This window comes from Pradoshia sp. Z5_111, from assembly GCF_058267535.1.
Genome location: NZ_JBZCPQ010000008.1, coordinates 57,672 through 115,342, shown reverse-complemented (window position 1 = coordinate 115,342; position 57,671 = coordinate 57,672). Strand labels below are relative to the sequence as shown.

At 36.4% G+C, this 57,671-nt stretch carries 51 protein-coding genes (2 of these 51 cut by a window edge); 40 read left to right on the top strand and 11 right to left on the bottom strand.

The window, feature by feature from the left end; translation table 11 throughout:
- Both AC4D4A_RS15835 and AC4D4A_RS15830 read right to left on the bottom strand, forming a co-directional pair.
- Positions 1-1,735, bottom strand: the 5' portion of a protein-coding gene (locus tag AC4D4A_RS15835; protein WP_490996773.1) for a heavy metal translocating P-type ATPase. Its footprint begins 200 nt before the window's first position; the window shows 1,735 of its 1,935 coding nt (coding positions 1-1,735); the start codon lies at positions 1,733-1,735; the stop codon falls past the left edge of the window.
- Positions 1,736-2,091: 356 nt separating this feature from the next.
- Entirely contained in the window at positions 2,092-3,270 is a 1,179-nt protein-coding gene (locus AC4D4A_RS15830) for an MFS transporter (RefSeq protein WP_490996772.1), read from the bottom strand.
- 136 nt (positions 3,271-3,406) lie between these two features.
- On the opposite strand from AC4D4A_RS15830, the gene cax reads away from it, so the two are divergent.
- The 4 genes from cax to pdaA all read left to right on the top strand — a co-directional run bounded on the left by cax (position 3,407) and on the right by pdaA (position 7,141).
- The gene (gene cax / locus AC4D4A_RS15825; protein ID WP_490996771.1) at positions 3,407-4,471 is read left to right on the top strand and encodes a calcium/proton exchanger; all 1,065 of its coding nucleotides are present in this window, start codon (positions 3,407-3,409) and stop codon (positions 4,469-4,471) included.
- Between the two features lie 542 nt (positions 4,472-5,013).
- On the top strand, positions 5,014-5,835 hold the full coding sequence (locus tag AC4D4A_RS15820; protein ID WP_490996770.1) for a YfkD family protein: 822 nt from the start codon (positions 5,014-5,016) through the stop codon (positions 5,833-5,835).
- 134 nt (positions 5,836-5,969) lie between these two features.
- Positions 5,970-6,176 carry an SE1561 family protein gene (locus tag AC4D4A_RS15815; protein ID WP_490996769.1) on the top strand — a complete coding sequence of 69 codons (207 nt, stop codon included), beginning with the start codon at positions 5,970-5,972 and terminating at the stop codon, positions 6,174-6,176.
- Positions 6,177-6,361: 185 nt separating this feature from the next.
- Positions 6,362-7,141, top strand: a complete 780-nt coding sequence (gene pdaA, locus AC4D4A_RS15810) for a delta-lactam-biosynthetic de-N-acetylase (RefSeq protein WP_490996792.1) — start codon at positions 6,362-6,364, stop codon at positions 7,139-7,141.
- 125 nt (positions 7,142-7,266) lie between these two features.
- On the opposite strand, the gene AC4D4A_RS15805 is transcribed toward pdaA, so the two are convergent.
- The gene (locus AC4D4A_RS15805) at positions 7,267-7,818 is read right to left on the bottom strand and encodes a DUF3267 domain-containing protein (protein WP_490996768.1); all 552 of its coding nucleotides are present in this window, start codon (positions 7,816-7,818) and stop codon (positions 7,267-7,269) included.
- Between the two features lie 158 nt (positions 7,819-7,976).
- On the opposite strand from AC4D4A_RS15805, the gene recQ reads away from it, so the two are divergent.
- From recQ to AC4D4A_RS15775, 6 genes are all read left to right on the top strand, one after another.
- The gene (gene recQ, locus AC4D4A_RS15800; protein ID WP_490996767.1) at positions 7,977-10,121 is read left to right on the top strand and encodes a DNA helicase RecQ; all 2,145 of its coding nucleotides are present in this window, start codon (positions 7,977-7,979) and stop codon (positions 10,119-10,121) included.
- Positions 10,122-10,199: 78 nt separating this feature from the next.
- The gene (locus AC4D4A_RS15795) at positions 10,200-11,102 is read left to right on the top strand and encodes a DNA-3-methyladenine glycosylase family protein (RefSeq protein ID WP_490996791.1); all 903 of its coding nucleotides are present in this window, start codon (positions 10,200-10,202) and stop codon (positions 11,100-11,102) included.
- Entirely contained in the window at positions 11,074-12,456 is a 1,383-nt protein-coding gene (rlmD, locus tag AC4D4A_RS15790) for a 23S rRNA (uracil(1939)-C(5))-methyltransferase RlmD (protein WP_490996766.1), read from the top strand. The genes AC4D4A_RS15795 and rlmD overlap by 29 nt, the downstream gene beginning before the upstream one ends.
- A 792-nt stretch (positions 12,457-13,248) precedes the next feature.
- The gene (locus tag AC4D4A_RS15785; protein WP_490996765.1) at positions 13,249-13,668 is read left to right on the top strand and encodes a hypothetical protein; all 420 of its coding nucleotides are present in this window, start codon (positions 13,249-13,251) and stop codon (positions 13,666-13,668) included.
- A 531-nt stretch (positions 13,669-14,199) separates the two neighbouring features.
- Positions 14,200-14,349, top strand: coding sequence for a hypothetical protein (locus AC4D4A_RS15780; protein WP_490996764.1), 150 nt, complete (start codon positions 14,200-14,202; stop codon positions 14,347-14,349).
- A gap of 1,848 nt (positions 14,350-16,197) precedes the next feature.
- Positions 16,198-17,799: a hypothetical protein gene (locus tag AC4D4A_RS15775; protein WP_490996763.1), complete on the top strand. Its 1,602-nt coding sequence runs from the start codon at positions 16,198-16,200 to the stop codon at positions 17,797-17,799.
- Between the two features lie 261 nt (positions 17,800-18,060).
- Here the strand turns inward: AC4D4A_RS15775 and AC4D4A_RS15770 are convergent, their stop codons facing one another.
- From AC4D4A_RS15770 to AC4D4A_RS15755, 4 genes are all read right to left on the bottom strand, one after another.
- The gene (locus tag AC4D4A_RS15770) at positions 18,061-18,651 is read right to left on the bottom strand and encodes an Imm64 family immunity protein (protein ID WP_490996762.1); all 591 of its coding nucleotides are present in this window, start codon (positions 18,649-18,651) and stop codon (positions 18,061-18,063) included.
- A 4-nt stretch (positions 18,652-18,655) separates the two neighbouring features.
- A complete protein-coding gene (locus tag AC4D4A_RS15765) occupies positions 18,656-19,522 on the bottom strand; it encodes an SAR2788 family putative toxin (RefSeq protein WP_490996761.1) in 867 nt (288 codons plus the stop codon).
- 14 nt (positions 19,523-19,536) lie between these two features.
- Positions 19,537-20,286 carry a S8 family serine peptidase gene (locus tag AC4D4A_RS15760; protein WP_490996790.1) on the bottom strand — a complete coding sequence of 250 codons (750 nt, stop codon included), beginning with the start codon at positions 20,284-20,286 and terminating at the stop codon, positions 19,537-19,539.
- A gap of 1,082 nt (positions 20,287-21,368) precedes the next feature.
- Entirely contained in the window at positions 21,369-21,914 is a 546-nt protein-coding gene (locus tag AC4D4A_RS15755; RefSeq protein ID WP_490996760.1) for a hypothetical protein, read from the bottom strand.
- A gap of 250 nt (positions 21,915-22,164) precedes the next feature.
- Here AC4D4A_RS15755 and AC4D4A_RS15750 point away from each other — a divergent pair, with 250 nt between their 5' ends.
- The 9 genes from AC4D4A_RS15750 to AC4D4A_RS15710 all read left to right on the top strand — a co-directional run bounded on the left by AC4D4A_RS15750 (position 22,165) and on the right by AC4D4A_RS15710 (position 31,976).
- Positions 22,165-22,692 carry a hypothetical protein gene (locus AC4D4A_RS15750; RefSeq protein ID WP_490996759.1) on the top strand — a complete coding sequence of 176 codons (528 nt, stop codon included), beginning with the start codon at positions 22,165-22,167 and terminating at the stop codon, positions 22,690-22,692.
- A gap of 952 nt (positions 22,693-23,644) precedes the next feature.
- A complete protein-coding gene (locus AC4D4A_RS15745; protein ID WP_490996758.1) occupies positions 23,645-23,896 on the top strand; it encodes a helix-turn-helix domain-containing protein in 252 nt (83 codons plus the stop codon).
- 258 nt (positions 23,897-24,154) lie between these two features.
- Positions 24,155-25,024, top strand: a complete 870-nt coding sequence (locus AC4D4A_RS15740; RefSeq protein WP_490996757.1) for an SMI1/KNR4 family protein — start codon at positions 24,155-24,157, stop codon at positions 25,022-25,024.
- A gap of 535 nt (positions 25,025-25,559) precedes the next feature.
- Entirely contained in the window at positions 25,560-25,781 is a 222-nt protein-coding gene (locus AC4D4A_RS15735; RefSeq protein WP_490996756.1) for a hypothetical protein, read from the top strand.
- Positions 25,782-25,926: 145 nt separating this feature from the next.
- Positions 25,927-26,268, top strand: a complete 342-nt coding sequence (locus tag AC4D4A_RS15730; RefSeq protein WP_462406241.1) for a hypothetical protein — start codon at positions 25,927-25,929, stop codon at positions 26,266-26,268.
- Positions 26,269-26,421: 153 nt separating this feature from the next.
- Entirely contained in the window at positions 26,422-26,907 is a 486-nt protein-coding gene (locus AC4D4A_RS15725; protein ID WP_490996755.1) for an NUDIX hydrolase, read from the top strand.
- Between the two features lie 1,247 nt (positions 26,908-28,154).
- Positions 28,155-28,529: an SMI1/KNR4 family protein gene (locus AC4D4A_RS15720; protein ID WP_490996754.1), complete on the top strand. Its 375-nt coding sequence runs from the start codon at positions 28,155-28,157 to the stop codon at positions 28,527-28,529.
- A 537-nt stretch (positions 28,530-29,066) separates the two neighbouring features.
- A complete protein-coding gene (locus AC4D4A_RS15715; protein WP_490996753.1) occupies positions 29,067-29,483 on the top strand; it encodes a DUF4304 domain-containing protein in 417 nt (138 codons plus the stop codon).
- A gap of 789 nt (positions 29,484-30,272) precedes the next feature.
- Positions 30,273-31,976 (top strand): methyl-accepting chemotaxis protein, encoded by a 1,704-nt coding sequence (locus tag AC4D4A_RS15710; RefSeq protein WP_490996752.1) that lies wholly within the window; start codon positions 30,273-30,275, stop codon positions 31,974-31,976.
- Between the two features lie 481 nt (positions 31,977-32,457).
- Here AC4D4A_RS15710 and AC4D4A_RS15705 read toward each other — a convergent pair whose 3' ends face one another.
- Together AC4D4A_RS15705 and AC4D4A_RS15700 are read right to left on the bottom strand one after the other, a co-directional pair.
- Positions 32,458-32,943 carry a hypothetical protein gene (locus AC4D4A_RS15705; RefSeq protein WP_490996751.1) on the bottom strand — a complete coding sequence of 162 codons (486 nt, stop codon included), beginning with the start codon at positions 32,941-32,943 and terminating at the stop codon, positions 32,458-32,460.
- 150 nt (positions 32,944-33,093) lie between these two features.
- Complete coding sequence (locus AC4D4A_RS15700; protein WP_490996750.1) at positions 33,094-33,588, bottom strand: DUF7878 domain-containing protein; 495 nt, start codon at positions 33,586-33,588, stop codon at positions 33,094-33,096.
- A 237-nt stretch (positions 33,589-33,825) separates the two neighbouring features.
- On the opposite strand from AC4D4A_RS15700, the gene AC4D4A_RS15695 reads away from it, so the two are divergent.
- The 13 genes from AC4D4A_RS15695 to AC4D4A_RS15635 all read left to right on the top strand — a co-directional run bounded on the left by AC4D4A_RS15695 (position 33,826) and on the right by AC4D4A_RS15635 (position 44,001).
- Positions 33,826-33,966 carry a hypothetical protein gene (locus tag AC4D4A_RS15695; RefSeq protein WP_490996749.1) on the top strand — a complete coding sequence of 47 codons (141 nt, stop codon included), beginning with the start codon at positions 33,826-33,828 and terminating at the stop codon, positions 33,964-33,966.
- Entirely contained in the window at positions 33,956-34,669 is a 714-nt protein-coding gene (locus AC4D4A_RS15690) for a hypothetical protein (protein WP_490996748.1), read from the top strand. Before AC4D4A_RS15695 ends, AC4D4A_RS15690 begins: the two co-directional genes overlap by 11 nt.
- Before the next feature lie 29 nt (positions 34,670-34,698).
- Positions 34,699-35,328 (top strand): hypothetical protein, encoded by a 630-nt coding sequence (locus tag AC4D4A_RS15685; protein WP_490996747.1) that lies wholly within the window; start codon positions 34,699-34,701, stop codon positions 35,326-35,328.
- 366 nt (positions 35,329-35,694) lie between these two features.
- Positions 35,695-36,192: an RNA polymerase sigma factor gene (locus AC4D4A_RS15680; protein ID WP_490996746.1), complete on the top strand. Its 498-nt coding sequence runs from the start codon at positions 35,695-35,697 to the stop codon at positions 36,190-36,192.
- The gene (locus tag AC4D4A_RS15675) at positions 36,185-37,330 is read left to right on the top strand and encodes an anti-sigma factor (protein WP_490996745.1); all 1,146 of its coding nucleotides are present in this window, start codon (positions 36,185-36,187) and stop codon (positions 37,328-37,330) included. Before AC4D4A_RS15680 ends, AC4D4A_RS15675 begins: the two co-directional genes overlap by 8 nt.
- A 172-nt stretch (positions 37,331-37,502) precedes the next feature.
- A complete protein-coding gene (locus AC4D4A_RS15670; RefSeq protein WP_490996744.1) occupies positions 37,503-38,363 on the top strand; it encodes an AraC family transcriptional regulator in 861 nt (286 codons plus the stop codon).
- 247 nt (positions 38,364-38,610) lie between these two features.
- A complete protein-coding gene (locus AC4D4A_RS15665; RefSeq protein WP_490996743.1) occupies positions 38,611-38,940 on the top strand; it encodes a PadR family transcriptional regulator in 330 nt (109 codons plus the stop codon).
- A gap of 12 nt (positions 38,941-38,952) precedes the next feature.
- Positions 38,953-39,705 (top strand): HAAS domain-containing protein, encoded by a 753-nt coding sequence (locus AC4D4A_RS15660; RefSeq protein ID WP_490996742.1) that lies wholly within the window; start codon positions 38,953-38,955, stop codon positions 39,703-39,705.
- Between the two features lie 314 nt (positions 39,706-40,019).
- Positions 40,020-41,447 carry a SulP family inorganic anion transporter gene (locus AC4D4A_RS15655; RefSeq protein ID WP_490996741.1) on the top strand — a complete coding sequence of 476 codons (1,428 nt, stop codon included), beginning with the start codon at positions 40,020-40,022 and terminating at the stop codon, positions 41,445-41,447.
- Between the two features lie 12 nt (positions 41,448-41,459).
- Entirely contained in the window at positions 41,460-41,879 is a 420-nt protein-coding gene (locus tag AC4D4A_RS15650; RefSeq protein ID WP_490996740.1) for a universal stress protein, read from the top strand.
- 131 nt (positions 41,880-42,010) lie between these two features.
- Positions 42,011-42,391, top strand: coding sequence for an HIT family protein (locus AC4D4A_RS15645; RefSeq protein WP_490996739.1), 381 nt, complete (start codon positions 42,011-42,013; stop codon positions 42,389-42,391).
- A 450-nt stretch (positions 42,392-42,841) separates the two neighbouring features.
- The gene (locus tag AC4D4A_RS15640; RefSeq protein WP_490996738.1) at positions 42,842-43,633 is read left to right on the top strand and encodes an aminoglycoside phosphotransferase family protein; all 792 of its coding nucleotides are present in this window, start codon (positions 42,842-42,844) and stop codon (positions 43,631-43,633) included.
- A 194-nt stretch (positions 43,634-43,827) separates the two neighbouring features.
- Positions 43,828-44,001, top strand: coding sequence for a hypothetical protein (locus AC4D4A_RS15635; protein WP_490996737.1), 174 nt, complete (start codon positions 43,828-43,830; stop codon positions 43,999-44,001).
- A gap of 390 nt (positions 44,002-44,391) precedes the next feature.
- On the opposite strand, the gene dhaK is transcribed toward AC4D4A_RS15635, so the two are convergent.
- Complete coding sequence (gene dhaK, locus AC4D4A_RS15630) at positions 44,392-46,149, bottom strand: dihydroxyacetone kinase subunit DhaK (RefSeq protein ID WP_490996736.1); 1,758 nt, start codon at positions 46,147-46,149, stop codon at positions 44,392-44,394.
- 176 nt (positions 46,150-46,325) lie between these two features.
- Here dhaK and dhaS point away from each other — a divergent pair, with 176 nt between their 5' ends.
- Complete coding sequence (gene dhaS, locus AC4D4A_RS15625) at positions 46,326-46,883, top strand: dihydroxyacetone kinase transcriptional activator DhaS (RefSeq protein ID WP_490996735.1); 558 nt, start codon at positions 46,326-46,328, stop codon at positions 46,881-46,883.
- Positions 46,884-46,902: 19 nt separating this feature from the next.
- The gene (gene dhaQ, locus AC4D4A_RS15620; RefSeq protein ID WP_490996734.1) at positions 46,903-47,901 is read left to right on the top strand and encodes a DhaKLM operon coactivator DhaQ; all 999 of its coding nucleotides are present in this window, start codon (positions 46,903-46,905) and stop codon (positions 47,899-47,901) included.
- Positions 47,902-48,050: 149 nt separating this feature from the next.
- Here the strand turns inward: dhaQ and AC4D4A_RS15615 are convergent, their stop codons facing one another.
- Positions 48,051-49,142, bottom strand: coding sequence for a GntR family transcriptional regulator (locus AC4D4A_RS15615; RefSeq protein ID WP_490996733.1), 1,092 nt, complete (start codon positions 49,140-49,142; stop codon positions 48,051-48,053).
- Between the two features lie 330 nt (positions 49,143-49,472).
- On the opposite strand from AC4D4A_RS15615, the gene AC4D4A_RS15610 reads away from it, so the two are divergent.
- The 6 genes from AC4D4A_RS15610 to AC4D4A_RS15585 form a co-directional block, all read left to right on the top strand.
- Positions 49,473-51,083, top strand: a complete 1,611-nt coding sequence (locus AC4D4A_RS15610; RefSeq protein WP_490996732.1) for a xylulokinase — start codon at positions 49,473-49,475, stop codon at positions 51,081-51,083.
- A 22-nt stretch (positions 51,084-51,105) separates the two neighbouring features.
- On the top strand, positions 51,106-51,801 hold the full coding sequence (locus AC4D4A_RS15605) for an L-ribulose-5-phosphate 4-epimerase (RefSeq protein WP_490996731.1): 696 nt from the start codon (positions 51,106-51,108) through the stop codon (positions 51,799-51,801).
- Between the two features lie 33 nt (positions 51,802-51,834).
- Complete coding sequence (gene araA / locus AC4D4A_RS15600) at positions 51,835-53,253, top strand: L-arabinose isomerase (RefSeq protein ID WP_490996730.1); 1,419 nt, start codon at positions 51,835-51,837, stop codon at positions 53,251-53,253.
- 411 nt (positions 53,254-53,664) lie between these two features.
- Positions 53,665-55,059, top strand: a complete 1,395-nt coding sequence (locus tag AC4D4A_RS15595; protein ID WP_490996729.1) for a sugar porter family MFS transporter — start codon at positions 53,665-53,667, stop codon at positions 55,057-55,059.
- A gap of 204 nt (positions 55,060-55,263) precedes the next feature.
- Positions 55,264-56,139 carry a spermine/spermidine synthase domain-containing protein gene (locus AC4D4A_RS15590; RefSeq protein WP_490996728.1) on the top strand — a complete coding sequence of 292 codons (876 nt, stop codon included), beginning with the start codon at positions 55,264-55,266 and terminating at the stop codon, positions 56,137-56,139.
- Between the two features lie 239 nt (positions 56,140-56,378).
- Positions 56,379-57,671, top strand: the 5' portion of a protein-coding gene (locus AC4D4A_RS15585) for a polyprenyl synthetase family protein (RefSeq protein WP_490996727.1). The gene runs 1,089 nt beyond the window's last position; only the first 1,293 of its 2,382 coding nucleotides appear in the window; it begins with the start codon at positions 56,379-56,381; the stop codon falls past the right edge of the window.

The window sequence follows — 57,671 nt, the reverse complement described above, 5'->3', positions numbered from 1 at the left end:
TTGGCAAGTCGTTTTTCATGAGAACAATATCAGCTGTATCAAGAGCCACATCAGATCCTTCACCCATGGCAATTCCGACAGAAGCAGTAGCTAACGCAGGCGCATCATTAATGCCATCCCCTACCATGGCAACGGTAGTATATTTCTCTCTAAGTTTTTTAACTTCTTCTACCTTGTGTTCAGGTAAACATCCAGCAACAAACCCTGATAAATGGCTTTCTTTGGCGATTACCTTAGCAGTGTGCTCGTTATCTCCAGTCAGCATGCATGTGTATACATCCAGTTCCTTCAATGCTTCGAGAGCATCGGCAGTCTCTTTACGAATGATATCTTTTAATGCAATTATTCCTGCGATCCCTTTCTCATTTTTTACATAGGATAATGTTTTCCCTTCAGACATTAATTCAAGTGCCGCTCCATTCTTAAATGACATGGCGGCTTCATCGCCTACAAAATCCTTCTTCCCAATCTTCCAGTAGTGTCCATTTGCGTGTCCTTGAACACCAAATCCGGATATTTCTTCAGAATCTATGCGCGGCATGGTCTGTGAATAAAGCTGTTCAACATACTTAACAATGGATTGTCCTAGTGGATGATTCGAATTCTGTTCAATGGAAGCTACACTTAATAAAAATTCTTTTTGATCGATGTCATCGCGGATTAAAATATCCGTCACAACGGGTTTCCCCTGGGTTAGTGTCCCTGTTTTATCGAAAGCAATGGCCTTTACATTGCCTAAGTTTTCTAGATGGATACCGCCTTTGAATAAAATCCCACTTTTAGCACCATTTGAAATCGCGGATAAAGTAGCCGGCATGATAGAAGCAACTAATGCACATGGAGAAGCTACCACTAACAAAACCATTGCCCGGTAGAAGGTCTCTGTCCAGGACCAATCCAGAACAAAATGTGGGAGAAACAACATAATTCCAACGACAACAAGAACAACTTTTACATACGTATCCTCAAATCTTTCGATAAATAATTGAGAAGGAGATTTTTCACTTTGCGCGTTTTGAACGAGTGTGATAATTTTTTGGAATAAAGTTTCACTGTTTGGTTTTGTAACCTTAACTTTTATGGTTCCATGTCCATTAACCGTCCCCGCAAATACTTCGTCCTGAATATATTTACTGACGGGAATCGATTCTCCGGTAATTGCAGCTTCATCAACAGCAGTCTCTCCAAATAAGATTTCTCCATCTGAGGGGATGCGTTCCCCAGGCTTAATCAAAATCAAATCTCCTACTTGCAAGGAAGATACCGGTACTATTTCTTCAGTGTTATCGACTATTCTCAAAGCCTGTTCAGGCTGCAAATCCATTAAGGAGGAAATTTCCTTGTGACTTTTATTCATCGTATACGTTTCAAGTGCACCGCTCAAAGAGAAAATAAAAATCAGGATTGCTCCCTCAGTCCAATATCCAATGATGGCTGACCCAATCGCTGCCAGGATCATCAAAAGCTCTACGTTCAATTTTCTCTCTTCAATCGTTTGGGTGATGCCTTCTTTAGCCTTGGCATAACCCCCGATTACATATGCCAGTATATAGACGATGGCGGATGCAGCATTCAAATCCTTTGTTGATAAAAGCCAGCCGCATAAAATCATAATTCCACTTAAACCGGCAGCCAGGAGCTCCCAATTGGACGAAAGTTTAGAGCCGAATTCTTTCCATCTATTATATTGGCTAGGTGAATTTTTTAAGTTTGATTTATTTAGTGCTGTTTCCATGTGAATAACCTCCTTGTAATTGAGAATAGATATCGTTAGTTGTCTTTTCTAATTGAGAATGATGTTCAAAATCATTAGGCATATAAAATAACGGATGCTGCCACAAATACTGTGACAGCAACATTTTTACTTCTTATTTATAATAATTATTATCTACATATTAGTATAACATGAGTCACTAAAGAAGTTAAGTGAATTTATTTGGAAAAGAAAAAATAGCAATTTTCTACCATGCTTATTTGTGAATAGGAGGAATATTAAATGAAGAGTGCTTGAAGGTACGGGCAATGGATAAAATATAGAGTCGATGATGGTATGGAGTAACAAAATCAAAGCGTAAATGAAAAAACCTCTGCTTACACAGAGGTTTGAATTTGGTCATTAATAGGGTTTCTTTTAAATCTGCTGAGAGCGATGAAAATCAGTAACAGGATAATACTGATTACCAGAAGGAAATTTCCATTAGGCAGATATTGAATGGCCAATCCGCCAAAAAATGGACCAGAGATGCTTCCAAGACTAAAGACTATTCCGCAAATAATATTGCCGGCAGGAAGCAATTGTGTAGGCAATAAATCGGTCATATAACTGATTCCTAAAGAGAAGGTGGAGCCGACCAGCATTCCTGCAATAAAGAAACAGATAAATAATCCCGTAACGGTTTGTTCTATTAAGGCAGCTGTTAAAAAGATGGCAAAACCGCTAAAAAGAACATATTGAAGAACGCGTTTCCTCCCTAAGGAGTCACTTAAAATTCCTAGTGGTATCTGTGTAATAATACTGCCGGCTGCAAAAGCAGGCAAGATGATGGAGACTTGTTGAACATCCATATTAATTCGTAATGCATAGATAGGGAAATTCCCGTTTAGGGATGCTTCCAAAAATCCATAACCAAAAGGAGGCAAGAACGCAACCCATGCATACTTGGCAACCTTTTTGAAACGATGTAAGGTACCGAAAACATTGGTTGTTTCCAGATCCTCATCTGGAAATTCATTTTTTAATAAAAAGACGGTCAACCAAGCAACAAGACTGATTGCTGATGCAACGATAAAGGGTAATGCCCGATTAACTTCAATTAAATTAGTCAGTAATGGCCCTACTGCGAAACCTATACCGAAGGATAAGCCATAAATGGATATATTTCTGCCTCTCTTGTTTGCTGGAGTAAAGGCAGTGATCCAAGTCTGGGTAGTGAAATGTAAGGTGTGGTCTCCAATTCCGATAATCATACGGAGAATGAACCAAAACCAGAAAGAATCTAGAATCGGAAATAACAGAAACGCAATAATCACCGACAGTCCGCCGAAAAAAATCAGGGGTTTATAACCAAATTTTCGTAAAGGAATTTCCATGAAAGGTGAGATTAATAATATTCCCAGATATAGTCCTGTAGCATTTAATCCGTTTAGACCGGAGCTTACTCCATCCTGTTCGAAAATAATGGCAATTAAGGGTAATAGCATTCCCTGTGAGAAACCTGACACGGCAACTAGAATAATAAGTGCAGAAAATCTTATTTTTTGATAGTTCATAATTATCTCCCCTATATCTATCTGCATCAATATTAGAGCTGTTTACACACTTTAGCAAGGAGATTTTGAGAGAGTAATCTAAAGGTATTTAGGAAATAAATGAATATATTTTGATTAGAAAGAAGGAATTTAAGGGATGGGACAAAAAATATTTTCTGTCATGTTAATGATTGGCCTGCCGGTATCCATAACCGGCTCCATTTTGCATTGGCCAAGTCTGCTCATGTTTGCTGTTTATTGTTTAACGATTATTGCCCTTGCAAGTTTTATGGGGAGGGCGACAGAAAGCTTAGCAATCATATCTGGACCGAGGATTGGAGGATTGCTAAATGCGACATTTGGAAATGCTGTTGAGCTGATTATCTCCATTTTTTCTCTTAAAGCGGGACTGGTGGGAATTGTATTGGCTTCTTTAACAGGAAGTGTCATCGGTAACTTATTATTAGTTGCTGGGGCTTCATTTTTCTTGGGGGGTATTAAGTACAAAAGGCAAAAATTTAATGTATTTGATGCCAGGCACAATGCAGGGCTACTAACATTCGGTGTATTAGTTGCCTTTATCATTCCAGAAGTATTTGCCGGAGAGATGGAAGAAAGTAACCAAATGGTCATGAGTACAGGCATATCCATTATCCTGATCTGTTTATATTTGGCTGCTTTATTCTTTAAACTGGTCACCCATCGCGGTGTCTATCAACGTAAGGAAGACTTGTCTTTTGCAGAGGAAGAAACTGAAGAAGCAGAGTGGAGCAAAAAATGGTCGATTATGGTCCTAGCTTTGGCAACGGTGGCAGTAGCCTATGTATCTGAGAATTTGGTACATACATTCGAAGACGTAGGGAATCAATTGGGCTGGTCTGAATTATTTATCGGGGTAATCATTGTAGCAATTGTCGGAAATGCAGCTGAGCATGCATCTGCCATTATTTTCGCTTACAAAAATAAAATGGACATTGCAGTTGAGATTGCTGTTGGTTCTACTTTACAGGTGGCCATGTTTGTAGCACCAGTACTTGTTCTGGTTTCTTTATTATTTGAAACGCAAATGCCACTTGTCTTTACGTTGCCTGAACTTGTGGCGATGGTGCTCTCTGTCTTTTTAATGATTGTAATCACGAATGATGGGGAAACAAACTGGTTTGAAGGACTCACCTTACTTGCTGCTTATTTAGTGATGGGGATAGGTTTCTTTTTATTATAATAAATAAAATAAAAAAAGACTCTGATCTACTATGGATTCAGAGTCTTTTTTATGTTTTTCCAATTTGCTTCATCATAAGTCATGTCTAACTAAATTCTAATCCTTCCAAAAATAAATTTATCTTTTCAAAGGTAGATATTTCTGTTTAAAACAGTCATGTTAGTTAGCCCTATAGGTCACATCCTTTATCTTTATTGTCCTGATTTGTGACGAAATCTACATTAAGTTTTCCGTGTGAGGATGGTTTCGATAAGCATTCCTCCCTGCAGTTATTCCGGCTGTTGATTTCGCCTCCTTTACGATATGTTGGTTTCATTATAGCACCCTTAAATAGTTTTGTAAATATTCCGACTTTTACAAAAATGTTACAAAAAAGGATTGGTTTGAAATGTAAAAATTCGACTAGTTTTACTGATCAACCATCTGTTAATTTTAGAGGATGGATGTTATAAAACAATCCGGGTATCTTGAATAGTTTTTTTGCTTAAGAGGGAAAATAAAGGCAAATCATTTTTTTTGTATGTAAGAAAGGAGCTTCAAGCATGAGAAAAAGTGCTTTTATCATGATCGTCATAGCCATGCTCGTTATTATTCCAACTCGACATAACTGGGCTGCCCCGAAAGAAGGAGCTAACCCTAAGGTTGAGGAAGCTAAGTATAAAATTCCGGAGTCCGTTTTATCGATCAATAAAGAAAATACGTATCCCAATTCAAGTCAAGATTCGCCAATGCTTGAGCCAAGTGAGTTATCCAAACAATTGCTTGAGTCCAGCAATGTTAAAATAGAAAATCCTGAATTAGTTCATATGCTTAATGAAACGAATATCGGTACCAATCCGGTTGCCTTCTGGTATAGAGCCACTGTTTACTTAGGTAAGTGGGCTTTAAATTATGAATCGATGGAAACCTCTCCAAACTGGGAGTATCAAAAAATCAATACGAATTTTTATGATAATCGTGGCGGGGATACAAATTTCCAAATTCATTATGTCCAAGAGACACAAAAAGTGGTGCGTGGAGGATTGACAGCAAAAGTACCTTCCAGTCAGGATATTCAAAAAATGATGCTGGCGAGAGCATCAGAAAAATCTAAACTGCCACTGGCATTTGAGACCATCATCGGTAGCGGTACAAAAAAAGATAGAGTATACAATATTCCTCCAATGAGACTTGGCTACCTTTATGGGTATGCGCCGGCAATAAACGAGAAGGGTAAAGTCACATATGGTGAGGTCTATTTAGTATTGAAAGGAAGTAAACGTGAGATTGTGGTAAGGAATGTAACCTCACAAGGAATTGGAGCCTGGATTCCTATCCAAGATCATGTTTCATTCCAGTTCAGAGCGGTCAACCGACCATACTAATTACCATTTAAGTCTGACAGCTTCAGCCGGTTTGGGTTGGAGCTTCTTGCTTTTGGGTAAAATAGAAAATGGTCAGTTGCGAAATAGGCTACTATCGTTTAGGATAATATTTATGATGAAAGGAGCCGGTTAGTTTGACAACACCGATTTATAATAAAGATGAACAAGTAAAATACTTAAAAGACCGACTTGAGTTATTTATGGAGGTTTTAGACCGAATTGAACCTGAAACAGCGGATATTGAAGATATTGACCGCCTAATTGAAATCGTGGATTCAATTGAGGAAAAGTTTCAAAGCTTTCAAAATCGACCTGAAACAGAACCTGGTAAAGAAGCATAAATAATAAATGTATAAGGCAAATCCGATATGATGAAGCGGATTTGCCTTTTTTATATTATGTCAGTAAAGCAAACATTCACTGTGCTGCATAAATTCACTTACTCTGATTAAAACTATCTTTATCAAAAGTATATTCAGGAGGGAAAACAGTGAAAAAATGGCTTATTACCGGATTATCTGCCATCATGCTTTCGGGGACATTCCTGGGCGTTGCTGAGGCGATTTCCAACGTACAGTATGGTTGGGGCTTTAATAAAGGAAAGAATGAACAACCTGCTGATGCAGGGCCTAAATATAATGCAATCGTTGAAAAATATGGTGCTGTTTATAAAGTTAACACGACAAAGAAAGAGATTTACTTAACGTTTGATAATGGCTATGAAAATGGATATACGGAGAAGGTATTGGATGTACTGAAAGAACATAAAGTTCCGGCTACCTTTTTTGTTACAGGTCATTATTTAAATACAGCTGAATCGTTAGTAAAAAGAATGGTGAAGGAAGGGCATATAGTTGGCAATCATTCATGGAGCCATCCCAATTTCACACAGGTATCGGATGATAAAATAGCTGATGAACTGGAACGGGTGAAGAAGAAGACAGAGGAATTAACAGGGCAAAAGGATATGTCCTATATCAGACCGCCACGAGGAGTATTTAGTGAACGAACTTTACAGGTGGCAAATGATCTGGGCTATAAACATATTTTATGGTCGGTTGCCTTTCTTGATTGGGATGTGAATCGTCAGCAGGGCTGGAAGCATTCCTATGATCAAATTATGGCTCAAATTCATCCCGGTGCCATTTTGCTCCTGCATTCTGTGTCTAAGGACAATGCAGAAGCCCTTGGCCAGGTGATTACAGATTTAAAAAAGAGAGGGTATACTTTTAAAAGCTTGGATGATATGAACTGTGAAAAACCACAGAAGGCACCACAAAAACAGAAAATAGACATAAAGATGTAATATACTTAAATAAAAAACCGCTTACGTATAATAAGCGGTTTTTAGTATTGATATTGAAGAAGTACATGATTGTTGGAAAGAAGTAGATGATGTAAATAACAATGACCAACTTAATCGAAAAATAGTTAAGATTGAGGAGTGTAAACGATACAGCCAATTTTACTGGAGTGGTCCTGGACAAAGACATCTGCTGAATACTTGCGCAATATCCAAAGAATGATTAGGTCCCCTAATGATCCGATGGTCATAAACAAGCCAATAAAAAACCAATAATCATTTCCGTTTAAAAATGCATAAATTAATGGCACGATTCCGAGGACAATCGGTAATAAAACACTGATCCTATAAGCTTTGATCCTGATTGGTATTTTGCAATGGGCATAAGGCGTTAGATATTTCCATAAAACACCCAGTTTAACCTCATTTAGTTTGGCTCTTCCGGAAAATATGTAACCAACTAGATGCAGTAATTCATGCATGAAAATTAGGAGTATATATCCAACAGCCAGTTCAATTAAAAACGATAGTTCAAACTCACCGATTCCCCAAATGAACCAATAAGGGATAAGAAATCCTGCCATAAGAGTAAAAGTACTGATCAAGATCGGTTTATTTAAATCTTCCATTTCACGAGTTTCATCTATTATATGATATGATTTCAAAGAATCAGCCAGCATCGGAAAACCTCCAGTTATAGATTACTATCAGTTTATCATATAAAAAGGATAAATTTAGTAATTCTTAAGGGATACAGCTATCTTGTCTCACTAGTATAGATCAATCTCTATAAGCTATAATGGATGGTAGAATGATCAATGAATGGAGGAGGGAATTTATGCTTAAGAAAGCAAGCTCTCTTTTAAAGAAGTATTTTGGTTATGATTCTTTTCGCAATGGACAAGCCAAAATTATTGAGCAGGTGCTACAAGGAATCGATACACTTGGAATTATGCCGACAGGCGGAGGTAAATCAATTTGTTATCAAATCCCGGCGATGATAATACCGGGCGTTACCCTCGTTATATCTCCATTAATCTCTCTCATGAAGGACCAGGTAGATTCACTGGACCAGGCCGGAATACCAGCCACCTTTATTAATAGTTCCCTAACCGCGAGTGAAGTAAATGACCGTCTGTATGATATCCAGCAAGGGGCTTATAAGCTTTTATATCTGGCGCCTGAAAGACTGGAATCTCATGGCTTTATTGAGGATATCCGTCAATTGCCGGTTGGATTAATTGCTGTAGATGAAGCTCACTGTATATCACAATGGGGTCATGATTTCCGCCCGAGTTATTTACGTATCCAATCATTAGCCGAACAATTGAATTCCAATCCGGTTGTCCTTGCCCTGACAGCGACAGCTACACCGAGGGTGCAGGCAGATATTCGCCAGTCCTTGAATATTGAGGATTCACATACCGTTATAACTGGATTTGAACGTGAGAATTTAAGCTTCCAGGTCGTGAAAGGACAAAATAAGCAAAAATATATTGATGCATATGTAGGGAAAAATAATCAGGAATCGGGGATTATTTATTGTGCCACCCGAAAAACAGTGGACCATTTATATGAACGTCTCCAACAAAAAGGTATAACAGTTGGGAGATATCATGCGGGTTTATCAAGTATAGAACGTGAAGCAGAGCAAAACAGATTTCTAAGTGATGAAATTACTGTCATGGTTGCAACGAATGCGTTTGGGATGGGGATAGATAAATCAAATGTACGATATGTGATTCATGCTCAAATGCCTAAAAATATGGAAAGTTACTATCAGGAGGCAGGCCGTGCCGGACGTGATGGCTTGCCGAGCGAATGCATATTGCTTCAATCTGAACAGGACGTTCAGGTCCAGCGCTTTTTGATTGATCAATCATTTGGTGATGAAAACCATAAAAATCAAGAGTTGCAAAAGCTGTATCAAATGCGTGACTATTGCCATACACAAGGCTGTCTGCAGGCCTATATTCTGCATTACTTTGGTGAGCAGGAGGCAGATGACTGCGGGCGGTGCTCTAACTGTCTGGATGAACGAAGTGCGAAGGATGTGACAAAAGATGCCCAAATGGTCTTATCCTGTATAATCCGAACTGGCGAACGTTTTGGAAAAACAATGATTGCCCAAGTGTTAACTGGCTCATCCAATAAGAAATTGCTTGAACAAAACTTTCAATCCTTATCAACGTATGGGTTAATGAAAAATCAATCAACTAAAGAGGTCGCTGAACTGGTTGATTTTCTAACATCTGAGCAATTAATTGGGATTACGGGTGGGCAATATCCGCTTTTATATGTCACAGCTGCCGGCAAAGAAGTGTTGCTCGGGAAACGTACGGTAATGAGAAAAGAAGCTGTGCGGATCACCGCTATTTCAACAGATGATCCTTTATTTGAAGTGCTGCGTAATTTGCGAAAACAAATTGCAGGAGAGGAAAAAGTGCCTCCATATTTGATATTCTCCGACCAAGCTTTGAGGGATATGTGTGTTAAACAACCGCAAACCACAGATGACTTCCTTGAGGTGAAGGGAGTCGGTGCTCAAAAGACAGATAAATATGGTGAGCGATTTGTGGAAGTGATCACAGCGTTTTTAAAGGAAAATGATTATGAAGTACCAATTGTAGAACAAGAGGGAAAAATGCCTGCGGTGAAAAAATCCAAGGCGGGTACTGCCAACTCACATATGGGTACGTATGAACTATATAAACAGGGGCATACGCTGAAGGAGATTGCGAAAGAAAGAGATTTATCCTCCCAAACAGTAGAAAGACATCTATTCCGATGTGCAGAAGATGGATTACCGCTGGATTGGGACTATTTCTTCTCACCTGAGGAGGAGATCCAGATTCTACAGGCAATTGAGGAAGTGGGTAATGAATTTTTAAAGCCAATAAAAGAGCACCTTCCTAATGAAATCAGCTACAGTGCGATTAAGGCGGTAATAACAAAGAAGAACATGGATACGGCTCCGATTTGATGGGCCGTTTTCCTATGTACCCATATAGCAGCAAAACCTGTTATAATAACGGGACTAGTCCAAGAAGGAGTGATAATGATGTGGAAAGAAACCATTCATGTAGAAGCTCCCTATGATTTTGACCTGGTATTGGAGAGGATTGGTCTTGATCCTTTGTATGAAATAGATTACCGTAATCGATTGATTCAGGTCCCTTTGCTGATTCATGGTAAGCCCAATGTTTATACCGTTCAAGCAGTCGGTACAGTAGATAAGCCGGCCTTTACGATCAACGGCAAAGAGGAACAAGTATTGGCAACAGATCGTTTAATGGAGATTTTTCAGTGGCATCTGCCACTTTCTGATATACATGCTCACTTTGGCGAGACGAAGCTCAATGATATTTTCACTCGCCATCGCGGTACTCCGCTTATTTTAGAATTCGACCTATATGGCTGTCTCGTGAAAAGTATTATCCATCAACAGCTGAATATGGCATTTGCTCAAAAACTAACGAAGGATTTTGTCACATCCTATGGGTTTCAGAAGGACGGAGTATGGTTTTATCCCTCTCCAGAGACAACCGCAGCTCTCACAGTAGATGAGTTAAAAGGAATGAAATTCAGCGGCAGAAAAGCAGAATATGTCATCGGCCTTTCAGAAAAGATTGCAAGCGGTGAACTCAAGTTGGAAGAGTTGCGCACAAGGACAGATGAAGAGATTATAGAAGAACTAACAAGAATTCGCGGTGTAGGAAGATGGACGGCTGAAAACTTCCTGTTATTTGGTCTTGGCCGCCCGAATTTATTTCCAAAAGCAGACATTGGCATTCAAAATGCCATAAAGCTGCTATATAACCTGGAACGAAAGCCAACAATGGAAGAGATGGAGCAATTCAGTAAGGAGTGGCATCCTTATTTAAGCTACGCCTCACTTTACTTATGGAGAAGTATTGAAAAACGGAGGAATATTGATGAACCAACAGGCAACATTAGTCCGTGAAGGACAAGAGATACTACTAACTATTAAACGCCTTGGCATAAATGGCGAGGGAGTCGGCTACTATAAACGTCAGGTTGTTTTTGTACCGGGTGCTCTGCCGGATGAAATTGTAGAAGTAAAGATTACGAAGGTCCATCCGAAGTACTCGGAAGGTCTTGTCAAAAAGATTAAAAAGGCATCGCCGCATCGAGTCGAAGCGCCATGTCCGGTTTATGACGTGTGTGGTGGATGCCAATTGCAGCATTTGGAATACAGCCAACAATTGAAGGAAAAGCGTGATATCGTTATTCAATCATTGGAGCGCCATAGCCAATACGATGCCAGCAATGTAGATATCCATCCAACAATTGGGATGGAGAATCCATGGAATTACCGCAATAAAAACCAATTCCAGGTTGGCACCAATGAGACTGGAGAGTTGATTGCCGGCCTTTATGCGGCAAATACTCATAACTTGATTGATATTCCAAATTGTATCGTTCAGCATGAAGCAACGAACAAGGTTACTCGTACAGTCTTGGATATTTTGCAGGAATTTGGATTACCATCCTATGATGAGAAAAAGAAAAGCGGAATTGTTAAAACGGTCGTAACCCGAGTTGGCTTCTCTTCAGATCAAGTCCAAGTGGTGATTATCACCATTTCTGAAAAGCTTCCTAAGAAGCGCCAAATCATAGAAGAAATCAACAAGCGACTACCAGAAGTCGTTTCCATTGTTCAAAACGTGAATAAAGAACAGACTCCGCTTGTATTCGGTGAAAAGACGATTCATCTGTGGGGAGAGGAAGCGATTGAAGAAGAGCTTGGAGATTTATCCTATGAGCTATCTGCACGTACCTTCTTCCAGTTGAACCCGGTACAAACCGTTAAACTCTATGATGAAGTGAAAAAAGCAGCTCGCCTTCATGGTCATGAACGTGTAGTAGATGCTTATTGCGGAGTGGGAACGATTGGACTGTGGCTTGCGGATTTTTGTAAGGAAGTTAGGGGCATGGATGTCATTCCGGAATCAATTGAAGATGCCATTCAGAATGCTAAAAAGCATCATATGGATAATGTCAGCTTCGAAGTAGGGAAAGCAGAAGTTCTCATGCCTAAATGGCTGCGCGAAGGCTGGAAGCCAGATGTTGTTGTCGTCGATCCGCCAAGAAGCGGCTTGGATCATAAATTAATGGATGCGATCCTGCGCACACGCCCAAGAAAAATCGTCTATGTATCCTGTAACCCATCCACACTGGCCAAGGATCTGGACTACCTAAGCAAAAAATACAGACCGAAATATATCCAACCAGTGGACATGTTCCCACAAACCTCTCATATTGAGTGCGTTGTGGAGATTATGTTGAAGGTGTAACCATAAAATAAAGTTTTCCTAGACAAAATAAAGTTTTCCGATTCAGACTCGGTTTTCGGTAAAATAAAGTTTTCCGATTTCCGGGTCTTTTTCAATATCTACCCGGGTTCCATCTAATGCGAATCCGGGCTTTTTTCTGTGCTTATTCCCCTTTATTCAGCAGGGAAATTCCCGCTCCAATCCAGTCGTGATCCTACTCAAACCCTTGCCGCTACAGGCTTTTCCAATAGGTTTATCAGGCTTCTGTTCAATTGTAGACCGTAGGTCTCCCATACTTAATACCATCTCTTCCTGGTGCTCTACTGGCCTTCTCAAGCCCTATATATCTCCTTTATCTGTTTCGGAAAACTTTATTTTAACTCCCAAAAAACATGAAAAAAACGTGAAAAAACAGGCGGAAAAACGGTCATTTTTGAATCAAAATATGGCCAAATTGGGGGTTTAGTACGAAAACTTTATTTTAACTCGAACGTAGGAATGCGGGTTGGAGCAGGGTAATTTCGGAAAACTTTATTTTGATTACACATAGGAAAGAAAAGAAATGGCACAGGGTTTGTAATATTTAGTTCAAGATTACTGGAAAGGAGAAAAAGGATTAGAACTAAAGCTGATTGCTAGAGACGGGGTGCTTTATTATATCCCCTTATCTATTAAAGCTTCCATGTTGCTTCTGGACTTGTCTTGCATATATGAAAAAATTTATATGTAGCCTGGCAGGCAACCTTTTAAATCTCTGTTGCAGATAAAATTAAATCATAGAGTTAAAAAAATTAAAGAAATGAGGAATTATCTATGAATTCAAAAATGATAATTGAGGAGTATATAAGTAATGTACGGGAATCGATGGAGGTATCGAAAATTTTCCTCCTTGATCGTGAATGCAACCCGCTTGTCCTTATGGTACCAATGGCGGATAATCAAAACATGAAAAGCCAGATAAAGCGGTTGGGGAGATACTTTACGGAAAGGGGTACAGTTAAAATAGCTATTTTATCCGACATGGTGGATATGTACTTCTTCTCAGACTTTGAAAGTCAAGGTGTAATGGATACAACACCGTTCTACAAGATCCATTTGCCATCTTTCACTGATCAAGACAATAACTTTATGGAGCAGTTTCAACGAGAATATTTCTTAGATCACTTTCAAGAGCTTTATGCTAAGTGGAAGGAACAGTATACCTTTAAAATGAATGCTGTTTCCATGCTGTAAAGTCAGGACTTCTGCTAAAAGTAAATTGAAAAAAGAATATAAATTAAGGGATTTAATTATCCTAAATTCTATCAGGCTGGGTCCAATAGTGATCGAGTCTTTTTGTTTTCCTCAATATCTATCCACTCCCTTGTCCAAAATGGGTTACAGCATTTTCCTAATCCATAGGATTTCTGAGTGTGTTTCCTAACTGTAATGCCATATCCAAGGGCAGGTCTCATTTGGCAAAAGTTCTGTTAACACAGAAAAAGTTTTCTATTTCATTGAATTGGTATATCATAAGAGAACTAGATGCGGATTGTAAAATGGAATATGGGTTCAAAAACTAAAAAGGAGGAGTCACATGCTTGATTCCTTCTTAATGCAAGCCACTCAAACGATGATGGATAGGATAAATGAATTACGAGGAATAATTAATGAACGAATTGATAATACACGCTGATAAAGTAATAAGGTTTACTTCAGTAAAATTAGGTATATTATATTTGTTGAATAGATTCTCTTTAAAGACAAGAAAAGTAGGTGAACAAAGTGGGAAAATATCAATTGGATTCCAAAGGTAAGGTAGCTGTGACAAAGTTTCATGAAAAACAGACGCCTACCAAATTTGATAAAAAGCAGCAACTTGAAAAAATACGTGCGGAGTATTTGAAAAAGAAGCAAAAACAAACAGATAAATAATATAAATGAAAACATAGGAAGAATAAAATTTCGAAGAACCAATAGTAACTGTGGTAACAGGTTAAACTAACCTATTTGAATCCTTTTCTTGTCTACGGGGGCTTTAGCTGAATAACGATTTGTTCACTTTCATCTGTATGCATCTTTTTCAGTAACTAAGTCAACGATATCCCCGTAAGACGTGTTTCTCTATCGGTTTGCCTACAGCTCCCTTTTTTCCGAAAATGGAATAAACTCTTGGGATTTATCTCATCGTCGATCTAATCCTAATTATCCCTGCCTCTGCTCGATACCTTCATCATTTTCCAGGAGGGGAGTTATTGAAAGTGAGGAACTAAGAGTGGTTAGGGATTAGGGCGTTAGTTCTCAATTAAAATCTGTATTAGATTAGGCTGGGGGCGGTAATCCAGTCTTTTTTGTACCCATCTTTCATTCACTCTTTATTCCTAAAGGAGTGCCCAATCTATTCAGTTAAGTTCCAAACCGTATAAGAGGAAATGAATAGATGGCAATCGATTGATAAAATTTATTGTTTGAAATTACTCATTTTTTATAATCCATATTGTCCTATTTGAGGACAAAATGAAAAAATGTTTAGGTTGGGAATATCAAATAAAAATAACTGTAATCAGTTGAAGGAAATGGATTTTATACTTTTGTTCTATAGAATAAAAGGGTAGCACTTGATTGAAAAGACGTTTTAATTTACATCAGCTAATAGGATGAAAAAGTAATGCATTCACCCTTTCCTATTCTTCCCTGTTGTAGTTAATTTCTTCTTGCGTTGAAGAATCGCTTAAAATGAGGGTATAATAAAAAAGACAATCACCACTGCAAAAGTGATGGCTGTCACAAAAATGTTTTTGTGTAGTGTCACCTTTTCTGGCGGGTGAGGGTGGCAACAAATTCCACCAACATGAATAGAGATCATTGGCGATCCGAGTAGCAAGTATTGTAGTAAACGTTATACAGAACGTTGCTACGATGCTGCTTCTCGTTTTTTTCCCATGAACTGTTTTAAATAACTTATTCATTTAGTTCCGTCCTCATTATTTTCTCTCCATTGACTAAGGGATTCATCTATTCCTCTTAAAAATTCTTTTAACAGTTATCATCCTGACTGAACAAACCTTGTAATTACACTATTTAACATTAAGAGTTATTGGGTATGAAGTCCCTTTTTGCCTAAAGTCAAAACTAGGGAGAAGTCTACCGCTCGAATATGTAAAATACCTGTCCTTAAACCCCTAAGATTTACTAATTTTATTGCCAATAGTCAAAATACAGTACATTTTCTCCACCCAATTTTGCAGAAAGGGCAAAACATTTGACAAATTCTCAGCTCATTTCTGCATGTACCAGTGATTTTTATCAGTTATCGTCCCGTTTTATTGCCTAAAGTCAAAACTATGCATGAAACCTCCGCTCAAAAATGCAGAAAAGACAATCTGTAATCCACAGAAGAGTAAATATATTGTTTATAAAGATTGTTAGATATCTAATAAAATAGACTAAGAATCTAGCAGATTTGCTCGAACATACTAAGACATGAAAAAGATTATTTAATCTGGTTTTACATGTAGAATAAAGACAAACAATTAAAAGAAAATTTCCCTTCGTCAGTGAACAGCCTTCTGTATGTCACTAGATAATTCTCAAGCCTTAAACCCATTCATTTAGGTTTTCCTCTAAAAAGCTATTATTCATGAAAGATTGTCCATCATGTACCCCCATTAAAACACTATCTCAGTTTGTAAATAAAACTAGAGAAGGTCTGATTGGCGTACCATGATATGTGCTTTTTAAAGTGAATCCCCAATCCATGTTCTCATCAAGGAGGTTTTAATTATGAGTTTAGCAGAACAGCTACTCCAAAATCCAAGTACAGATTCAGAACGAGCCATTAAGGAATATTGCAGAAACAATCAAGATCAATCGGTAGAATTTCCATCGATGGTGCCCACATATGATTCCAAAAAACAGAAGGTCTATGGCTTTTATATACCAAGGGACATAGATGATTTATTGGAGGTGATGATTGGTGTTCCTAAAAATGTCTTGGATATAAATCTAAGGAACTATGGTTTCTCTGAACACCGTTTGTATGCTTATCAGAAATTAGGAATAACTGAGGGAAAAAAACGAAAAAGGAAAACCGTTAATTCTCCTTCAAAAATAAAATCCTCTTCCACTCACTTATCTGAACTGACAGATTTCTTCTCCTTTGCTTTTGATACAGAAGCCAATGCTTTTGTACACTTGTTGAATAAAGAAACAGGAGAGACATACTTCCAACCCATACAATCCCTAAAAGATAAAGTCAAGTTGCATTCAATCTTGCAATCGAACCGTTTTGGACAAAACGTAGACTTGATGTATTCCCTATCAACCTACAAAACAATGGGGAGTGCTACAGAGGACAACGTGTTCTTTATTCCTTTGATTCAGATAGATATCGATTTTTGCAAAATACAAAAATACAAAAACGAGAATCCCCAACAAGTTTGGCAACATATTCTTGAAAATGAGGTAGGGAACACAATTCCACATCCATCAGCAATCGAATATGGCCATCAACTAAGGCTGCTATATAAAATGAAGGACCTATACGTAAAAAAGGGTTCTGTCGGAGCAAAAAATGTAGCGAGGAGGATTTCAAAGGTATTTGCTAAACGGCTGTCCATGTACGGTGCAGAAGCTCAACCGATTACTTCACACGGAAGAATTCCTGGTAGTATCAATAGCAAGGATGGCAGTAAAGTTAAAGTAGAGGTATTTGGAAATGAATATGAGGTGGAAACCATAAAAGGGAAGTGGCTAGATTCTTTACCAGATTGGTATCCAGAGTGGAAATCAAAGCCAAAGAAAAAAGGTAAAGTAGTTTATCTCCGTAACACTTATACCCTCAACACAAACAGATTAAGAGACTTCTTCAAGATTGTCGACTATTTCAATGGTGACTTAGATGGTAGAAGGTTCTTATGCCTCCTCGTTCGATCACATGCTCTCTTGGCTGGATTTACACCTACGGAAGCAAAAGAAATGATGTTCGAACTGAATTCCCACTTTAAAACCCCACTAAAACAATCCCTCATTGACCAAGATACCCGGAATGTTGAAAGAAAGCAGTATTTATTCAAAACCGAAAAGATTTTAGAAAGGCTAGGTATTACCCCGGAGATGGAAGAAAAGATGCAACTGGAGACGATAATAAGTGGTAAAGAAAAAAAGAGAAGAAATAGAATGCAGAAAGTGAAGCAGTACAGAACAGAAATGTATGGGAATCCAAATATAAGTAAGCGGATATTGATTGAAGAGGAGAAAAAAAGAATAAGGAGACTGTTAGGCGAAGGGCTCAAGAAAAAGGATATATGCCGCGAATTAGGTATAAAGCCTAAGACATTGCAAAGACGAATAAAGGAGATGAAAAACGAAGGTCTACACATGTAGGCCTTTTTTTATGTTTCTTAGGTCCTTTTCGTAAACATTATTGTTAATGGCAAAAAAGATAGACAGATTTTCGCTGTCTCCTTGTTCCGCTAAAGCCTCTATTTGTTTAAGTGTATTCTTTCGCAAACTTAGTTGTTTATGATTGATTAGTTATCACAGGAATGCTGCCCCATTATTAAAAAGCACCTACTTTTTCAAAAGTACAAAAAAAGTGTAATTCGCCACAAATGGGAAATCACACTTTTTTTACTAACCATATGACTATATCTTTATTGTTTCTTTCTTTTTTATTTGAGTGGAAAATCCATCTATTCCTATTGAGCCATAGTGAACATCTAACTCTAAATTTTTCTTGATAATTGCTATAGGGAAGGAATCATTATCTTTAAGATTATGAATAAATTCTTCTGGCTCCATTTCAATTTCTATCTCATGTCCAACAAAAGAATATTCATAGGGAAGGATTTTATACATACCAATTAAAAAATTTAGTACTTTTGCTTGGAAAAGTACTAAATTTTCCTTCGACATCTCTTCCCATTCAATATTAAACAAGAATCCAAAGTAAGTATCTTCTTTAGTAATAGAAAGAGTTACCGCTTTATTTACATTAAGAAACTTACCTGAGACTTCAAACTCATTATAAAATCCAGTAAGGTATGATTCCTGAAGGACATTATCTTCGATTTTCTGTTCTACCCAATTCTCTCCATCAATGTCTTTGCTATATTTTACATTTGAAAAATCGCTACCATGTCGAATAAGAAAATCTTTCAAGGAGTTAATTGATTTAAATAATTTATTTTCTCTATCTAATACTATACCAATATTTAAGAATCCACCTGCACTCATGAAATCACCTCTTTATTATTAACTCCCCAACTCGTATAAAACTATTCTTTTGGGTTGTAGTAAGTTTATATCCAGTAATAAATGCACCGTTTTCTTTAAAAAATGCTGCAGTATTACCTTTTAGATGCATTATAACATAGCCAGATTGTCCACTATGTTTTGTTTTATAAATATGAGTTGATTTACTAACATGGTTTCTTAATGCTGTTTCAAATTTTGTTCTATTTGATTTACTGTAATTCCCCTTAACACCAAAATCAACTGCATGTTTAAATTTCTTTTGAAGTTGTGTAGCTTTGAAGCTCACATTCATTAATGATTTTAAAATTACGCTACGTGAATACATCTTAAAAACAACTTTAACAGATGTTCTTACTATAACACCTACAACTATTGCTGGTAAGATTGAAGCTTCTACTTCTTCAGAGTTTACGCTATACTCTTCGCCAGTTTGTTTATCTGTAAAAGTAGCTTTAAATGTATCATTATCTATATCTGTTACTTCTACATTAAATTCTTGGTTTATTTCTTCTCCCTCTTCATCTTTGTACGCTGTGTTTAAAGTCATCTCCTCAGACTCAATATCCATTTCAAGTTCGCTGTCAATCTCCAAATCTTCTGAGTCAAATGTTGTATCAATATTTATTGCCTCATCATCAATGCTAGATAACTGTATATCTATTTCATCAGTATACTCTAAGTTTAATTCATCATAAACTTCCTCTTTAACTTGTTCAAATTCAGCTTGATATAGTTCTAATTCTTCTATATTTTCGCTACCTGCAGTTTCTGCCCATGCTTTATAAGCAGGAAGATGTGTAAACACTAAAGCTACTGCTACTATTATGCTAATAATTTTTTTGAAATTCATTTACTTACCCCTTTTCATCGTATAGTTATAAGGCCGTTTCCATATTCTTCTTTTTTATTAAAATTATTCTTTACTAAACTATATTTGTTTAATTGGGTCAAAAAAGTGTTTATATTATGTTGGTATTCACTTTCATTTTTCAGCTCACCTAAAATCACTGAAACAACACCTGTTGCATGTGCCGTAGCAAATGAAGTACCGGTAAAAAAACTATATCCCCCATTTTTGTCTGTCGATAAAATATCTACACCAGGTGCAACATAATCAATCTTTCCTCTGGCTGCTGAGCTAGGTCTTTTATAATCTTCTTTAATTGAATTAATAGATAACACGTTTTCATATTTAGCTGGATAATTGACCCCAGTCCCATATGTATTGCCAGCTGCAGCCACTATTATAATTCCTGAAGAAATTGCCTTTTTAATAACTTTTTCGAGGGCCTTATTTTCCGAAACAACTCCGGAACTAATATTAATAATATCTACGTCTTCATTTATGCTCCAATCAATCCCAGCAATGAGGTGGTCAATAGTTCCCTTACCTTTTCGATCTAAAACTTTAACATCATATATTTCTACACCTGAACTATTTACACCTAGTACACCAATATCATTATTGTTTGCTCCGATAATTCCGGCAACAGCAGTACCATGCCCAAAGTCATCAACTATAGGCTTATTCGGAGATATGGAATTATATTGTTTTTTTATTAATCCAACTAAATCTTTATGTTGTTTGTTAATTCCACTATCCAAAATAGCGATCTTTACTTTACTATTCTCTTTTGGAAGTATTTTAGACGTAACGAGATTTACACCCCAAGGAATTACTTCTTTAACACTTAATTCTTGTAATAATGTATCCTCCTCATTATTACTATTAAAATCTTCTGCTTCATTATTATTAACTTTTAATTCTTCTTTTTGATAAAGAATAAAACTGATAGATAGTAAAATTATCCCTGTTATTATTACTCCTAAAACTACCTTTACTTTAACAATCCCACCTCATTTCAAAATTTTTCACTTAATGCTTATTTTTATTTCCGTCTTTAAGAGATGAGTTGTTATGCTTTTTTAAACATGGAAATCCCCCTTCGTTATTATTAAATATTACCTTTTATGGTAATATTATCTATTATAAAGGTAAATCGAACTATTTAACACTTTTTCTAATCAAATTTTAAATTATAGTTCGAAGAATTTTACTTCAACTAACCTGCCCTGTTAGTTGAAGAGCTAACTTTATTTAAACGTTTCTATTTAGAAGCAACAATTTATATAAAAACAGTCTTTGTTAATAGAGCTTTATTTCATTTGGTCACTTATAGTGCTAAGTTTTGTATTTTTAAAGTGGACATTTTTTTCTTCTTATATGGGGGAACTAATGTGGTACGACAGGGACACATAGGTATAACTAGCGTCATTATATGTATCTATGAGAATTAAATTTCTTAGGTGAAGAAAAAGGATCTAAGGGTCTGTATCTACTGCTCTTTTTGTTCGTCATTCCATTCCTCTATCCAATCTACATAATAAGAGACCATGGAGTCTTGTTTCATAATCGCGATTGCTCTATTTATGTATTGCTCATCAATGCTCTTGATTTTATTTCCATAATAAAAATAAAAGCCAACCTCTTCTTTAACTTCTTCTTTTTTGTGTTTAAACAGGTCGAAAACAGGGGCTTCAATAATATTGGGATTTGGATAATGTAAGAGTAGGAAATTGATCAGGAAAAAGATTCCTATTTTAAAATATAAAACTGTGACATAAAATCTCTATAATTGAATGCCCATGTTATTTATGACATAGAAAAAGACCGTACATAAGTACAGTCCTTTTTGCTAAGAAAACATTATATCTATAGCCTCTTTGAATTTTCTACAAATTTTTCTGAGATATCGTATATCTCCATGAATATATTCTTCGGTCATTACCTGATATCGATAATTAGATTCTTGATCCTCGTTTAATCCCTGAATTGCTGTTTTATATTGATTGATACCTTCTTCTAATGCAGAAATTTGAGCATCTTGGCTTAGACTTTTTGAGACATTAATAATGTAGGGTTCTATTGTACTTTCGATTGTCACATCATAATTTTCTCCGTTTGACATATGTACGCTTAATATATTGGGTTTACGAGCGACTCGTACATTAACATAATCATTACTTGCAATCATTTCATATGTTGAAGCGAAGAAATTTGGCTTTTCTTCAATTGCTAATCCTTCTCCTTCTAAGTGTGCTGCTAGTTCTTCCCCAGCTTTTCCTAAAAGATTAGAGTTTGCTAACTCAATTGAAGAATTCTTTATTCTTTCATACTCAGCATTAAAATTTTCTAACTCACTTTTGAGTTCCTTTAGTAGCTTTTCTTTACCAATATTCATAAAAACCCTCCACAAATTTAATGTGATGAAGGTCTTGATGCAAGAACTAATCTATAAGTTAGTTTCCCACAAAATATATCATAAAACAACAGCATCCTTCACTTTAGAGATCATTATTGCCCATTATGTTAACCTTAAATTCTAATTCATAAAAAGGGTAAAAAATATGGGTTATTTTGGAAGAATTAATCCCAAAGGTGTTATGATTTTTAGTACAATATAACTATAAAGGTATAAAGGGGAGATTGGGATGACAACGATTCGAAAAGCTGATTTCTACTACGGGTCCTTACTGTCGGTTTTTATCAATAACGGAATGGCCCCAGCGATTGTAGAACCAGGAGAAAACCGACGGGTTTATTCAGTCACAACTGATTTAGGGGAATATGAGATTTATACGAAATATGCCTCCATGCCTGGGGAACGAAAGAATAAACACACAAAGACCTGGACGTTTTCCTTTTCAATAGAAGAAATAGAGAGGATTAAACAGTACCAGGATAATGGGAAAAAATATGCCTTTGCATTTGTATGTGGGCAACATAATAAAATGCAAGATAGCGAGATTGCTATCTTAACACTAGAAGAAGCCAAAGACTGCCTTGACATTGATTTCCAAAGAGAAAGTCACCGGATAACTGTAAAGGCTGTAAAAGGAAAACGTGGACTCAGTGTTTATGGTACAGGCCGTGCTGACCAGTTAAATGGAAAAGATAATACCCTACGCATTAAACGAGTGGCTTTACCTATGATTGAAGGAAGAGTTACGACTGGTTAAACAAGAAACAGGTGCAAAAATTAGATAGGAGAAGTTATAAAAATGGTCGATAAACTTAGGGGGAGTTCGATCACTGTTTAGTATGCTTTGTGTAACAAACTCATTCGAATCCTATTTGCCATCGGCAAAAAGACGTTTGAATTTCTGGAAGAAAAAATGTTAAAGGATATCCCTCATAAAGTAAGTGGACAATTTATTCTTCTTATATGGGGGAGCTAATGTGGAACGACAGGAACACATAGGTATAACCAATATAAGTTAGGTGACCTATATGAGGAATACCACAGAGGATGAATCACGGTCTTATTGCTTGGGTATACTAGATGATTGTGTCTTCTTATCCCTTGTTATTGAACAAATCAAGTCATTCTAGTGTTGTTCCTTACCATATCGGGTCAGGCAGCAAACTATTTCATTCAGTACTATTGAGTAGAAAAGAAACGTCAATCTGTACTTATGCTTACCAATAGGACAAAGATAGACCGTGCTTTAAACTATAGATTTTACTTGGAGTATAAAGACATAATTTATGAAATTGTATAACAATTGTATTAGTAAAAACTTACCTATATATGGGTCAAAAGAGAGCACGTTTCAATTGAGAAGCATGCTTTTTTTATGTTATTGACTATAGTTGGTGAAAAATAATTTGATAACACCGTATGTCTATAGAGGGTTCTATGACTATTGTAAAAGGAAACTATTGGGGCAATATCATTCTGTAAATACGGTTCTGGCTGAAGGTATAGATGACTCAATATCCCTTTTGAGGCTATTTATGATCATATGAAAAGTAGTTTAATTGAAGACTTAATCTAATATGGGCCTGTATAGGCTATGATAAAAAGTTTTAAGGGAAAAGAGTTATATCTCCATCACTACTCGAGTAGTATACCAAGTATTTATGAAAAGCAGGAAACTATTCGTAGTTAAAAGAAGGAGGAATATAAAAATGGGCCAAGAGGAAAAGGTGACGGTTGATTTTGGGAATTTAGTTAGACAACTTAGACAAAAACAGTTTTATTCGTTAGAGGAATTGGCAGAGAGAGTTAATCTCTCTCCATCCTATATATGGAGGATTGAACAAGGCATGCGAGAAGCAACACTGGAAACAAAATTGAATATCCTGGTGAATGGATTTGGATATGAATATACTTTGTTGGAGAGCATCATTAAGGAATCAATAAGAGTAAAGAAGGCATAAAAATCATATGAGATATATAGAAAAGGCAGCAGAGGTATTATTGCTGTCTTTTTGATTATTTTATAAGCCGCAGTGTCAAGAGCATAGGTTGGAGTACCTTTAATTATAGGCTGTTTTCGCATAGATTGTTGCTCTTGAATAAAAGGATTCTTCTGCTTTTTGTCGAAATCATTATGGAAATAACAGGACAGATTAGTTCAATAAGAAATAGGCATCACTTTGCTGAAACACCTTGATAATCAAGAAAAGGGGATAATTATGAAATTTTGGCTTAAAGTACATGAAGATTATTATAGAAGGCCACCCGTCACTGAAGCTGAATTGGAAGAGGCTGAAAAGGAACTGGGACACAAGCTCCCTGAAACTTATCGTAAGCTGCTATTAGAACAAAATGGTGGGACTATTCGATTTAATGCTCTCCGTTTAAAAAAACGCCCCATAGAAGGAAACTTTTTTGTGGAATTTGGATACCTGTATGGAGTTGGAGAATGGCCCGGTATTTTAGATACAGCTTACATGACTGAAGAATGGAATTTACCTAAAGAACTTGTCTTATTAAAAGGAGATGGCCACACTTGGTTTGCTTTGGATTATAGGAATAATAGAGTTGAGCCTGCTGTTTCGTATATAGATACAGAAGAAAAATTAGATTTTATTTTAGCTGATAATTTTGACGAATTTATAAAGGACTTATACATCCAGAAAGAGGGCCTTTACCGCTTTAATCCTGACGAAGATGAGGATTACAAATTAGATGCGATGCCAGAAGATGAATTAATCTCTTTACTACAATCAGGGCATTTTACTAAAATCAAAAAAGCACTGGATAATTTATTCTATTACCCCAAAAATAGTATTACAGAAAACTATGTCCTAAATTTATTAAATGAAACCAATGAGAAGGTTCAAGATAAGATAGGATCATCTTTATTTCAATACATAAGCTTTCAAAGGATTAAATATGATCTTCCTATTGTAAATAAGATAATAGATGAGTTAAAGAAACACCCTAATGTTGCCCATTATGCGACTCTGATAACCGAATTTATTAAAGAAATGGAAGAGGCAAAAGAGGAGCAAATTTTTGATGATGATGATTATGAAGTAGTACCATATGAAGATGAATAATATAGAGGTAAAGAAGAATAAAAATATTTAAATAGTGAAATTGAAGTAAGAAGCCCTTAGGTAAATCTAGGGGCTTTTTCTTATAAATATTTTTAATGAACGGGGAGGATTGAATGGAAATGCACATCTTTATCGGAAATAAACAACAGCAATCAATAATTTTGTGGCCCCGGAAAAACAAATAGGACCTCCTGGTGCTGCACCATCATTTGGAGGTTCATTTTTAAAAGGTAAAGTGCCGAAAATTGTCACAAAAAAAGCAGGCTTGTCAGCTAATAAGCTTTTTCGAAATAGGAGTATTAGATTATATACATTTATCAGATTGATTTAAGATAATAACGATGCTGGTTTGTGAGTGTCTTCACTTAAACAAAAAGGGGCGTTGATCCAAGAAGGATTAATGCCTTTTTGTGTTGAATTTCTTATGGAAGTAAAGGGGCAGTTTAGCTCAAGAACGATATGGTATATTATGGTTAGTGAAATGATGATTGGGTTTATTAAACGTCATTAGAACATCTAAAAGGGAGGTTTTTATATGAATGGTAGCAAGCGATTTCAACTATACTTTGCTGGTTTCTTTGCTGTGTTTCCTATAACTTTTATCGTTAGTTCTATTTTGTGGAGAGCAGTAATTCTAAATAAAGAATTTGCAATGGTAGCAACAGATGCCTTCTCTATATTAGGTATATACTATTTAATCATTAGTATAATTTTTATATTTTTATATATGGAGAATATAAAGTCTTCAATATCCTAGAACTGAGAGTAAGACCGTCATTTTGACGCTTCTTCTTATTCCACAAACGGGGCAGTTTAGTCGAATAAATAAAATTAGAAAAAATCGAACCTTTAGTTTATTTTTATTCATATAATTATTATGACACTTGAAAGGTGGGTTTTTTATGTACAAAGAGAACGGTATAGAAGCTTATGAAGCACATAATCGAACTGAGTTATTAGCAGGTTTAGAGGTAAAATCTGAATATATCCTTATTAAAGGAGACTATTATAAAGACATAAGAAAGATTATGGATACTCATCCTCCAGAGAACGAAAGTATAGGAGTAGCCTTAGGAAGTGCAGGTGTGTTATCAATTCTTATTTATGCAATAAATGCAGTAAGAATTTCATTCAGTAAAGAAGATAAAACGGATAAAATAATTGACAGAAAGTTAAATTTATACAAAATTAAAAAGATTACAGATGACGGTTTATTATTGAGTTTAAAGCAGTTAGATTATTAGAAATTGCATATAGAGAACTATTTTGGATAGTTCTATGCGAATAAATACACTTAAACTATCGGGGGCATTGATCTAAGAAGGATTAATGCCTTTTTGTGTTGAACTTCTTATTGTAGAAACGGGGCAGGTTAGTGAAAGAAAAGAGGGGTAAATGTGTATAAACAAACACTATGTTTTATCCGTAGGAATGATGAAATTCTAATGCTTAACAGAGAACGTAAGCCAACATTAGGAATATGGAATGGTGTCGGTGGAAAAATGGAAGAAAATGAAACACCTTTAGAATGTGTAATTAGGGAAGTAAAAGAAGAAACAGATATTGATATTAGCAGAAGTGAAATTATTGATAAAGGGATAATTACTTGGGAAGTGGATAGCTCTTATACGGGTGGAATGTATGTTTATCTGATTTATATGGATGAAAATTTCATATATGAAACTCCAAAAAAAGTAGACGAAGGGATTCTCGATTGGAAGAAAATCCCTTGGATATTTGAAGACAAAAATTATGGTTTAGGAGAAATGATACCTCATTACTTGCCGAATATTTTAAACGATGAAAAGAAATATAATCATTTGTGTGTACTAGAAGATGCAAAATTAATTAACTATAAGGTTGATGAACTGGTTTCCAAGTAAGTTTTCATTCATTTATGCTCCTGTTGTTAGAACCGCAATCACAGTTATGATTACTACAAATGATAATGTGAACCAAAATATATTTTTAGTGTAGTTTTCACCATCATTAATTTTTTCAATAATTGAAATCAAGTTCAAACAAAAAACAACACCCCAAATTGGTAGTGTTAGGAATCCGAATATTGCGTAATAATTTAAAATGTGAATTACTCCCTCCAAAAAAATTAGTATTATAATAAAATCTATTTTACCAAAATTACGAAATAATGGTTAGTATTTTGGCAAAGGGAGGTTCATCTCTTTTTATTATGCAGTTAAAGGGGCAGCATTCCTGTAATGAATGAAGAGTGTGGAGTAAGTTTGTGAAGAAACGTACTTAAACTAATAGGGGGCGTTAGTTCAATAGCGGAGACAGCAAAAGCTCTCTCTTTTTTATTAAGCCATTAGCAACAATCTTTACGAACAGAGCCATAGAAAAATAGTTAGATGATCTATCTATACCATTATCTTGTATCCTAGAACGTCTTCTTTCTCCTATGTAACCATAAAATAAAGTTTTCCGATTCAGACTCGGTTTGCTTTTTTGTTTGATTCCTTAATGTATAAACGGGGAAGGTTAGCGGAAGAAGGATTTTTATTGATTAGCAGAGAATGGTAATATATCTGTTATTGCAGGAGGAATTTTAATATCGGTAAGTATAGTAGTTGGTGCTTTTTTAATCTCCGGTTCTACTACTACAAATAATGGAGATAATGTATTAACAGCGACAAGTGTGCTTACTATGGATGAACTAGCAGAATATTTATCTGTAAGCACTAAAGACATAGAAGAAATCATTGAAAAAGAAGAAAGCGTCAGTGAACAGTTATGAAATCTACCAATACATTCCTTATATATCTATTTCGGGTGAAAATCGTTTTGTGAAAAAAGAAATAGACAAATGGCTAGAATATCAATCGCATTAAACTCGATGACACACTCGAGTATATTCGCAAGGAGGAAGAGCTATAATGAATGTCAAAAAAATATATCCCGAAGAAGGATGACATCAAAGAAAAACAAATATTTAAATTGGTTTGAGGATAAATATGGTAAACCAATAGAGGTGAAACCTAGGTACATTATATTCGACCTCGTGTATATTAGGAGAATATAAAATTAATATTTAATTTGATTCCACTGAAAAAGTCGTTCCATACAGGAACGGTCAATGTTTGGTAGAGGCACTATTGATTAGAAAGGACCAATGAATTTGAAACCATTAGATACATTAAAACAACGGTTAAATGATGGTCAATTGTTGATTCAAAAAGAAGATGGAGAGGTGTTAAATGCCTCGTTTAGCTTAAATCCGCCGGCTACCGATTCCGAAATAAAAAAGCTACCAGATTTTGCTCCGAGAGCGTTAAAAGAGTTTTTTATGCAGCATAATGGAGCCACTCTCTTTCAATTTGAAGAAGGTGATGGCACTACCTTATTTTCTATTGAGGAAATTGATGAACATAAGGACTTATGGGAGTGTCCAGATAACTTTATTCCTGTGGGTGTTGGAATGGACGGTATAGAAATTGTCTGTGATGTGAATGCGATTTGGAGAGCGGCACGAACAAGATGTGGATAGGAGAAGCTCTGAATTATGAGGACGGGGAGCTTGTTAAATTCCCGTTTGGGTTTGCTTCATTTTTAGATTATTTCATCGTGGCTCAAGGCACATCTTTTTGGGAATGGTTTGTAAGAGAAGGCGAATGAATCTAAACTAAATAGAAGAATGAAGGAAAGCCGTTAATTAAATCAGCGGCTTTTATCGTGTGTGGTGAATCAAAAAAAGCCCACCAAATGGCAGGTTCCTGGTTTTTAGAGTGGACATTTTCTCTTCTTATATGGGAGAGCTAATGTGGGACGACAGGGGCACATAGGTAGACTATTTAAGGAAAATCACATAAGAATCATTTACTTGTCATTTTGCCCAATGTCCTTTTATCTTTTACTTTTAATCCTATCGAGTCTTTCTAGGGTTTTTCCTAACCATATAACGTTAGTTAGCAACTCTTTACCTGATTCCTTCATTCAGAATCAACGTAATTGATAAATATATCTGAATATAATAACTTTTATTAATAATCATTTTTTAAAATGGATGTTGGGAGGAATGCTCATCGTGGATTTCAATAATCGTGTAGATATGATTAAAGCATTAAATAAGAGTGTAGTTCCTTATTTAAGAGAATATGGTTTTAAAGGGTCATTTCCACATTTCAGAAGGCAAAATGAAGAAAAAATTGACTTAATTACTTTCCAATTTAATCGTTATGGTGGATCTTTTGTTGTAGAGCTTGCTATTTGTCCAAAAGAGGGTGTAACGATGAGCTGTGGGAAAGAAGTACCGCCAAATAAAGTAACTGCACATGATGTAAATGACCGATATAGACTCAAAGAGGATAAAGATGAATATGAAACCTGGTTTGATTATGAGAATGCGCAGTGTGAAGAATATCTTAACTTAGTTGCATTAAAAGTGAAGAATTTATTACATGTATCAGACTATAATTGGATTAAAAATCTATATAAATCTTAATAACTACTTTATTTTTAGGAACTGTCTAATTTACCAATGATTATGAACCTTTTTAGTACATAATGAGCCAGATTTTATGGGATATAAATAATACTGATACAGAACTAACAATAATAATGGTGGTGTTTTATTGAAAAAGGATTTAACCAAAGTTATAGTTGTGTTTGCTGTAGCAGTAATTCTTATTTTATTAATTCCTTATCTATTCCAATGGGCCATGTAGCATAATATTCAAATTTAAAGAGCGTTAACTTTACCATTTTGAATTGTTTCTCTTTGACTGATCTGTCTGTGCAGGTTGGTTTTTTTATTTGCAGTAAAAAATAGCAATGCCGGTTATTGTGGCTATAGTTAGTGCTTTATTAATGCTTTTAGGATACAGGTTTCAAATTCTAAACTACCTATCTTTCTATGATATTTATTATAGCGAAATAACCCCAAAATCGTGAAAATGTGTAAATGAAATTCCCACGAAATTCAAATGATTTTTATCCTACTTTGATAGCGATATCCTAGAAATACGCAATATTCCTAGAATTGAATGTTCTATTTTTTGAAATCAGCATTTATAAGATGGATTCTTATAAATAAGCCCAAAGTCTCTATAAACAAAAAAAGTTCCGTCGATATAGTTAATAAGTACTTCGCTCCATAGTAATAGGGCAAAGATGACAAATCTTATTAGATTCATTTATATTTCTTTGCTATCTGTTCAGGATGTGCTGTTAATTATTAACTACGAGTATGATTACATATCGCTAAAACTTACATAAAAAGGGGCAAATCAATATGAAATCGTATATAGCTTTCTTGAATCGATTGGGTTTAAAAACGAACCTGATTATCGGATTTATATTAGTATTTATAATGGTTAATTTCACTACCGGGTACAGTCACTTTGCATTTGAAAGTATTAATAGCAAAATGGAAAATGTGTTAGATGAGCAGCTAAATTTGCTAGTCTTAGATGAAAAAATAGTCGTAAATATGACAGAGAGAACGAGCCTTCTGCAATCATATCTGATATCGAATGATGAGAAATTTCGCAAGGAATTTGAATCTGGTGTAGAAGACAGTATTTCTCTGGAAAATCAACTGCTGGAATCAAGTAAATCAGATAAGATAAAAGAACTTTTAGATAGAAAAGTTGAATGGGGTACGTTAACAGATCAAGTATTCCAGGAAATAGACAATAATAATAAAGAAAAAGCGGTTGAAATTTTAACAACCCAGGTTCAACCATTAGAAAGTGAACTAATTAGCGGCTTTAAAGAGGTGGCCGATAATCGTGAAAAAGAAATTAACAAGATAGGTAACGATATAATTGGGTATGGAGAAAATGCCAACATGGTCGGAATAATTGTATCCGTAGTGATTTTACTTACAATTATTGTGATTGCCTATATTACGATTAAGCTGACTCTGGGACCAATCAGAAAAGTAGTGGAGAAAGTGAAGATAATAAGTACAGGTAATTTAACATCTGACCCGATTGTGGTTGTATCAAAAGAAGAAGTTGGTCAATTGGGATTAGCTATCAATGAATTGCAAAAAGAGCTGAAAAGTATTTTAGGTAAGATTTCAGGCGTATCAGAAACGGTTGCCAGTCACAGTGAAGAACTGACTCAATCAGCGTTAGAGGTATCTTCTGGTTCTGAACAAATCTCTGCTACCATGCAAGAGTTGTCCTCCGGTTCTGAACAATTAGCTGCTAAATCTAGCGAAATCGCAAGTATCACGAATACATTTGCAATCAAAGTAGAAGAAGCAGATCAATATGGTAAAGAAATTGAAACCTCTTCTAAAGAAGTTTTACTTATGACAAATAGCGGAACGCAATTAATGGAAGAATCTAGTCAACAGATGGAAAACATCAATGCGGTTGTAAATGATGCTGTTGTGAAAATGGAAGCCCTGCACGAAAAATCGCTGGAAATTTCTCAACTTGTAGTAGTCATCAACAATGTTGCAGAACAAACAAACCTACTTTCCTTGAATGCGTCGATTGAAGCAGCTAGAGCAGGAGAAGCGGGTAGAGGATTTGCAGTTGTAGCCGATGAAGTGAAAAAATTGGCTGGTCAAACCGCTTTATCTGTAAAAGACATTACTTTTATAGTAGAAGAGATTCAAAGACAATTTGGGGACCTGGTAATTTCCCTATCTAAGGGTTCTGAAGAAGTAGTAAAAGGTACTTCACAAATCGAAGAAACACATAATACTTTTAAAGAGATCAACATAGCTGTTGCATCAATGGTTGAAGGAATTCAAGGTATTTCTTCTAACTTAACAGAAGTCGTATCTGACAGTTTAAATATGAATCAATCCATTCAGGATATGGCAGCTATTAGCCAGGAATCCTCTGCTGGAATTGAAGAAACAGCTGCAGCTACCGAGCAAACTGGCCATACTATGGAAGAAGTAAAAGATAGTGCTGAACAATTGGCTAGATTGGGAGAAGAGTTAAACGACTTAGTGAGCAACTTCAAACTTTAATCAGTATCCATTTAAAATCAAAATCGAGAGTAGATCTATAACCGATCTGCTCTTTTGTCATTTTGACTTACTAATTCTTCCTCATTTTTAACCCTACGCTTAAACCAAAAAAGCTTATAAGTAAAAACTTCAATAAAAGGTCAAAACAGAGGTTTTGAAGCAAAAATTTCGAGCGGTGAAAGGGGTTTGAAGGAGGATTTTATAAAGTTTATCAAAACTTATTCACTTAAACATCGGAACCTTCTGAGTGTTTAGGTGAATCTATTTCGTTACTTATGGATGTAAGTTTGTTAGTCTAAAAAATTCAGGGTTTGCTTTCATCATTTTTAAATCCTTTTCAGATTGAAAATAGATATCTTCATCATTCCCATAATGGACTTGGATGTTAAATTTCCCTTAATTCATAACACTTGTTTTCTCTCTTGAGGTATCTCCTCTTTGTATGAATCCAGTGAATGATTAATAAGCGACGTTATTTCTTTTAGCTTCGACGTATTGGTAATTTTAGAACAGCTTTCATCATCGGCATACTTGGTGATTCATCAATCCACGTCTCTAATTTATCTATGTCCCGTTTATCGAACATTACGTATGTTTCCTTCGAGTCTTTATCATACCCAATATTCATATGTAATTCTCCGTCGAACCCTTCCTTCAACCAGGAAAACGAAATATTATTCCAATCATCTCCTCGCTCTTTGTCATCACCGTTTGAATATTCTACTATCCATCCATTTTCAGATAGCTTTTTCAAGTAAAATTCATAAATCTCCTTGCTATGATTTCCCTTTATATAATAGTAGTTTCTGTCTGGTTTTAACCCTTCATATAAGGGAATGTCTTTTTCATTCTCTGGAATGATAGTCATGCCAACATACGTGTCATCTGTGACCTTTTGGTATGTAAACCATGCCCCAAAAAGAATGAAGATGATAAATCCAATCCATAAAATTCTCTTTTTTTTCATGTTATCCTCCTTCAAAGAAGCCTCGTTAGCTCCTGGAGTATTCTTAAATTAATAAATTGACCAATCTAGTAAAGTATACAATCAATGTAACAAATAGCTTTTTATCATTTCGCGCAATCGATTGTGGTTAATAGAAATAATAATACAGTTTTACCAGTCACCAGAATCTATAGTAAGCACTTGGACAGGAATGTGTTTGATAAAATCTTTTAATCTTATTTCAAAATAATCCTCTATGTCCTGCTTTAATTTCTCCTCTAATAGAATAAATTCCTTTACGATATAGTCTAAAACAAAAACATTATATAAATCTTGTTCTGCCCAGATTGATTTTACTCTGGCCATATTGGAAAAAGGGATTAATGAAAGAATAGCCCCATCCTCATATTCAGCATATTCGATCGTATAATAATGGAATTCGGGTACATGATTCCCCGTGATTTCCTCTTTCCAGCTATACAATGCTTTATAGAATTCGAGTATAGCCAGTTCTTTTTCAAAGTATAATTCATTGTTAATTTTTATTGTAAATGTGGCATCTACAGCTAATAGGGCAGGAACATCCCTTTTATGCTTTTTTGAAATGATTCCTTTATCTACTACAAAATTGTATTCAAACTTTATTTCGTTTGAAATACGGTCCATGTCTCCGTCATCCTATCTCTATTCTAATTTTGTCCTTTCTTAAAATGCTGGAGGCTATTTTAAGTTATATATAATAGAATTCGACATAAAGTTTATAAATCTTTCTTTTGTGTTCTAAATTTAATCCATTATTCTTTCCCGGTTATCTAAATGAACGCTTAGAAAAGAAATTACTAAATCACAACTGCAGCCCTATATGGTATTATTTAGGAAATGAGATAAGGAGTGAAAAGTCCTATGAAAAAAGATGTATTAATGGCTTGGGGTTCAGAGGTTAAAAGAGAGTTATTTTCCGACCGTTTAATAGCAGATACAAATTTAGCAGAATTGTATCGATACAAAAACAAACAAGTCCTAGGTGAACATTATGACAATTGAAACGAAAGGAAGCCAACTGCATCTTCGAACCTATGTAAATGATTATGGTGAAGTACTGAATCAAGAAATCTTTTCTCACTCTCCCTCCCTTTTGGCATTTGTAAAAGAAGAACAAAAGATTGACTGGAAATCCCCTCTTGCCCATGAAAGCTACAAAGAATACCAGGATGACTTTTTAAAGTTTTACTACGATGAGGATGACAAGTTGCTCACAGCCAACAAGATATTACGAGCCTGTTGGCCGAAAAACGGTCCTGTCTGGGATGGAATAGGGACAGTGGAAGGTAGCCGCCAAAAGGGATTGATTTTGGTGGAAGCCAAGGCCCATCGTCGTGAAACTCACTCCAAGATAAAAGCTACTTCCTTACAAAGTATCGCTAAAATCACTGAAACCCTCACGGTCACACAAAAGAAATTCGGATCCACTACATCTATAACTCCTTGGTTGAACGAATATTATCAGTTGGCGAATCGCTTAGCTTATTTACAAATCCTAAATCAAGAACTTCAAATTCCTACATGGCTGGTGCTTGTACAATTTATCAACGACAGTGACCACATTGCCACCTCTAAAGAGGAGTTTATTGCTCACTATCAACAAGTATTCCATACATTAGGGATAGACCATGCTGCCTCATTATTATCTAATTTAGTCATCTTGTATCTTCCTGTAATATCAGTCAAACAGAATTTAGATCAATAAACATATGAGTGCTAAGGGAGGAACTGTTTATGAACATACCTACAGCCTATGCACACTATCAAAAGAGAGGAAATTATATTTACCGCACATCGACATACATTCAGTGGGGAGATTCAGAGCAATCAATAGGAGCTTGTCTTTTATGTAATCCTGGATCAGCAGAATTAGGGGGTGAGTTGGCAGCAGAATTGCATAGAGAAGGGAAAGCTGAAGGAAAGATACACAGATTGGATGAAACCATGGAACAGTTAGTACGAATCGTAGAAGGAATTTACGAAGATAGACAGGTTTTTTCTGGCAGACTTTATATCTATAATCTATTTATAATCCAAGATCCCTCCCAAGGGAGAGCTATTGATCTATTGGAAAAACTAATTAAAGAGCAGGAATACGATCCAAAGGATTCTTTAGTATCTGTACAGGAGTTAAGACGGCATCCTTGGATTCTTCTTGGATGGGGAGTAGCTAATGAGCGAAGATGGAAAAATTACGGAGCAATCAAACAAGCATGGAAAACCTTACTTCATGAAGCAACTGTACCAACCTTTGGAAAGAAACATCTGAGAAATGAAGAGTACTATCACGTATGTCCCCGAATTCCGACGCAGCGACCTGGAATCGTACAAGACTTAATCAAGTTACATCAAGAATATTGTTAATCGAGAAAGTAAATATAAGTTAAGTAGTGATTCATCTAAGTCTACAAAGGATTTATAGTATCGATATTACTTTGTAATGAGGTAGTATATCTTCGGAAAATACATTTGCCAGATTGATCCTTGTTTCGTGAATTATACGAATACGGGTCTTTTTTATCAATCTTCTTGGTGGCTATTTACATATATAGTGCGCGAAAGAAGGCATCTCCATCGATGTCTTTTTTGTTTATATAAACATCAAACCAAACATAAGTAAACTTTATTCCCATCTTTTGATATGCTCATAGAGATTGACGATTTGGAAAATATTTTAATTTTTGTAACCTTTTTTATTTTTATACGTGATATTAAAGAGAGGAGGGAATGATGACGGATTCAATAGATAATCTCTATAGCACTTACTTTTCTGATATATATCGTTTTCTTTTCTCTCTTTGTCATAACCATCATACAGCGGAGGACCTTGTTCAAGAAACCTTCTTTCGTGCCTATTTATTTATTGAGAATTATCAAAGTGGAAGTGTAAAGGCATGGCTTTTTACGGTAGCTTATCATGCATACATTGATCATCATAGAAAGCATAAAAGAGTAACAATTCAGGATGAAGGCTATTTTTCTAGATTTCTAGATAAGAACAAAGCGATTGATGAAACGATCGTGATTCAAGAGGAAATAGAAGAGTTATTACGTGAAGTGAATACATTACCCGAAAAACATAAGATGGCCGTACTGCTTTGTGATTTTAATAGTCTAAAATATGAGGAAGCTGCTGAAGTAATGAAGGTGAGTAAGGCCTATGTAAAAGTTCTTTTATTTCGTGGGAGAAAAGCAATAAGGCAAAGAAGGAGTAAAGAATATGAGTGATGAATTTAAAAAGCGTCTGGAATCATATGAAAAAGGTGAACTTTCTGCAGAAGAGGCAAAAGAGATTGAGAAAGAACTGGAGAGTATGGAGAGATATTTGGAAGAAACTGATGAAGAAAACAGGGGGAAGTTAACTAACTCTGATATTGGCATAAAAAAACAACAACGAATAATGAGATTTGCAAAATGGAAGGCGAGATTTCAAACAGCACTTATGGCTATAGGTTTATTTCTTCTATTCTCATTCTTTTCTTCCATCCTAACTATGATGTATTACTCGTTCGGGACTCCTGACCGAGTAGAGAAATTACGTAATATCGTTGATTACAGTCTGACTGTAATGAATCCTTATGGTCATATGGATGGTGCAAGTACGAGCACTTCTGCCTATTTTGGAATGACAGCCTCAAGAGATATAAATAAGATTATTGGAGATGAAACGATCAAAGTAGGTGAAATGGAAACTGATTTTTTCTTCTCGAGGATGGCATATCCCGAAGTTACCTATTTTAGCCCTATTTCCAATAACAGTCCTGCTTTTATTTATCCAGGCTCAAGTCCACGAGGTTTTTCAGGGTGGGAACAATTAAAAAAGGTTCCAGAAGGGACGGTTGTTTCAGCCTATGTTTCATTTACTGATTTACTAGAAACAGAAGAGGTATTTGCATTATTCGAGGCTAAGGATATGAGATTAATATGGCTTGCAGTAGATACTGGTTTTGAAAAGAAAGAGGAAGCTATATTTGAACCCATTGGTTTTCCGAGTGTGCCAATTTGGCATGAAGATGATATGATTGTAGATTTTCAACAAAAGGAAAAAGGTTTTTTTGGAACAGAAATAGTTTCTGAAGGGTCTTCTTCACCGGAATACGAGGTAGGAGAAGGAGAACCACTGCATAAGCAATTTCGAAAAACACTGCAATTCCTGGAAATGTATGAAGGGAAAGCAGAAAATTTTTATATGGGAGAGTTAAATCTATCAAAACGTATTCAATACATGGAAAAGCATGGTTATAAGCATTACGGGGCTGTTATTACAGGACCAACTAAAGAAGTATTAAAATTACAGGATGAAGGAAAAATAAGTGAATTAGAAGTAGACGAAATAGAATTTTGGAATTGGGAAAGTGAACTCTGATAATTGTTTGAGTAAAACTTTTGTTATGTGATATTCAGGTAGTTAAATAGAGATAGCTTAATGAACTAATTGGGTGCTCATATTCTTTTCTGGACTGTCATAATAGAGCACGGATAAACCGGATTTGCTGGGCCGGTGTTGGTAAACTGAGTTTAGAAAGGAGAGTGCTTACATGGAGGGACTTCAAAGGATGCTCGACAGCATCGAGTATATAGAAGGTAATTTGGAACAGTATCTTTGTACGGAAGAGATTGCTGAAATTGCGTGTATGTCAAAATTTCATTTCCAGCGGATGTTCAGTATGCTGACGGGATATACCGTGAGTGAATATATTCGGAATCGCCGGCTCACAGTTGCTGCGCAGGAACTGGTATACTCCAAGTCAAAGGTAATCGATGTTGCACTAAAATATGGCTATGAAACTCCGGAATCCTTTACTAAAGCATTCCGGAAAATTCATGGAATCAATCCGTCATCTGCTAAGAAAAACACCCAATCCTTGAAGGCTTATCCAAGGCTCTCCTTTCAAATTCAGTTAAAGGGTGATGTGGAAATGGATTATAAGATTGTCGAAAAGGAAGCATTTAAGGTTGTTGGGAAAAGCATACGCACGAGTACTAGTGGGGGAGAGAATAATCGGAAAATAGCCTCTTTCTGGGATGAATCTAATCAGAATGGATTCGCTGCTGTACTTGCTAAAAATAGTGGATCTCTTGGATTAATTGGAGTTTGTATGGACTTTGATAAATTACAAGAAAATCTAACTTACTTGATCGGAGCAGAGAAACATATAGAACATGTCCCAAATGATTGGGAAGAACGAGAGATTCCGGCTGCTACGTGGGCTGTATTTCCTGTTCATGGTGCTATGCCTGATGCCATGCCAAAGGTGTGGGATCGAATTTTCTCTGAATGGTTTCCGGCAACAGGCTATGAGCATTCTGGTGGACCTGAGATGGAGGTTTACTTAAGTGATGGAGATCCGTCTTCTAAGGATTATTATTCAGAAATATGGATACCAATTAAAAAATAAATAAAAGAATAAGCTTATAAATTTATAGAGCGGATTCATAGGAAAAGCAATGTAGTGGGTTACATTGCTTCTTTCTATTTGAGAGATGGAGAGACTTGAATTTAATAGGGGATCTCGGCCTAGTTTTGAGCCTTCATATAAGAAAGATTTTTGTGAGTAATTAACAATTACCTTGTATTGCAAGGTAGTGTGGTTTAAACTGGTAATATACCTTGCAATGCAAGATAAAAAGAGTGGTGGATTAGAGATGTCACAAACCCAGATGATGAAGGGGATATTGGATGGTTGCCTTTTGGCTATTATCAAGGGAAAAGAATGTTATGGATATGAGATGGCAGAACGTTTAAGTGAGTATGGATTTGAGACGATTAGCGAAGGTACCATTTATCCATTATTGCTCCGAATGCAACGGGAAGGACTTATTACGTCTGTTCGTCGGGATTCAATTGCTGGCCCAAAGAGAAAATATTATTCATTAACAGCTGAAGGACAGGTAGCTTTAGATCATTTTCTGGTTAGATGGGGTCACCTTGAGAAAAGCGTAAACTCGGTCATTAAGAAAGAAATTGAAGGATGAGGTGAAGAAAAAGTGGAGCAACTTCAACTGTCTGATAAAAGTCAGAAGTTTATGGATGATTTAAGGATGTACTTGTTTTCAAGCGGAAAAAATGATCAGGAGATTAATGATATTACGAAAGAACTTGAGGAGCATTTATATGAAGCGGAGCTAAATGGTAAATCAATTGACCAAATTATTGGATCCTCTCCAAAAGAGTATATGCAAAGTATATCCAATGAAATGAAAACGGATTATAAAGCATGGGTAAAATATATACCTCTGATTATAATTGGATCCATGTCATTTTCAGTTTTTGGAGATCTTTTGGAAGGTACATTAAGTTATAGTTTATTAAGAATCATTGGAACGGCTGTGAATTGTGTGCTCTTTTTTATCGGAGTGATGATTGCATTTCGCTATACAGCCAAGAATCAAGTATCTAAAATTCGAGAGTTTTTAATATTGTTAGCCCCTATTTTCATTAGTATGGTTGTCACTATGGGTTTGCTCGTCATGGATTCGATCTATCCTACACCGACCATTAACTTTGGTGTGTTAGGGAGTACAGTCATCGGCTTCCTTTTTCTTTGCTTTATCATTGCCTTCTCCATTTGGGCAAAAACTGCAATCCTGCCCGTTATTATAATTTCGTTTCACTTGCCGACTATCGTATTAGCTCGAACTACTTTAAATGAAGAATTGCAGTTAATGATCGGGTTAGCTATAACATATATATTGATCGGAATTTATTTATTTTATGAAGTGAGAAAAACGAAATCATAACAAAAGCTTTTTGGGGGTTATCCGGAATGTTAGTTTTACAGACTTTCTGGAGGCCCTTTTCTAATTTCTTCGATTGATTCCCGATAATAAACAGATTAACTAAGAATTCAGGTTAGGTTAAGAAGGATTTATATGATTTGAGGTTAATTTACTAATCTTTATTTCAACTTTAATCTCCCTATTAGAATATTTTTCACTCTCAACCATTTGGAAATCGATTTTTGGGGAATATACGTGATAAGATAATGAATGCTGTCCCAAAAACAGTCTAGTTTTGGGACGTATATATGTACTATCTTGAAAGGGGTTTAACTATGCAATCTATAAAAACACAATGGTTTGGTAATATACGGGGAGATATATTATCGGGTATTGTTGTAGCTTTAGCACTTATACCAGAAGCGATTGCGTTCTCAATTATTGCGGGTGTCGATCCTATGGTTGGATTATATGCATCATTTTGTATTGCTGTTATTATTGCATTTGTTGGTGGCAGACCAGCTATGATATCCGCAGCGACAGGAGCTATGGCTCTTGTAATGGGCGATTTGGTTGCAGATCATGGACTAAATTATTTGCTGGCAGCCACTATTTTAACAGGGATTATTCAAATCTTATTTGGTGTATTGGGGATCGCGAAGTTGATGCGGTTTATTCCCAATTCTGTCATGATTGGATTCGTGAACTCTCTTGCCATTTTGATCTTTATGGCCCAGGTCCCGCATATATGGGGTGGAGGATGGATTACTTATTTATATGTAGCTCTGACTCTCTTGATTGTTTATACAGTACCGCGCTTTTTTAAAGCTATTCCGGCGCCGCTGATTGCTATTATTCTATTAACTATAGCTGCTTTGTGGTCTGGTGCCAGTATGAAGACAATTGGAGATTTAGGAACCATCACGCAGAGTCTTCCATCATTCTTTTTACCAGACGTACCCGGAAACCTGGAAACCCTTCAAATTATCTTGCCTTATGCAATTGCACTGGCGATAGTTGGATTAATGGAATCTTTACTGACTGCACAAATTGTTGATGATATGACAGATACGAAAAGCAATAAAACTCGTGAAGCTTGCGGACAGGGAATTGCCAACTTTATTAATGGGTTCTTTGGAGGAATGGCAGGTTGTGCCATGATCGGACAATCGGTCATTAATGTAAAATCAGGAGGAAGAGGTCGTCTATCTACTCTTGTAGCAGGTCTGTTTTTAATGTTTCTCATTCTTGTCCTGGGAGATTTAGTTGTTAAAATACCAATGCCTGTCTTGGTTGGAATCATGATAATGGTTAGTATTGGGACATTTGACTGGGGATCAATTAAATATATTGTAACTGCCCCACGCACAGAGGCACTGGTTATGCTGCTGACTGTTGGAATCGTAGTATATACGGATAATTTAGCGATTGGTGTCGTTACTGGAGTCATTCTAAGTGCTCTTTTCTTTGTTGGTCGAATTTCGAAGGTCAAAGTGCAAAAAGAAGAATCAATATTTATAGTAGAAGGTCCGTTATTCTTTGCCTCAACTCAAGGTTTTGTCCAGGCGTTTGAAAATGTGAATGAGAAGGAAATTACGATAGATCTTTCAAGCAGTCATCTTTGGGATGAATCTGCAGTTGGTTCGATTGTAAAAGTAGTGAATAAACTGGAGGAGCAAGGAATATCTGTTTCTATTAAAGGCATGAACCCAACAAGTAAGCAGTTGTATAACAAGCTTTGGGGACTATCAAGTGGACATTAAGGAGGTTAGAAAATGTATAAACACATTTTATTAGCAGCTGATGGATCTAAAAACTCAATAAGAGCTGCAAAGGAAGCTGTGAAATTGGCAGGGGCCATGCCTGATTCAATGATAGAGGTTGTTTATGTGATTGATTTTGATAAGGCTAAAAATGAAGTTTTGCATGCAAACTCCGTTGAAAGTTTAGAATTGGAACGTCGTGCTAAGCTGGCTTCTATTGAAAAACTTATCAAAGAGGCAAACGTAAAAGTCAAAATAACCATTTTAAAAGGAACACCCGGTCCTGAAATCGTCCGTTATGCCAATGAAAAGTCCGTCGATCTTGTTGTGATTGGCAGCCGTGGATTGAATGGCTTTCAGGAAATGGTATTGGGAAGTGTTAGCCACAAAGTGATGAAACGTGTTACCTGCCCTGCCTTAATTGTGAAATAATCCACTGTATAAAAGAACGCAAAGGTCATAATGCCTTTGCGTTTTTTTTATTTCAAAGTTGTTTTCTTGAAGGTTAGTAGTATCGGAGTAAAATAATGTAAAATGAAATGGAGGGTGAGGAGGTGACAGAAATGAAGGAATGCCCATTTTGTAATCCTGATTCAATAGAACTGCAAAAAGTGGTTATAAAAAATGAACATTGTATGTTCCTGCAAATGCCTCAAGAAGTATTAGTCGGTTCAGGAGTAATAGTTCCTATAAAACACCGAGAAACAGTATTTGACTTAACAGAAAATGAATGGTCAGCGACCTATTCATTACTCCAAGAAGTGAAAGATTTACTGGACGAGACATATCGACCTGATGGGTACAACATTGGCTGGAACTGTAATGCAATTGCAGGCCAACATATCATGCACTCACACCTACATATTATTCCTCGTTTTAAAGATGAACCCTATGCAGGCAAAGGACTTAGACACTGGCTGAAAAGTTTAGAGAATAAGAGATAATAGAACTGATCAGAGCCTTACTTATCTAACGAAAGTAAAGGAGAGTTATTTATGAAGATTTACTGGTTATTAGTGTTTTTAATACTTATCATTTGGTACAGAGTATCTTTACAATATTTCGAACCAAGTTGGTGGTCTATCTTTTCTTCGAGCCGTTCAACGCATACACCTATGATGGAGCAAGTTTCTTTAATTAAAGCAACTTTTATAGCACTTATATTCTTAGCTTTGGCATCTCCTGTGCGTCAAATAATCCAAAAACGTAAGTAGCCATGTTTATAATTCATATAGAAGTGGAATTCTTACCTAAACTCTCAGGGCGTTGATCTTAAGAAGGATTAATGCCTTTTTGTGTTGAATTCCTTATGGAGGTAGAGAAGCAGGAATGTTGAATAATAGGGAGAAACTATACCAGAGGCAAACTTTATAATATTGAGGAGTATTTGTGAAATGTCTAAATACGAAGATGAAGAAATTCTAACTGGAGGAAATGTCTCAACCGTATATCGTTTAGGAGATACCGTTCGAAGAGATTTAAAGCCAGACAGTACAAAAATTCATAAGTTATTATTGCATTTGGAAAACACAGGATTCATTTATGCTCCTAAATTTTTAGGCATTGATGAAAAAGGTAGAGAGATTTTGTCATATATAGAAGGAAAAGCTGGTAATAATCCTTTAAAGGATTATATGTGGTCTGATGAAGTTTTAAAAGAAATAGCTCAGATGCTGCGTCTCTACCACGATTCAGTGAGTGATTTTTTAATTGAAGAAGATTGGAAGTCGATAGATAATACTCCGCAACCATTCGAGGTGCTTTGTCATAATGATTTCGCTATATATAACATTATCTTTAATCGTAAACGACCGGTAGGGATAATAGATTTTGATGTTGCTGGTCCTGGACCGAGACTCTGGGACATTGCCTATACCCTTTATACTTGTGTTCCTTTAAGTAGAATTTATCAATCTGAAACAGGTGAAGAAGTTATTTATAATGTCTTAGACCACGCTATGAAAATAAAACAAAGAGTAAAATTGTTTTTTGAATCCTATGGAAAGGAATTGGAAGAAGATTTTTTGGAAATGGTATTGTTGCGATTACAAGGGCTATGTAAGACGATTGAAAGAAAAGCTAAAGAAGGCGATAGTAATTTTCAAAAAATGATAGATGAAGGACACCTTGAACATTATAAAAAGGATATCAAATTCATTCGTGAACACGGAAAAGAGTGGATTTAAAGAGGAAAAAGTTGGAATTGCTAGGGGGCAAAATAAGACCTAATAGACCAAGAAGGATTAATGTCATTTTATGTTCAATAACCTATAGAGTAGAAGGACAAATATGTGAAGAAGAACTCGATATAAATTCACAAAATGTTACAATTCAAATAAGATAGTCCTCGAAAAATAAGGGAAAAAAGGAAGTGATTGGTATGTCCATTGGAATTCTTGCGCTTGTAACTATGACAATATGGATTATACAAATTAATGAGTTCAATAAACCTGAAGAGAAACAAGATAATAGAAAAACAATAGTCTTAACTTCCTGTGGGTGTTTGTTAACAACAGTTTTGACCGTCCATCTTTTGCAAAATTTCATCGCATAAGGTAGTAGTTCTTTAATAGTGTTATAGCACTTATATGGAGGTGTTACCGTTGAATGAGGATAAAGATAAGCGTAACAAAAGTAAGATAGACACTGAGGATGGTTGGAATAGAACCGTTTATGGAAGTCCGACAATAGGAGGAATAGTCGTAGTTAGTGCCATTGTTCTATACCTATTATTTAAATAATATTTATTAAAGGTGTCTAAGTTGAACAAGGATGATCAAAAGAAGGTCCTTTTAATTTTCCTTTTTACAATCCTTCGAAAATAGCCCTCTCAACTGAAGCTGCTTTATTATTCTAAGACTAAATGATAAATAAAGAGCTGCACAGTTGCAGCTCCTTAGAGTGGTTAGGTTATAAGAATTGTGTAGTTGGCAATCAATATGGTTTATTTTAGACTGCTGGAGAGCTCCGTGAAAATAACTCCAAGTCCATAAGCTCCAGCATCAGGATAACCCAGACTTCTTTCACCAACTGTACCAGCACGTCCCATGCGGGCGACGATTGTTTCTGTATATTTAGCGCCTTTAACAGCAGCTGCTGCCCCTTTTTCAAAGGCAGTTTTAAAGTCTATGCCTGCTTTTGCGCACTCAGACCAAGAGTCAGCACATGGAACTAAAGCATCAATCAGAGTTTTGTCACCGACGACTGCACCTCTGCCAAATGAACGTTCACCAGTTACTTGTATTCCTTTAACAGCTGCCTGTAATAGGTTTGCAAATTCCTCGATCGTTAATTCATTTTTATCGCCTGCGGCTTTGCCGGCTGCACGGAATGCAGAACCCCAAATTGGACCGGACGCTCCACCGCAATATTCCATAATGACCATCGAGCATGCATCTAGGAATGCTCCAATAGTTAATGGTTCCTGATTTAAGATAGAACTCCATTCTCGTTTCAATTGCTTAAATCCTTTAGCAACGCTCATACCAAAGTCTCCATCGCCGGCATGAGAGTCAAGCTCGCAGAATGGTATCTCATTGCGGATAATGACTTCGCTCATTTTATCAATGAGATAGATAATGTTCTCTAAGGAAAGTACATCATCTTGGATTATAGCGTATTCTTCACTTGTCTCTGTATTGAATGAAACGCTTCTTTCTTCAATCTCATCAACAGGGTCAGTATACTGAACACCCTCAACAGGTGCATCCACTTTAAATGCTGCAGCAGAACATTCGCTTGATAATAATGATTTCAGCTCATCATCAAGCTTCATAATTGTCAAGGATACTCCAGCCATATCAATACTTGTCATATAATTGCCGACAAAGGTTCTATAAACATGAATATTTCTGTTACTCATTTCTCTCATAACCGAATTGTTAAATAAATAGAGTTCTTGAAGTGGAGTACCTCCGAAGCCATTTACAAGAATAGCAATATCAGATGATTCATCCCCATCTATTCCAAAATCCTTTAGCAGATCATCTATCATTTGTTTAGCCAACTCATCTGCAGAAATCAATTTTTCTCTTCTGATTCCTGGTTCTCCATGAATACCGACACCGTATTCGATTTCATCTTCTTCTAATTTGAATGTAGGAGTTCCTTTAGCAGGAACGGTACAGGATGTAAGAGCTGCCCCGATGCTTTTTACATTTTCTGCGGCTTTTTCTGCAATGGCTTTTACCTGCATAAGGTCTCTGCCTTCTTCTGCAGCTGCCCCGGCAATTTTATGAACAAGTACAGTTCCTGCAACACCGCGGCGTCCTACAGAATACAGACTGTCTTCTACAGCTATATCGTCAGCTACTCGAACATATTCAACCTGGATACCATCCTCGATTGCCAAGGCAGCACCATTTTTAAAGTTCATGATGTCACCGCTGTAATTTTTAATAATCATCAGGACCCCTTTTTGACCGGCAGCTGCTTTGATTCCCTGATACACTTGTATTTGTGATGGTGAAGCAAACACATCCCCGCATACTGCAGCATCAAGCATACCTTTTCCGACAAAGCCAGCATGTGCTGGTTCATGCCCACTGCCTCCCCCGCTAATTAGGCTCACTTTGTTCTCATCTATTACTCGCTTCTTAATAATTTTATATTTCTTTAGAAACTCGAGTTCCGGATGTGCCATGATTAATCCATTAGCCATCTCCATTACGAGGTTCTCAGGTTTATTTATAATCTTTTTCATTTGTATTGCCTCCTGTTTCTATTAAAAATTGGTAGTCTTGCTAAATTTATTCATACTGTTAACAGTATAATGTAAGCGTTTTAAAGTAAACGGACAAATAATCGTATTTGTCAAAATAGCCGTAATTATATCATTTTTGTATAATTAAATTACAATTTTAATAGGGAAGGTAACCCATGACCTCATCGATTATCACAAAAAAAATAATTGCAAAATCATTAAAAGATTTAATGGTAACTGAACCTTTTCATAAAATTTCGGTTAGTGACATTATGGTAAACTGTAAGATGCGCAGGCAAACATTTTACTATCATTTTCAAGATAAATTTGAATTGCTTGGCTGGATTTATAAAGAAGAAACGAAGGAAAATATTACAGATTTCATTGGATATGAAAAGTGGGAGAACATTTTTAATTTGTTATTGGAATACTTTAGTCAGAATCGGCGATTCTATCAAAATGCATTTAAAGTAGAAGAGCAAAATTCCTTTAATGAATACTTATATGAACACACAAAGAATTTGTATCTTGAGATTATTGCTAAACGTTTTGACGGAAGCGGATTAATGATTTCTAATGAAAGGAAAGAATTAATGGCTTCTTTTTATAGCTATGGGTTTGTAGGGATAATTAAAGAGTGGATTGAGAAAGATTGCACACTCGAGTCTTCCACGATGTCATCCTTGATGAAATATATGATAACTGATCAATTACTGCCATTCTTGCAGGAGTGAGCAGCGAGAGGAAATAAGAATGAAAAAAATAATTAATGATGTTCAGCATTCTGTAAGCGACATGCTGGCTGGATTTTGTTTTGAACATAAAGAAAGGGTTTCTTATGAGCCCAAGCATGGTATTGTCTATCGGAAGGATTTAAAAGAGATTAGCGAAGAGGTTGTCATCATAAGCGGAGGCGGCAGCGGACACGAACCGGCTCATTATGGATATGTAGGGAATGGAATGCTCTCCATTTCGGTTAATGGAGAGATTTTCACTCCGCCAACAACTGAGCAAATAGTAGCCGCCATTCGGATGATTGATAAAAATAAGCGTGTTTTGCTCATCATCAAAAACTTTAAAGCGGATTTAGAGAGTTTCTTATTGGCTGAATCCATCGCCCAAAAAGAAGGCTGGACTGTTGATCATGTCATTGTAAGTGATGACGTCTCCATTGAAGACGACAATTCCTTCAATAAGCGGAAACGTGGTGTGGCTGGTACTGTGTTTGTCCATAAAATAATTGGAGCTGCTGCACGTGAGGGATATTCTCTAAACGAATTAAAGGAAATTGGCCAGTCTGTCATCAGTCATTTACATACATTGGGAGTTGCGCTTTCACCGGTAACCCATCCTGAGTCAGATAGAAGTTCATTTATACTACAGGATAATGAAGTATTTTACGGTATCGGGATTCATGGTGAAGTAGGATACCGGAAAGAAGAATTTCATTCCTCTGAAATATTAGCCATAGAGCTTATGAATAAACTTAAAAGTCTTTACCGTTGGAAAAAAGGAGATCAATTTGCTATTTTGGTGAATGGGTTAGGAGCTACACCGCTGATGGAACAGTATATCTTTACTAATGATATCCGGCGTTTATGCGAGCTGGAAGGCTTGGATATTAGATTTGTGAAGGTTGGAAACCATTTAACTTCCCTTGATATGAAAGGCATTTCATTAAGCTTACTTAAAATAAAGGATCCTGTTTGGGAAAAATGGTTAAAAGCAAAGGTGGAAGTAGCTAACTGGTAGTTAAGATTTGATTAGTGCACAGTCACATACGTATATAGGAGAAATAGAGTAAAGCCCTGTTCATGCTCGGGTATCATAACGAGCATAAACAGGGCTTCTTTTATTAAGTAATTTAGTAACGCCATATAAAATATATTCATAACTATTGCTTAATGTACCTCTAAATCTTTTACTGTTTCTCCTTCAATCAGCACTGGCTCATAGTAGGTTTCGTTTGGTAAATCTCGTTTTCCTTGCAACTTCTTAATGAGCCAATCAGCTGCATCACGTCCCATTTGTTCCTGTGGATGGGTTAATGTTGTCAGTGCAATATTCGCGTTTTTGGCAATATAGGAATTGTCCTGCCCAATTATTGATAATTTCTCTGGAATTGAAATATTAAGCTGTTTACACACATTTGCTACTTCTAAACCAACTTCATCGTTATAGCAAACAATCGCTGTTAATAGTTGAATATTTTCCTCTAAAAATTTCTTCAAGCTTGCTGATAAATTGGGCTTTGTTTCTGTATCGAATGTAAGTACATGCTCAGGTCGAAATCCTAATTTTGCTTCTCCAAGCGCTTTTATATACCCCTTCATTCGATATTTTCCTTGCAGGTCATCTGATTTTGATATTAGCCCGATTTGTGTATGTCCCTTCGAAATTAATTCCTTTGTTGCGAGATAACTGGACTGGACGTCATCAAGACAAAGAAAGGGAACACTTAATTCTTCATAATAAGCATTAATCATAATGAATGGAACCTCTTGTTCTTTGAATGACAGGTAATAAGAGATATTTGGATTATATAGATTGCTTTTTGTAGGCTCTATGATCAAGCCGTCCACTCCAAATGACAGCATCATTTCCAAAGCTTTTTTTTCCTGTTCGACATCATTATTTGTACTGGCTAATAATAACGAATAATTCTCTTCATTTAATCTACCCTCAATCCCTCGAATAATGGAGGGGAAAATATAATCAGAAATGTAGGTTGTAATGACTCCGATTGTTTTAGTGTTAGATTGACCGCCTGATTTTGCTTGATATTGGTTACTGACATAAGTGCCGGACCCTTTTTCACTTCTTAAAAATCCCTCGTTTGATAATTCTAAAATAGCTTTACGAACTGTTTGTCGGCTCACTTCGTATTTTTCTTGGAGGGAAGCTTCAGTAGGGATTTGGTCACCAACTCTATAATCTCCCGAAAGAATCTTGCTTTTTATTTCATCAATGATGACCTGATATTTTGGTTTCATTTATTGCTCACTTCCTTCATTGGTGCTCTTGCACTAATTGATTGATTCGAAATAGTTGTATGTACATATTTTACTTTGAATTAGTAAGAAATAAAATAAGCAATCTAATTCTCTTTTATAAGTAACATCTTTAATTATTTCTTTTAATAGTATACCCAATATATGGTTTTGTGGGTCTTGATTGAAATGTATGAGAATCAGTAATGTTAAATTTGTGTGTACTAATTATATATCAGTTGACATTTGTACGTACAAATTAATATAATCGAGTTAACAAATAGAAAGCGTAATCATTCTGAATATTGGAACCGCTATCAGATGGGGGTTTATATGAAAAAGAACAAAGCAAACATACAAGAGGCGATTACTAGGGGAGAGACTTCTCTTGGGATTGAGTTTGGTTCTACACGTATCAAGGCAGTGTTAATTGATCATAGTTTTGAAACGATTGCATCCGGAAGCTATGAGTGGGAAAACCGCTTAGAGGGTGGTTTTTGGACATATAGCCTAGTAGATATTATTACTGGACTGCAAGCGGCGTATCGTGAGATGAAGCAAGAGGTTGAAAGAAATTATGGGATAACGATTCGGAAGATTGGTTCTATTGGAATCTCAGCCATGATGCATGGATATATGGCCTTTGATCATACTGGCGAATTGCTTGTTCCGTTTCGTACTTGGCGTAACTCAACAACGAGTGCGGCAGCTAAAGAATTGACTGATACATTTAAATTCAATATCCCAGAACGATGGAGCGTTGCTCATCTTTATCAAGCCATCTTAAATGAAGAGAAACATTTGCCGCGTATTGATTATGTTACGACTCTGGCAGGTTATATCCACTGGTTACTGACTGGTAATAAAGCAATCGGTATTGGAGATGCTTCAGGTATGTTTCCGATCGATGAATCAACAAAGGATTACAATGAATCGTTGGTTAAGCAGTTTGATGAATTAATTTCCACGAAAGGCTGTCCTTTGAGCCTGAAGGAAATTCTTCCTAAAGTTTATCTTTCAGGAGAACAAGCTGGTGAATTGACTGAAGTAGGGGCCAAAATTCTTGATCAATCACAGAATTTACAACCAGGTATTCCGCTTTGTCCGCCGGAAGGTGATGCCGGTACAGGAATGGTTGCTACAAATAGTGTGAGAAAGCGCACTGGTAATATTTCAGTAGGAACATCAGTCTTTGCCATGATTGTACTGGAAAAAGAACTCTCAAAAGTGTATCCGGAAATTGATTTAGTAACCACACCTGATGGCAGTCCAGTAGCGATGGTTCATGCTAATAACTGCTCGAGTGATTTAAATGCCTGGCTGAAATTATTCCGTGAGTTTTCTGAAGCAATGGGCCAAAAGATTGAAACGGATCAATTATATGAAGTGATGCTGAATAAAGCATTGGAGGCTGACCCGGATGCTGGCGGATTGCTGAGCTATGGTTATTTATCCGGTGAGAATATTACAGGATTAGAAGAGGGGCGACCGCTATTCGTCCGACCTCCTGATAGTCAGTTTAATTTAGCCAACTTTATGAGAGCGCATCTTTTCACTGCATTTGGCGCTTTAAAAATTGGAATGGACATTATGACTAAAAAAGAAAGTGTCGAAATTGACGGCATTTTGGCTCACGGCGGATTATTCAAAACACCGATTGTAGGTCAAAAAATCGTCGCAGCTGCCATTGATGCACCAGTATCCGTTATGGCAACAGCCGGAGAAGGCGGTGCGTGGGGAATGGCTATTCTGGCTTCTTACATGAAGAACAAAAATGAGAAGGAATGCCTGGAAGAATACCTTGACCAAAAAGTTTTTTACGAGGTTGATAGTCAAGAAATATATCCGGATCAATTTGATGTTAAAGGCTTTGAGAAATTTATAGAGCGATATAAAAAAGGTCTCGTAATTGAGCAGGCAGCTGTCGATCATTTGATTTTATGAGTCCAAGTTTGGAGGGTTTCAAGTGTTAGAAAAGTTAAAAGAGGAAGTATTTGAAGCAAATTTAGAATTGCCCAAGCATGGACTCGTCAAATATACATGGGGAAATGTAAGTGCAATTGATCGTGATAGTGGCTTATTTGTCATCAAACCGAGTGGTGTTGATTATAAGACGATGAAGCCAAGTGATATGGTGGTTGTTGATTTGGATGGTCAGGTGGTTGAAGGGGAATTGAATCCTTCATCGGATACAGCGACTCACGCAATACTTTACAAGCATTATTCAGAGATTGGCGGCATTGTGCATACCCACTCAACCTGGGCGACCATATGGGCTCAAGCAGGTTTAGATGTTCCGGCGATGGGAACTACTCATGCCGATACGTTCTATGGTTCCATTCCATGTGCACGGTTTTTAACTCAAGAGGAAGTGGATCGTGGGTACGAAGTGGAAACTGGAAAGGTAATTATCGAAACATTTGAAAAACGTGGGTTAGATATATTGGCAGTTCCCGGTGTTTTACTTCATGGACATGGACCATTTACTTGGGGCAAGGATGCAAAAACAGCAGTTATGAACAGCGTGGTTTTAGAAGAGGTCTCAAAAATGAATTTATTTACACGCGAATTGAATCATTTTGCTGAGGAATTGCCACAACGTATTTTAGATAAGCACTATCTACGTAAACATGGGAAAAATGCCTACTATGGGCAAAAATAATACAAACTATCAAACTACGAAAAGAGGATTATTATGTCTAAAGTAAAAGAGTTTTGGTTTGTCGTAGGTTCACAGCATCTATATGGGGAAGAGGCACTGGCGGAAGTTAAAGCACACGCACAAACGATGACGGATGCCTTAAATGAAAGCGGTATATTACCCTATCCGCTCGTATTGCAGGATTTAGCTGTAAGTGCAGATAAAATTACAAGCATTATGAAAGAAGTGAACTATCGTGATGAGGTTGCGGGCGTAATAACCTGGATGCACACCTTCTCACCTGCAAAGATGTGGATTCGCGGAACAAAATTATTACAAAAGCCATTGCTTCATTTAGCAACGCAATTTAACGAAAGTATTCCATGGGAAACCATTGATATGGACTTCATGAATCTGAATCAATCAGCTCATGGTGATCGTGAATATGGATTTATAAATGCGCGTTTGAAAAAGCAAAATAAAGTTGTGGTAGGTTACTGGAAACGTGCTGAAGTCCAAAAGCAAATGGCAGAATGGATGGATGTAGCGGTTGCCTATAACGAAAGCTTCAATATAAAAGTTGCTCGTTTTGGTGATAACATGCGTAATGTTGGAGTAACCGAAGGGGATAAGGTTGAGGCTCAAATTCAATTTGGATGGACTGTTGACTACTTTGGTATAGGCGATCTTGTTCAATATGTGAATGACGTTAAGGAAGAAGAAGTAGAAGATTTAATTGCTGAGTATGCGGAACTATATGAATTTGATTATGGCACGTACAGCAAAGAAGATTGGGAAAAGAGCGTGAAGGTACAAGCAAGCTATGAAATTGCGATTAAGCGTTTCCTTGATGATGGTGGTTACAATGCCTTCACAACTAACTTTGAAGACTTATATGGCATGAAGCAGCTTCCTGGTCTTGCGGTTCAACGTTTGATGGCACAAGGATATGGCTTTGCTGGTGAAGGGGATTGGAAGACAGCGGCCCTCGATCGCTTACTTAAAGTGATGAGCCATAACCAATCAACTGGATTTATGGAAGATTACACTTATGAACTGGCTGTTGGAAAAGAAGCTGCTCTTCAATCGCATATGCTTGAAGTCGATCCTACATTAGCTTGTAACAAGCCAAAAATCGTCGTATCTCCATTAGGTATTGGTGATCGTGAGGATCCAGCTCGTTTAGTATTCGATGGTAAGGCAGGAGATGGTGTTGTTGTTTCAATGGCTGACTTTGGTACGCAATACAAGCTTTTGATTAATGAAGTTTCTGCCTTTGAGCCAACTGTTGAAGCACCTAACCTTCCAGTTGCCCGTGTACTTTGGGAAGTGAAGCCAAACTTCCAGGATGGGGTTAAAGCTTGGATTGAGAATGGCGGCGGTCATCATACAGTTGTTTCATTGAATCTGACAACAGATCAAATCATCACGTATGCAAAGCTTGTTGACTTAGATTACGTAGTTATTAGGTAATGTTTTTATCCTCCAAGGGGGCTTATGCTTCCTTGGAGGGTAATATAGTATCCGGAAGATAGAATAAGCTGCTTTTATTTGTAAGCGTGTTCTTTGTTTATATGAATGAAAGCGTTTAAGATGAAGAAATAAAACGATATGTTTATGGATTCATTATATTTGGCGTAAAGATGGCCAAATCCTTTTCATATCTAAAATCTTCATAAGTTAAGTAGAGTTATCTCTAAAATTTAATAGGAACACCAACTTTCATGTAAGACAAGCTGTGAACGTAAATATTCTATTAAAAACTTACTGGTAAAATAGCATTTTTGCACGAACTGAAAACGCTTTAAATATACTGAAGCTATCAATAGCTTTAGCCGTGGGATTTCTAGCAATATATATTTGCACCTAGTGGAGGGAACAGACGTGGTTAATGAAAAGAAAATCTCAAGTCGCTTTATTTATTTCTTTGGAGCTTTTGCCGGCATTCTTTTTGGTTATGATATAGGTGTTATGACGGGGGCATTGCCTTTTCTAGAAAGTGATTGGAGTCTAGAAGGAAAAGCTACGGCTATTGGTTGGATTACCTCTTCGGTAATGTTTGGAGCTATATTTGGAGGTGTCGTGGCTGGTCAGCTGTCTGACCGTTTAGGACGACGCAAAATGATTTTAATATCTGCTGTCATTTTTGTTTTGGGGTCCATATTGTCAGGAATAGCCCCTCATGATGGAATACTATTTTTGGTTGTTTCTCGGATGTTTTTAGGACTGGCTGTTGGGGCTGCTTCTGCTTTGGTTCCAGCTTATATGTCGGAAATGGCGCCTGCACGATTGCGCGGTCGTCTCTCGGGAATAAATCAAACAATGATCGTTTCTGGAATGTTGCTTTCATACATTGTTGATTATCTATTGAAAGACCTGCCAGAAACTATGGCATGGAGAATGATGCTTGGTTTGGCTGCAGTACCTGCTATCATTTTGTTTTTTGGAATGTTGAAGCTACCTGAATCACCAAGATTTCTAATTAAGAATAATAAATTTGATGAAGCTCGTAAGGTATTGGGCTATATTCGTTCAAATAAAAAAGATATTGATGCTGAAATAAAACAAATTCAAGAAGCTGCAAAAGAAGAAAAAACGGTAAGTCAGAAAACGTCTTGGGGAACTCTCTTAAGTGGTAAATACCGTTACTTGGTCTTTGCGGGTGTAGGTGTGGCTGCTTTTCAACAATTCCAGGGTGCAAATGCCATCTTCTATTACATTCCTTTGATTGTAGAAAATGCAACAGGCCATGCAGCCAGCTCCGCGTTGATGTGGCCAATCATTCAGGGGATTATCCTTGTAATAGGATCATTAGTATTCCTGGTCATTGCTGATAAATTTAAACGCCGTACTTTATTAACAGTAGGCGGAACTATTATGGGACTATCCTTTATTTTTCCAGCAATCTTAAACATACTAATTCCTAATGTAAATCCGATGATAATGGTTGTTTTCTTAAGTATCTATGTAGCATTTTATTCATTCACATGGGCTCCTTTAACATGGGTCATAGTTGGAGAAATATTCCCGCTAGCCATTCGCGGGCGTGCGTCAGGATTAGCATCATCATTTAACTGGATTGGTTCTTTCTTGGTCGGATTGCTTTTCCCAATCATGATTGCTTTTATGCCTCAAGAAGCTGTTTTTGCCATCTTCGGTGGTATTTGTTTACTGGGAGTCCTATTTATACGGACATGCGTCCCTGAAACTCGCGGTCGCAGTTTAGAGGATATAGAGAAAATTGGAGAAAGTAAACAAGCTAAGGTGAAAAGTGCATAGTAAGTAACATAATTACTTGCTTATCGAATTACAGTAAAGCTATACAGTAAGCAGTCCTTGATTTCTATACAGGAATCAGGGACTTTTTTATTCATTCATATATCTGAAGTGCCTATGTTTACTTAAAGGGAATTCCAGTTTCATTGCCCCATCCCGATTTTTTCGCTATTATTTTACTATAACTCAACGAATACAGGTGAAGAAATGAAACCGAATGATGGAGTAAAAGAAGATAATTATAAGGTATTCGCATTGCTAAGCAATTATTTGAATAAGGCGCCCGATTTTGTTGATAGGGAAGAGATAAATGAGATTGTTCAGTATGGCGTATCTTATGAGCATGCGTTTGCGGTCATTTTAGCGGCTGCTTTTGGATTGGATATTGTGGATAAGACGGATGATAAGGATCTATTCAACAATTACTTTAATGGAATGTTTTATAAACTGGATGAAAAGGAATATTACGAAAACCCTTATTTTAAGAATATCAAGATCCCAACGTTGAAGATTGGTAATAGTGAACTAAAATATGAAAAGTATAAACCGTTTGAGGGGTTTGTATGCAATGATATTGTCAAAACAAAAGAAGGTAGGCAAATCCCGCAAATCGGTTTTTTTGAAACAGAATTTGAGTATCCAGCTATTTTAGAAAACGAAAGAATATGGATGACGGTAACGCCTAATGAAATCGAAACCATGAAAGAACCGATTGAGCAGGCGTTTGGAAATGTACTTACATATGGGTTGGGACTTGGTTATTATACCTATATGATTTCTGAAAAAGAGAATGTTGACAGCATCACGGTAGTTGAAATGAATGAAGACGTGATTAACCTGTTCCAAACATATATATTGCCGCAATTCAAAAACCATCAAAAGATTAAGATCATTAAAGCCAATGCCTTTGAATATGCTCAAAAATCAATGGCCAAGGGTCAATTTGACTTTGTTTTTACAGATTTATGGCATGATGTTTCAGATGGGATTGATATATATTTAAAAATGAAGTTATTTGAAAAAAGATGCCCAGATACGATATTTACCTATTGGATTAAAAAATCAATTAAATGTTATTTATAAAACATGCATGAGAAATCCTCTTTCAAAGTTTGAAGGGGGATTTTTATATTTAGTAAAGGTATGTTTTTCCTGACGAGTATATATAAATAAGACGTTGGGCAGGGGCGATAATCGTTCACTGAGAAATAGGTCAAAAATACCACATTGATTATTTTAGCTTTCTGCTTATAAAGATGTTACTTTTGTAGTAAGCGAGTTGGAAATCGTCTAACCAAAAGAAACAAGAGGTAATTGAACTTATGAATGAACAGGTCATAAATAATAGCAATACATGTTATGCATTGGCTGAGGAGAAGGCTGAAAAGTATTTTGAATCCTTGCATGCGCAGGTTAATGAGAAGAGTTATATCGATGCATTAACGAAAGATATTCAATCGTGGAAGCAGAACCATATCCGTCATCGATCCTTAGCTTCCCTTTTTGCTCATAAAAATAAAAAACCAACAAATAAGGAGTATCATCAGTATATAAGCTGGTTGAATAAGAGAGGGAAACTGGAGCAGTATCTTCACCGAAGTATTTCATATATCTATCTGAGAGATTTGGGCAAAGCCCTGGACAAGCCTGAAACGCAAACTAAAATTAAACAAGTCGTGGATTCGCTCATCACTCAATTGGTTACAGATAAATTTGAAGAAGCTGGTGAGATTGATTTGTTTAGTACGCATGGTTTGTACAGATGGGGTCAAAAGGAGAATATCGAGTCATCTGTCATCTGGCTATTCGACAAGCTAAAAATCGTGTCATCCTCTATACCGAATGGGATGGATGCTGAAAATGCCCAACGTAAATTAATTAAAATCATAGGTGGAGTTATGATGCACGTTAGGGAAGAAATGGGCTCTGATATTTCCTCGGAGGAACGGGCACAGAAGCTTGATGAAGCCATTCGGTTAGGGTATTCCTATGGTCTGACCTATCCATTTATAGATGATTTACTAGATGCAAATGTTTTATCCGATGAGGAGAAAAAGCAGTTTTCAACTATTATTAGAATGACACTTATAAATGGGACAGTCCCAGAAATTGACGAGTGGTCTGGTGAAAATGAAAATCTCATTCGGTTTATTCATTCAGAACTGAAGGAAGCATTCGAGTATATTAAAGGTTGCCAAAGCCCAGAAAATGCTAGAATATTTTTCGACCAGGCGTATGTGTTTTTTCATTCACAGGAAGTAGACCGAGTTAAAGAGTTAACATATGAACAATACACCAATGAAGATTTGTTTATTCCAATCATATTAAAATCATCTTCTTCACGATTGATTGTTCGTTCTGTTATTAGTGCACCGGAGGATGAAGGGTTTAACAAACGCACGTTTTACTATGGAATATACAATCAATTGGCAGATGACTTTGCGGATTTATTTGATGATATGGATGCAGGAGCGGTCACTCCATATACGTATTATCTAACCTATCATGATAAGCGTCCAGACCTTATTAACCCATTCGAATTATATTGGACGGTTATTTTCAACTTAATTCATCATGTATATGATTCTGATCCTCATGCTTGTGAGGTCATACTG

What these genes read in the sequence shown, in the direction of transcription:
- AC4D4A_RS15830 (WP_490996772.1), bottom strand. Translation starts at nt 3,270, where the DNA reads ATGAACTATCAAAAAATAAGATTTTCTGCACTTATTATTCTAGTTGCC.
- cax (WP_490996771.1), top strand. Translation starts at nt 3,407, where the DNA reads ATGGGACAAAAAATATTTTCTGTCATGTTAATGATTGGCCTGCCGGTA.
- AC4D4A_RS15820 (WP_490996770.1), top strand. Translation starts at nt 5,014, where the DNA reads ATGAGAAAAAGTGCTTTTATCATGATCGTCATAGCCATGCTCGTTATT.
- pdaA (WP_490996792.1), top strand. Translation starts at nt 6,362, where the DNA reads ATGCTTTCGGGGACATTCCTGGGCGTTGCTGAGGCGATTTCCAACGTA.
- AC4D4A_RS15805 (WP_490996768.1), bottom strand. Translation starts at nt 7,818, where the DNA reads ATGCTGGCTGATTCTTTGAAATCATATCATATAATAGATGAAACTCGT.
- recQ (WP_490996767.1), top strand. Translation starts at nt 7,977, where the DNA reads ATGCTTAAGAAAGCAAGCTCTCTTTTAAAGAAGTATTTTGGTTATGAT.
- AC4D4A_RS15795 (WP_490996791.1), top strand. Translation starts at nt 10,200, where the DNA reads ATGTGGAAAGAAACCATTCATGTAGAAGCTCCCTATGATTTTGACCTG.
- rlmD (WP_490996766.1), top strand. Translation starts at nt 11,074, where the DNA reads ATGAACCAACAGGCAACATTAGTCCGTGAAGGACAAGAGATACTACTA.
- AC4D4A_RS15785 (WP_490996765.1), top strand. Translation starts at nt 13,249, where the DNA reads ATGAATTCAAAAATGATAATTGAGGAGTATATAAGTAATGTACGGGAA.
- AC4D4A_RS15775 (WP_490996763.1), top strand. Translation starts at nt 16,198, where the DNA reads ATGAGTTTAGCAGAACAGCTACTCCAAAATCCAAGTACAGATTCAGAA.
- AC4D4A_RS15770 (WP_490996762.1), bottom strand. Translation starts at nt 18,651, where the DNA reads ATGAGTGCAGGTGGATTCTTAAATATTGGTATAGTATTAGATAGAGAA.
- AC4D4A_RS15765 (WP_490996761.1), bottom strand. Translation starts at nt 19,522, where the DNA reads ATGAATTTCAAAAAAATTATTAGCATAATAGTAGCAGTAGCTTTAGTG.
- AC4D4A_RS15755 (WP_490996760.1), bottom strand. Translation starts at nt 21,914, where the DNA reads ATGAATATTGGTAAAGAAAAGCTACTAAAGGAACTCAAAAGTGAGTTA.
- AC4D4A_RS15750 (WP_490996759.1), top strand. Translation starts at nt 22,165, where the DNA reads ATGACAACGATTCGAAAAGCTGATTTCTACTACGGGTCCTTACTGTCG.
- AC4D4A_RS15745 (WP_490996758.1), top strand. Translation starts at nt 23,645, where the DNA reads ATGGGCCAAGAGGAAAAGGTGACGGTTGATTTTGGGAATTTAGTTAGA.
- AC4D4A_RS15740 (WP_490996757.1), top strand. Translation starts at nt 24,155, where the DNA reads ATGAAATTTTGGCTTAAAGTACATGAAGATTATTATAGAAGGCCACCC.
- AC4D4A_RS15735 (WP_490996756.1), top strand. Translation starts at nt 25,560, where the DNA reads ATGAATGGTAGCAAGCGATTTCAACTATACTTTGCTGGTTTCTTTGCT.
- AC4D4A_RS15730 (WP_462406241.1), top strand. Translation starts at nt 25,927, where the DNA reads ATGTACAAAGAGAACGGTATAGAAGCTTATGAAGCACATAATCGAACT.
- AC4D4A_RS15720 (WP_490996754.1), top strand. Translation starts at nt 28,155, where the DNA reads ATGAATTTGAAACCATTAGATACATTAAAACAACGGTTAAATGATGGT.
- AC4D4A_RS15710 (WP_490996752.1), top strand. Translation starts at nt 30,273, where the DNA reads ATGAAATCGTATATAGCTTTCTTGAATCGATTGGGTTTAAAAACGAAC.
- AC4D4A_RS15705 (WP_490996751.1), bottom strand. Translation starts at nt 32,943, where the DNA reads ATGAAAAAAAAGAGAATTTTATGGATTGGATTTATCATCTTCATTCTT.
- AC4D4A_RS15700 (WP_490996750.1), bottom strand. Translation starts at nt 33,588, where the DNA reads ATGGACCGTATTTCAAACGAAATAAAGTTTGAATACAATTTTGTAGTA.
- AC4D4A_RS15695 (WP_490996749.1), top strand. Translation starts at nt 33,826, where the DNA reads ATGAAAAAAGATGTATTAATGGCTTGGGGTTCAGAGGTTAAAAGAGAG.
- AC4D4A_RS15690 (WP_490996748.1), top strand. Translation starts at nt 33,956, where the DNA reads ATGACAATTGAAACGAAAGGAAGCCAACTGCATCTTCGAACCTATGTA.
- AC4D4A_RS15685 (WP_490996747.1), top strand. Translation starts at nt 34,699, where the DNA reads ATGAACATACCTACAGCCTATGCACACTATCAAAAGAGAGGAAATTAT.
- AC4D4A_RS15680 (WP_490996746.1), top strand. Translation starts at nt 35,695, where the DNA reads ATGACGGATTCAATAGATAATCTCTATAGCACTTACTTTTCTGATATA.
- AC4D4A_RS15675 (WP_490996745.1), top strand. Translation starts at nt 36,185, where the DNA reads ATGAGTGATGAATTTAAAAAGCGTCTGGAATCATATGAAAAAGGTGAA.
- AC4D4A_RS15670 (WP_490996744.1), top strand. Translation starts at nt 37,503, where the DNA reads ATGGAGGGACTTCAAAGGATGCTCGACAGCATCGAGTATATAGAAGGT.
- AC4D4A_RS15665 (WP_490996743.1), top strand. Translation starts at nt 38,611, where the DNA reads ATGTCACAAACCCAGATGATGAAGGGGATATTGGATGGTTGCCTTTTG.
- AC4D4A_RS15655 (WP_490996741.1), top strand. Translation starts at nt 40,020, where the DNA reads ATGCAATCTATAAAAACACAATGGTTTGGTAATATACGGGGAGATATA.
- AC4D4A_RS15650 (WP_490996740.1), top strand. Translation starts at nt 41,460, where the DNA reads ATGTATAAACACATTTTATTAGCAGCTGATGGATCTAAAAACTCAATA.
- AC4D4A_RS15645 (WP_490996739.1), top strand. Translation starts at nt 42,011, where the DNA reads ATGAAGGAATGCCCATTTTGTAATCCTGATTCAATAGAACTGCAAAAA.
- AC4D4A_RS15640 (WP_490996738.1), top strand. Translation starts at nt 42,842, where the DNA reads ATGTCTAAATACGAAGATGAAGAAATTCTAACTGGAGGAAATGTCTCA.
- AC4D4A_RS15635 (WP_490996737.1), top strand. Translation starts at nt 43,828, where the DNA reads ATGTCCATTGGAATTCTTGCGCTTGTAACTATGACAATATGGATTATA.
- dhaK (WP_490996736.1), bottom strand. Translation starts at nt 46,149, where the DNA reads ATGAAAAAGATTATAAATAAACCTGAGAACCTCGTAATGGAGATGGCT.
- dhaS (WP_490996735.1), top strand. Translation starts at nt 46,326, where the DNA reads ATGACCTCATCGATTATCACAAAAAAAATAATTGCAAAATCATTAAAA.
- dhaQ (WP_490996734.1), top strand. Translation starts at nt 46,903, where the DNA reads ATGAAAAAAATAATTAATGATGTTCAGCATTCTGTAAGCGACATGCTG.
- AC4D4A_RS15615 (WP_490996733.1), bottom strand. Translation starts at nt 49,142, where the DNA reads ATGAAACCAAAATATCAGGTCATCATTGATGAAATAAAAAGCAAGATT.
- AC4D4A_RS15610 (WP_490996732.1), top strand. Translation starts at nt 49,473, where the DNA reads ATGAAAAAGAACAAAGCAAACATACAAGAGGCGATTACTAGGGGAGAG.
- araA (WP_490996730.1), top strand. Translation starts at nt 51,835, where the DNA reads ATGTCTAAAGTAAAAGAGTTTTGGTTTGTCGTAGGTTCACAGCATCTA.
- AC4D4A_RS15590 (WP_490996728.1), top strand. Translation starts at nt 55,264, where the DNA reads ATGAAACCGAATGATGGAGTAAAAGAAGATAATTATAAGGTATTCGCA.